This is a genomic window from Burkholderia sp. Bp8986, assembly GCF_003854225.1.
Lineage (GTDB): Bacteria > Pseudomonadota > Gammaproteobacteria > Burkholderiales > Burkholderiaceae > Burkholderia.
The window spans coordinates 1-57671 of the sequence record NZ_QTQM01000028.1 but is presented as its reverse complement, the minus strand read 5'-3'; the positions used below and the strand labels follow the sequence as shown (position 1 = coordinate 57671).

The window sequence follows — 57671 nt, the reverse complement described above, 5'->3', positions numbered from 1 at the left end:
TGCGCGGCAGCGGCTACCGGCTCGCCAAGCACGCGTAACGTATCCGGACATGCCGTGTGCCGCGGCATGCCGTTCATTCTTTCGGACGCTGAATCATGAACATCATCTGGGCGCGCTTTCTGGTGTCGCTCGTGCTGCTCGTGCTGATCAGCGTATTGGTCGGCGTATTCGCCGGCCCGACCGCGGCCCTCGGGTTCGCGGTCGTGATGCTGGTCGCGCAGGGCTTCTTCAGCACCTTCCATACGCAACGCCTGTGGCGTCTGCTCGATGCGCCCGTCTATGGCGAGGTGCCGAGCGCACCGGGCATCTGGGGCGAAATCTACTACCGGCTGCACAAGCTCGCGAAGCAGTGGCATGCGCAGGTGCGCCAGGTCGAGCAGCAGCATTCGCGCTTCATCCAGGCGATCCAGGCGTCGCCGAATGGCGTCGCGATGCTCGACGACCATGACCAGATCGAGTGGTGCAACGCGATCGCCGAGGTGCACTTCGGCCTCGATGCGAAGCGCGACCTGCGCCAGCACATCACGAACCTGGTGCGTCATCCGGAGTTCGTTCGTTACCTGAACGCGCAGCATTACGACGAGACGCTCGTGATGCGCGGGATGGGCGACTCGCGGCAGAACGTGCTGGAAGTGCAGGTGTTCCCATACGGCGAGAACCGCAAGCTGCTGCTCACGCAGGACATCACGGAGCTCGAGCGGACCGACGCGATGCGGCGCGACTTCGTCGCGAACGTGTCGCACGAACTGAAGACGCCGCTCACCGTGCTGTCGGGCTTCCTCGAGACGATGCGCGAACTGCCGCTGAACGAGGAAGATCGCGCGCGCTATCTCGAGATGATGGAGCAGCAGGCGTCGCGGATGCGGCACATCGTCACCGACCTGCTGGTGCTCGCGAAGCTCGAGGGCGAAAGCAAGCCGCCGATGGATCACGCGATCGACATGCGTGCCGTGTTCGACCATCTGAAGGAAGATGCGCAGACGCTGTCGAACGGGCATCACGAGATCGCGTTCGCGATCGACGAGACGCTCGGCGTGACGGGCGCGCAGACCGAAGTGTTCAGTGCGTTCGCGAATCTCGTGACCAACGCGATCCGCTATACGCCGGACGGCGGCAAGATTTTCGTGTCGTGGCGGCGCGAGGGCGCGCAGGGCGTGTTCTCCGTCACCGACAGCGGCTTCGGCATTCCGGCCGCCGACCTGCCGCGGCTGACCGAACGCTTCTACCGCGTGGACCGCAGCCGCTCGCGCGATACGGGCGGCACGGGGCTCGGCCTCGCGATCGTCAAGCACGTGCTGCAGCGGCACGACTCGCACCTGTACGTGCAGAGCGAGGAAGGGCGCGGCAGCACGTTCACCGCGCGCTTCCCGGGCTCGCGGATTATCGCGATCCGGCCGGCCGCGTTCGAGGCGTGAGCGCGTCACGCGAAGCGGTGCCTCACGTCGGCACCCCGGCGGAATGAAAAAAGCACAGCCCTCGGGCTGTGCTTTTTTGCTTGTTACGCGGCACGCGAAACCGCGCGCCGTATGTCTACGAACAGAACTTCGCGAGCAGCCCGAGTTGCGCATTGCGGATCGTCTTGCCCGCGCGCCGCCGGCGGTAGTGGCCGTCGCTGAGCATCTGCCAGGCCGACTGGTTGTCGCCGAGACAGACCGACAGCCCTTCGGCGATCACGCGGCGCTTCAGCTTGCGCTCGCGGATCGGGAACGCGACTTCGACGCGGCGGAACAGGTTGCGGTCCATCCAGTCGGCGCTCGACAGATACACGTCTTCGGCGCCGCCCGCGTGGAAATAGTAGATGCGGTGGTGTTCGAGGAAGCGCCCGACGATCGAGCGCACCGTGATGTTGTCCGACAGCCCCGGCACGCCCGGCTTCAGCGCGCACACGCCGCGCACGATCAGGTCGACCTTCACGCCGGCCTGCGACGCTTCGTACAGCGCGGCGATCACCGACGGCTCCAGCAGCGCGTTCATCTTCGCGACCACGCGCGCGCGCTTGCCGGCGCGTGCATTGTCGATCTCCGCGCGGATCGATTCGATGATGCGCGGATGCAGCGTGAACGGCGACTGCCACAGCTCGTGCAGCGTGAGCTCGCCGCCGATCCCGGTCAGCTGCTGGAACACGTGATGGACGTCCTCGCAGATCTTCTGGTCGGCCGTCATCAGCCCGAAGTCGGTGTAGAGGCGGGCGGTGCGCGGATGATAGTTGCCGGTGCCGAGGTGCACGTAGCGGCGCAGCGACGCGTTGCCGTTCTGCACGACGCGCCGCACGATCAGCATCATCTTCGCGTGGCACTTGTGGCCGACCACGCCGTACACGACGTGCGCGCCGACGGCTTCGAGCTGCGACGCCCAGTTGATGTTGGTTTCCTCGTCGAAGCGCGCGAGCAGCTCGACGACGACGGTCACTTCCTTGCCGTTGCGCGCGGCTTCCATCAGCGCGTCCATCAGCGGCGAATCGGTGCCGGTGCGATAGATCGTCTGCTTGATCGCGACGACGCTCGGGTCCTTCGCGGCCTGCTGCAGCAGTTCGAGCACCGGCTGGAAGCTCTCGTACGGGTGATGCAGCAGGATGTCGCCGTCGTCGATCGCGTCGAACATCGTCGGCGCGTTCGCGATCGCGGGCGGGATCGATGCGGTGAACGGCGCGAACTTCAGGTCGGGTCGATCGACGAGATCGGGGATCTGCATCAGCCGCACGAGGTTCACGGAGCCGGACACGCGGTAGCAGTCCTTCTCGCCGAGCAGGCTTTCCTCGAGCAGGCGTCGCACGATATGCGTGGGCGTATCGGCCGACACTTCGAGCCGTACCGCATTGCCGAGGTGGCGCGCGGGCAGTTCGCCCTGCAGCGCGACGCGCAGGTTGGTGATTTCGTCCTCGTCGACGAACAGCTCGCTGTTGCGCGTGATGCGGAACTGGTTGCAGCTCTTCACGACCAGTTGCGGGAACAGTTCGCCGACGAAGCGTTGCATGAACGAGCTGAGCAGCACGAAGCCGTGCTCGAAGCCCGACAGCGCCTGCGGCATGCGCACGACGCGCGGCAGCGCGCGCGGCGCCTGCACGATGCCCATCACCGCCTGGCGGCCGAACGCGTCGCGGCCTTCGAGCTCGACGACAAAGTTCAGGCTCTTGTTCAGCACGCGCGGGAACGGATGCGCGGGATCGAGGCCGATCGGCGTCAGCACCGGCAGCAGTTCGTCGAGGAAGTAGCGGCGCGCCCATTCGAGCTGCTCGTCGTTCCACGAGTCGCTCGCGTGGAAGTAGATGCCTTCCTGTTCGAGCGCGGGGAGCACGGTTTCGTGCAGCATCGTGTACTGGCGGTGCACGAGCCGCTGCGCGCGCTCGACGACGAGATCGTAAGCGTGCTGCAGCGACATGCCGTCGGGCGTCAGGGCGCCCGGGTTGTCGCGGATCTGTTCCTGGAGGCCGGCCATCCGGACTTCGAAGAACTCGTCGAGGTTGCTGCTGGTGATGCAGATGAAGCGCAGTCGCTCGAGCAACGGAATGTGCGGGTCGGCTGCCTGGGCCAGCACGCGCTCGTTGAAGCCGAGGATGCCGAGTTCACGATTGAGAAGCGGATAGCGGACGGACATCGGCAGAGTAGGGGGTGATTCGGGCGATGATTCGAAAGGACGCTCGGAAACTCTCACGGTACGATGACGTGCTGATGACAATAATGTATTTATATCGGGAAATTCTACGCTTGAACCGATTCGTCTCATAAATGTTTCGGCCATATACTTTCTACCCGAGTACATGCCCGTGAAGCGTGGCAATGGCAAGCGTTCCACGCTTAAAATATCGCCTTTGATTGATCGTCCAGCGAGGCCGGAGCGGCTGCCGCGGGCGAACGCGCACGGAGCCCCCTTCTGATGGTTACATCCCCCCACTTGCTGGCTGCCGTGGATCTCGGCTCGAACAGCTTCCGGCTGATCGTCGGGCGCGTCGAGGAAACGCCGGCGGGCAGCCAGATCTATCCCGTCGATGCGCTGCGCGAGCCGGTTCGACTGGCCGCGGGGCTGTCGAGCGACAAGATGCTCGATCGCGCGTCGCAGGAACGTGGCTGGGAGGCGCTCAAGCGGTTCGGCGAGCGCCTGCGCGATTTCCATCCCGATCATGTGCGCGCGGTGGCGACCAACACGCTGCGCGTCGCGAAGAACGCGGGCGAATTCCTCGGCGAAGCCGAAGCGGCGCTCGGTTTTCCGATCGAAGTGATCGCGGGTCGCGAAGAGGCGCGCCTGATCTATGCGGGTGCCGCGCATTCGGTGCCGGCGAGCGCGGGCAAGCGGCTCGTCGTCGACATCGGCGGCGGCTCGACCGAATTCATCATCGGCTCGCACTACACGCCGCTCGTGATGGAGAGCCTCTACATCGGCTGCGTGAGCCATAGCCGGGCATTCTTCCCGGCCGGCAACGTCGACGAATACACGATGCGGCAGGCCGAACTCGCGGCCAAGCGCGAGATTCAGATCATTTCCAGCGAGTACAAGAAGGCCGGATGGGACCAGGCGATCGGTTCGTCGGGCACCGCGCGTGCGCTCGCGGAGCTCGTCGAGGCGAACGGCTTCAACGACGCCGGCATCACGCACGGCATTTCGCGCGGCGGGCTCGAACGCCTGAAGCGCGCGCTGATCAAGGCCGAGAACGTGAACCGGCTGAAGCTGATCGCGCTGAAACCCGATCGCGTGCCGGTGCTTGCCGGCGGCCTCGCGATCATGCTCGCGGTATTCGAGGAACTGGGTGTCGACTACGTCGACACCACCGACGGCGCGCTGCGTCTCGGCGTGCTGTACGACCTGCTCGGCCGGGCCCAGCACGAGGACATGCGTGCGGTGACCGTCGAGGGTTTCACGCGCCGCTACGGCGTCGATCGCGCGCAGGCCGGGCGGATCGCCGCACTGGCGGTGCGGTTCTACGACGAACTCGAGGCGTCCGACGACGAAGAAGCGCGCGAGGAAGGCCGGATGTTCCTCGGCTGGGCCGCCGCGCTGCACGAGATCGGCCTGTCGATCTCGCACAGCTCGTATCACAAGCATTCCGCGTATATCGCCAGCAACGCCGACATGCCGGGCTTCTCGCGCACGGACCAGGCGCGCCTCGCCGCGCTCGTGCTCGGGCATGCGGGCAAGCTCGGCAAGCTGTCGCAGGCGCGCGACGTCGAATGGCCGCTGCTGTTTTGCCTGCGGCTCGCCGCGCTGCTGTGCCGGCGCCGGACCGATGCCGGGCTGCCGGACATTTCCGTGTCGCAGATGAAGAAGGGCGGGTATGAAGTGCGCCTGCCGAGCGCATGGGTCGAGCAGAACCCGTTGACCGACTACAGCCTCAGCCAGGAAGCGGCCGAGTGGGAGAAGGTCGGGATTCCGTATCGCGTGGTTTATACGGGCGCGTAACGAGACGCTACCGAGGGCGCGGCGCGCTCGCGCCGCTTGCCTCGCGGCGTGCTCAGTCGGAGCACACGATCGCCGTCAGGAACGGGAACGCCTGCTTGACGGTGGCGTCGCTGCCGGCATTGCGAACGGCCTGCTCGACCGCACTCTTCGTGCCGCGTACCACGACGCCGTACGCCCATTTGCCGATCGGCGTGCCGTCGCCCGGCTGGAAGATCGGATCGTTCGCCTGGTAGCCGAGCACGACGTAGACGCCGAAGCCGTAGGCGGTCAGCGGATGGTTCGTGCGGAACGCGTTCACCGAATTCGCTTCGACGTGCATCGGCTCCGACTCGATGTCGCCGGCCGCGAGCAGCGGCGCGACGAACTTGTGGCCGTTCGAATGGCAGTTGAGCGCGTCGTCGAGCGACTTGGCCGACGCGGCGCCGGACGCGCCGAGGGTGCCGAATGCGCCGATTGCGAGCAGCGCGCCGAGCAGGGTGGTCTTGAAAACTTGGTTTTTCATGCGCGGTTGCGGGTTGGGTCGCGGACATTATCGCGTGTTCCCGCAAGATTCGTGCGCGGGCTCTGCATGGGGCGGCAGCGGTTGAGAAGGCGCACGGCGGAGCAAACGAAAAAGGGCTGCAAGCGCGATGGCTTGCAACCCTTATCGTGTATCGTGGTCGGAGCGAAAGGATTCGAACCTTCGACCCTCTGATCCCAAATCAGATGCGCTACCAGGCTGCGCTACGCTCCGACGAGCCAAAGATTCTATCGTCTAATGGGTGGCCGGGTCAATCACGTTTTGCATACGGCGCACATCATCACGAACCGCTCGCGATTGGCGACAATTCGAAGTGTGATCGTCCGGCCCGCGGGTGGTCGGCCGAACCATTCGTCGAAGCATGGAAGGAGACATCATGATGAACCTGATCCTGTGGCGCCACGCCGAAGCCGAAGACTACGCGGCAAACGACCTCGCACGCCAGTTGACGGCCCGCGGGCGCAAGGAAGCGCAGGCCATGGCCAAATGGCTGCGCAGCCGGCTCGAGTCGAACAGCGTGATCCTCGCGAGCCCGGCGGCGCGCACCGTGCAGACGGTCGAGGCGCTGACCGACCAGTACCGGACCGTCGATGCGCTCGCGCCGGGCGGCAGCGTCGACGACGTGCTGGCCGCCGCCGGCTGGCCGGACGGCATCGCGCCGACGGTCGTGATCGTCGGACACCAGCCGACGCTCGGCAGCGTCGCGGCGCAATTGATGGCCGGCAACGACGACAGCTGGAGCATCAAGAAGGGCGGCATCGTGTGGCTCGCGAGCCGCACGCGCGACGGCAACCATCAGGCCGTACTGCGCGCGGTACTGACGCCGGAGCTGGCCTGAAGGGGTTTGCGGGCTTTGATCATACGGTTTCGCAAGCTTTCTGCTAAAGTCAATTCGGCGACACGTCATTGAAAGGACACGGTCGTGCCACAGAACGGTAACGACCGGTTACTACATTGGCTGGCATGTCGTCCTATTCCTTACGATCAGGAAAGCCTAATGCGAGAACTGCCGACGCCTACGCTCCCTTTTGCCTCGCTTCCCCTCGACACGACGCGGCGTCACCTGCCGCGCGCTGCTGAAACCGTCACATCCGAGTACCGTCTGCGTGCCGCCTGGGCGCGCACGGAAGACGAACTGCGCGAGGCCCAACGCCTGCGCTACACCGTGTTCGCCGAAGAGATGGGCGCGCAGGTCAGCGGTCCGTCCGGTCTCGACGTCGATCCGTTCGATGCCTACTGCGACCACCTGCTGGTGCGCGATCTCGACACGCTGAAGGTGGTCGGTACGTACCGCGTGCTGCCGCCGCACGAGGCCGCGCGGGTCGGCCGCCTGTATGCCGAAGGCGAATTCGACCTGTCGCGCCTTACGCACCTGCGCGGCAAGATGGTCGAGGTCGGCCGCTCGTGCGTGCACAGCGACTACCGCAGCGGCGCCGTCATCATGGCGCTGTGGGGCGGTCTCGGCGCATACATGATGCAAAACGGCTACGAGACGATGCTCGGCTGCGCGAGCGTATCGATGGCCGACGGCGGCCATTACGCGGCGAACCTGTATCAGTCGCTGCCGGCGAACGCGCTGACGGCGCCGGAATACCGTGCGTTCCCGCATACGGCGCTGCCGGTCGACGAACTGCAGACGGGCACCGTCGTCGCGCCGCCGCCGCTGATCAAGGGCTATCTGCGTCTCGGCGCGAAGATTTGCGGCGCGCCGGCGTGGGATCCCGATTTCAACTGCGCGGATTTCCTGACGCTGTTCCGGCTGTCGGACATTAACGCCCGCTACGCCCGGCACTTCCTGGGCTGAGCCATCCCGATCGCGGCGCGCTGCTCCAGGCGCGCGCAAGCGAACGCCGTCGCGCGGCAGGTTGTCGCGCGACGGCGTTCGACCATTCCGAGGATGTTGTCTTATCCGACCCTGTTAATTCGAGCGATATGCGCCAACCACCGTGCGGGTGGGCGCACGTTTGGAGCGGGCCCCGCGCGCGGCGGCCCGGACGACACGGCGGGCTTGCCTAGTGCTTGCGCCGCCAGTCGAGCAGATGGTGTTCGGCCATCCAGTGATGGATCATCCCTTCGCCGCCATGGTTGCGCTTGTATTCGCGCGACTCGAAATAGGACAGGGCGACGAGCACCATCAGGCCGATGAACAGGCCGATCAGGCCGGCAATCTCTTCAGACGACATGGCTGCCTCCTTTCAACGGCACAGCGCCATGGATTCATATTAGGACACGCGCGGGACGATCCCTAACCCGGAATTCCGCTAGACTCGGCGCGGTCCTGGCGCGCGATGGGCGCGCCGTTTTACGGAGCCTTCCCGATGACCCGTTTCATGCTGGCCGTGCTGGCCGCGTCCATTCTTGCCGGCTGTGCCAGCGATCCCCGCCAGGCCCGTCGCGGCCACCCGCCACAAGATCCGGCCGATTACCACGGTGTGCCGACCGACATGACGCCGCCGTCGATGCTCGGCGAGCCGGCGCCGTCGGCACCCGCAGCCGTGCAGTGACGATGGCGGCAGGCCTTCGCGGCCGTCAGGTGCCGGCCGCGGCCGCGTCGGCGCCGATTCGCCGCGTCAGCGCCGGCAGGTAGCGCGCGAGCGTCGCGCCGCGCGCGACCATGAACAGCAGCAGCGCGAACCACAGCCCGTGATTGCCGAACGGGCTGACGGCCGCCAGCGTCGCGGCGATGAAGATCGCGAACGACGCGACCATCGCACGCATCAGCGATTGCGTCTGCGTTGCGCCGATGAACACGCCGTCGAGCAGGAATCCCCACACGGACACGATCGGCGAGACCGCCGCCCAGGGCAGGTAGCGCAGCGCGACCGCGCGGATCTCGGCCTGGTCGGTCAGCCGCGCGACGATCCAGCCGCCCGCGACCCAGTAGACGAGCGCGAACAGCAGCGCGCCGAGCGCGGACCACAGCAGCGTGACGCGCACGGCCTGCCGGAAGGCGGCGCGGTCGCGCGCGCCGGCGGCGGCGCCGACGAGCGCCTCGGCCGCATGCGCGAAACCGTCGAGTCCGTAGGCCATGAAGGTCTGGAAATTCAGTAGCAGTGCGTTGGCCGCGAGCGTCGCGTCGCCCTGTCTGGCGCCGAGATGCGCGAACCAGCCGAACGCGCCGAGCAGGCACAGCGTGCGCAGGAAGATGTCGCGATTGAGCGCGATCAGCCGCTTGAGTGCCGTACGGTCCGCGAGCGCCCGCGCGGCCAGTGGCGCGAGGCCGCGCGGCCGCAGCCGCCACAGCATCCAGGCGCCGAGCGCGAAGCCGCATGCGTCGGCGGTCGCGGTCGCCGCACCGATTCCGGCGATGCCCCAGCCGAAGCCGTACACGTAGAGCAGCACGGCACCGATATTCACCGCGTTGATGAAGACCTGCGCGACGAGCGCGAGCCGTACGCGTTGCACGCCGAGCAGGTAGCCGAGCACGACGTAGTTCGCGAGCGCGAACGGCGCGCTCCAGATCCGTGCGTGGCCATAGGCCAGCGCCGTCGCGCGCACGGCCTCGCTGCCGCCCAGCGCGGTCAGCGCGAACGACAGCAGCGGCACCTGCAGCGCGAGCACGGCGGTGCCGAGCGCGAACGCGACGATCAGCGCGCGCAACACGTTCAGCCGGATGCCGGCGGCGTCGCCGGCGCCGTGCGCCTGCGCGACGAGGCCGGTCGTGCCCATGCGCAGGAAGCCGAAGCCCCAGAACACGAAATTGAAGAACAGCCCGCCGAGGGCGACGCCGCCGAGATACTGCGTGCCGTCGAGGTGGCCGGCGACGGCCGTGTCGACCGCGCCGAGGATCGGCTGGGTCAGGTTCGCGAGGACGATCGGGAAGGCGAGCGCAAGGACGCGCCGGTGCGAGACGGCGGCCGACCCGGTGCCGGCCCCGTGCGGTAATGCGGATTCGGACATGGCGAACGCGTCAGGCGCGTTCCTGCACGCAGACCCACGGCGACACGACGACCGCCCACAGCTCCGGATTGCGCGCAGCGAAGTCGGCGGCGGTTTCCGCCGGCATGCGTGCGACGAGGCCGGACGACAGCCAGCGCGTGACCTGTTGCGCGTCGTCGCCGGCGATCGCTTCCGCGACGCTCACGAGATCGAGATCGCGTGCAACCGACAGCAGCTTGCCCTGTGCGAAGAAGCGCTCGAGATCGCACCAGTCGATCTTGGCGGTTTCGCCCAGGAGTTTGGCGTAAAGCGGGCTGTGCGACGCGCCCGCGGCGGATTCGTGTTGGTGGGAGGACATCGGTTGTGTGCTGGAAAGACTGCGTGGCGCCACTATAAACCATCCGGGCGCGCGGCCGGCCGCCCGGTACGGCCACGACCGTTTCAGGCGTCGCGCAACGCGCGCCGCACGATCTTGCCGGTCGGCGTCATCGGCAGGCCGTCGACGAACGCGATCGCGCGCGGGTACTCGTGCGCGGCCAGGCGCGTGCGCACGTGCGCCTGCAGCGCCTGCACGAGCGCGTCGTCGCCGACGTGGCCGGGGTTCAGCACGACGAACGCCTTGACGATCTCGGTGCGCGTCGGGTCGGGGACGCCGACGACGGCCGCCATCCGTACCGCCGGATGCGTGAGCAGGCAGTCCTCGATCGGCCCCGGGCCGATCCGGTAGCCGGCGCTCGTGATCACGTCGTCGTCGCGGCCGACGAAGCGCACGAAACCGTCGGCGTCGATCGTGCCGGTGTCGCCGGTGAGCAGGTAGTCGCCCGCGAACTTGTCGCGCGTGGCGGCGGGATTGCGCCAGTATTCGATAAACATCACCGGGTCGGGGCGGCGCACCGCGATGCGCCCCTCGACGCCGGGCGGCAGCGGCGTACCGTGCTCGTCGACGATCGCGACCGCGTGGCCGGGCACGGCCTTGCCGATCGCACCGGGCTGCGCATCGAACAGCGCCGCGCACGACGACAGCACCATGTTGCATTCGGTCTGTCCGTAGAACTCGTTGATCGTCACGCCGAGCGCGTCGCGCCCCCAGGCCGTCAGCCCGGTGCCGAGGGATTCTCCACCGCTTGCGACCGATTTCAGCGACAGCGCATGGCGCTCGCGCGGCGCCGGCACCGCGCGCATCAGCTTCAGCGCGGTGGGCGGCAGGAACGCGTGGGTCACGCCGTGCCGCGCCATCAGCGCGAACGCGGCTTCGCCGTCGAACTTCTCGAAGCGGCGCGCCAGCACGGGCACGCCGTGATGCCATGACGGCAGCAGCACGTCGAGCAGCCCGCCGATCCATGCCCAGTCGGCGGGCGTCCAAAACAGGCGTGCGTCGCGCGGGAAGCATTGCTGCGACATCTCGACGCCCGGCAGATGGCCCAGCAGCACGCGATGCGCATGGAGCGCGCCTTTCGGCTTGCCGGTCGTCCCGGACGTGTAGATGATCACCGCCGGATCGTCGGCCGCGGTGTCCGCCGGCACGAAGTCCGGCGATTCGGCGGCGAGCGCGGCGTCGAAGCGCTGCACGCCGGGGGCGTCGGGTGCATCGTCGCCGATGCAGTAGCACGTGCGCAGCATCGGCAGTTGCGCGCGCAGCGGCGCGATCTTCGCGTAACCGGCTGCGTCGGTGACGAGCGCGGCGGCTTCGCTGTTCGCGAGCCGGTATTCGAGTGCGTCGGCGCCGAACAGCGTGAACAGCGGCACCGCGATCGCGCCGAGCTTGTACGCGGCGAGATGCGCGATCGCTGTTTCCGGACCCTGTGCGAGGAAGATCGCGATCCGGTCGCCGCGTTGCAAACCTGCCCGCGCGAGGCTGTTCGCGAAACGGTTAGAAGCATTCTTCAGGTCGTCGAACGTGAGGCGCGACACGTCGCCTTGCGCCGTTTCGTGGATCAGCGCGAGCCGTCCGCTGCCGTCGGCCCACTTGTCGCAGACGTCCACGCCGATGTTGTAACGGGCCGGAACGTCCCACCGGAAGCGGGCGAGCAGGTCGTCGTAGCGGTCGGCGGCGGGCAGCATGCGAGTCTCCTTGGCGTCGATCGTCGGCATCGGTCGATAGATTACATCGGCATTTCACGCGACCGAAACCACAATGGCGTCTGATAGATAGGGAATGTGCGGACTCGTGCAACGGGTGCGGCTCAGTGCACGATTCCGTCATGACGCATAAGATCACGACAAAACAGTGATATGACCATGGATTTGCTTCTGATAGCTGCGGGGTTCAGCCTCTTCGGAATCGGGGCGCTGGTGGCGTTCGCCAGCCGCGTCGATCCGCTGTCCGGCCGGTTCACCGGCCGTCTGCGCAAGCGCTGACACAACCTTCCCGTTCTCCCTCGCGACGACATGCGATGCGTGCCGGCATCGCGTGTCGTCCGTCGTCTGCCGTCGACGCTGGCGCGCTCAGCGCGCCGGCAGGTAGCGTGCCGGATCGATCGAGCGGCCACCGTAGCGCAGCTCGAAGTGCAGCGCGGTGCGATCGCTGTCGCTGTTGCCCATCTCCGCGATCGTCTGCCCCTGCGTGACCGGCTGGCCTTCCTTCACGAGCAGCGCGCGGTTGTGCGCGTAGGCCGTCAGGTAATCGGCGTTGTGCTTGAGGATGATCAGGTTGCCGTAGCCGCGCAATCCGTTGCCCGCATAGACGACGGTGCCCGGCGCGGCGGCCAGCACCGGCGTGCCCGCAGCGTTCGCGATATCGATGCCCTTGGATTTCGAGCCGTCGAAGCTGCGCACCACGTTGCCGGCGGCCGGCCAGATCAGTGCGATGCTGGTGGCCGGCTTGACCGCCGATTCGACCGGCGCGGAAGGCGCGGGGCGGCTGCGGCCCGCGCTGCCGGTGCCGGTGGTCGACGCCGTCGTCGTGCCGGGCGGCGGCGCGACCCGCAGCACCTGGCCGACTTCGATCGCGTCGGGGTTCGTGATCTGGTTCCAGCGCACGATGTTGGCCGTCGACGTGCGATTCTCGCGCGCGATCTTGTAGAGCGTGTCGCCGCGCTCGACGCGGTAGTAACCCGGGCCGACGGGAGCGGAGCCGCACGCGACGAGCAGCGCGGCGCAGGCGGCCGCGAAGAGCCGCTTCGTTGTTGTTCCGATCATTGAACCTCGCAAAACCCTGCCGCGCGCGACGCGGCAGGCGATACAAAACGTCCGATTTTAACGGGTTCGACCCGCGCACCGCAGTTTCGGGCCGCGGGCGCGGCCGGCGCGCACCGGTTCGGCGCGGCCGGTGTCAGCCGGCGAGCGGCAGCACGCGAATCCGCAGCGTGGCCGTTTCCGTCGCGCCCGGCGCGAGCATGCGCAGCCCGAGGCCGTTGTGGATCGCGTCCGGCAGGCCGAGCCAAGGCTCGACGCAGTAGAAGTCCGAGTCAGGTTTTTCCGTCCAGGTCGTGACCGCGTACCACGGGATCGAGCCCGGTACGTCGAGCGCGATCTCGATCGTGCGGCGGCGGCCCGGCATCACGATGCGTACCGGCGCGGACGGCGCGCCGTCGAGACAGTGGAAGCGGTCGAGGATGTCCGGATCGCCGAGGCTGTACGACGCTGCGCCGGGCTCGAGCGGGCTGATCGAGCCGTCGGCGCGCTGCATGCAGCGGCGCGTCGGCGGCAGCTCGAGCGTGGTTGCCGCGCGCTCGCCGTGCGGCAGCGCGAAATAGAAATGATGGCCCGCGTAGTAGGGCAGCGGCGTGTCGCCGCGATTGGTCGTGGTGAGCGCGACGTCGAGCGTGTGCGCATCGGCGAGCCGGTAGGTCGTCTCGAACCGGAAATCGAACGGATAGCTGTCGCGCAGCGCGTCGTTCGCGTCGAGCGTCATCGACAGTGCGGCGCCGTCGGCCGACGGCCGTGCCGCGAACGGCAGGTCGCGCGCGAAGCCGTGCATCGGCAGGTCGCGGACCACGCCGGCGGCATCGCGCCAGCGGCCCAGTTCGCCGTCGACGCGATGGCGGCCGAGGAACGGAAACAGCAGCGGATTGCCGCCGCGCACGCGCGCGAGGTTGCTCCAGTCGGCCGCGTCCGGCCAGAAAATGACCGGCTCGCCGTCGACGTGCCACGACAGCAGGCGGCCGCCGAATTGCGGGGCGACCCGGACGAGCGACGGACCGGCGTGGAGTTCATGAATGTCGTGCTGCTGGAAGATCGGCATGGCGAATCGGTATGAACGGGTGGGCGGGGTGCGCGATGGCGCGCTCCATTATCGGGTTGCGAGGCGGTCGGGGAAAACCCTTCTCGGGGAAATTGCGAGTTTTTCAACCTGCCGACGGTCTGGATAATGCCTCTAAACCGGTGATGTTGCCGGGTCATGACACTTCGTGGAGGGGGCCATGGATCTGGCAATGGCAATGGGAATCGCACTGTTCGGCATGTTCACCGGCAGCACGGTATTGTTTTTCTATCAGCTCGGCCGCTGACGGCAATTTCTGCCGGAATCGCAAGGCCCGCCATGCAAATGGCGGGCTTTTTGCTTTCTGCGCGCTTACAAATTGCAAGCGTTTGTGTGCATTGCCGCAATAACCAGTCAAATGCCTTGGCGCAGTAATCTGGGCTGGGCATAATCGGGGCGCGTTTTTTTCGGACGCGCGATGCGTCGTCCGCTCTTCTACCCGACTGATCACCACCAAAAGGACCGACGCGTGAGTCTCTGGTTTCTGGTATTCCTGAGCGTCCTGCAGGGCGTCACCGAACTCTTCCCCGTCAGCAGTCTCGGCCACACGCTGCTCGTGCCCGCGCTGTTCGGCATGCACATCGACAAGCATGCGCCGCAGTTGCTGCCGTTCCTCGTCGCGCTGCACCTCGGCACCGCGCTCGCGCTGCTGTGGTATTTCCGCGCGCGCTGGATCGCGCTGATCAGCGGCTTCTTCGCGCAGCTCGGCGGCCGCAAGAACGACGACGGGCACCTGATGTGGGCGCTGATCATCGGCACGATCCCGACCGGGATCGTCGGCCTGCTGCTCGAGAAGCGCATCGAGCGCGTGTTCCACGACCTGCGGATCGTCGCGATCGCGCTGATCATCAACGGCGTGCTGCTGTGGATCGGCGACCGGATCCAGCGCAGCCGTGCGCATCAACCGCCCGAAAAGATGACGTTCAAGCAGGCGTTCTTCGTGGGCCTGGCGCAGATCGGCGCGCTGATCCCGGGTTTCTCGCGCAGCGGGCTGACGATGATCGCCGGTAACGTGGCCGGGCTGACGGCGGAGAAGGCCGCGGAGTTTTCGTTCCTGCTCGGCACGCCGATCATTTTTGCCGCGGGCGTGCTCGAACTGCCGAAGCTGTTCCATGCGCGCGACCAGCTCGCGGATGCGCTGCTCGGCGGCGTGCTGACGGCGATCGCGGCTTATCTGAGCGTGCGGTTCCTGATGCGCTATTTCGAAGGGCGCGGGCGGCTGGCCTCGTTCGGCGTGTATTGCGTGATTGCCGGGGTGTTCTGTCTTGGCTGGTTCATGCTGCATCCGCAGCCGGTTTGAGGGGCGCGGTGCCGCCGGTCGCGCGTCGCGCGTGATGTGGCGCGATGATCGGGTATAATTTCGGGCTCGGCTTCATGCCGGGCCCGTTTCGTTTCGGGGCTTCGAGTTTTGGGGTGTGTGGTGGTGCTCGAAGCCTTCGCGTGGAATGCGGTCCGGGTTTTGTCTTGTCGCCGTGTCTTTTCCCCTCGACCGCCCTTAGCTCAGTTGGATAGAGCAACGGCCTTCTAAGCCGTAGGTCACACGTTCGAATCGTGTAGGGCGGGCCAATGGAATCAGTGCGTTAGCTGATATTTATTTTCAAATTTCTCATCCTCTGTCGGCGCGCTCGTGTGGGCAGCATGTAGGTGTTTGTAGTCAACCACGATCGCAACCAATCCATGTGAGACCGGCGGCTCACTCTGACAAGCATTTTTGACGGCGTCGTAAGCTGAAATGCCGAGCCGGTCGCACGACAAGATCGAGGCGTGGATGCTTGGTAGGCTGACCTCTGAATGGTTGGGATTCTGGCTGTAGTACGCGTGTGCGACTTCCCGGAATCTGCCGCCGTGCGATTGGAGCACCTCATTGCGACGCACCGACACTTCGACCGAATCCGCGCCGAACGTCGCGACCTTCTCGGCTATCGCAATCGAGGTTGCGGACCATTGCACCGCCGCTCCGCCATTCACGCCGACCTGTACCTTGGCGAACTTGAGGTTGTTCTGAAACATATCGCATCAACGATGCACCTTCGATGGTGAACGAAAGCGCGACGACTGTCGGCGCATTCGTATTGGACACTGGTGTTCCCGTGGTCCGCTGGTCGAATTTCCCGCACTCAGTCAATAGTCCAATGGCTACGCACGCCAATGTCATTGTCCTCATGCTTCCCCGAGATGTCGTTATTGTGTTGATTTGAAATTGTGAGGCGCGCTGCAGGGGGCCGATGTTCGGCGACACCTATAGATTGAAGCTACTGCTGCCGTTAACCTATTCGAGCTATCTCCTTTAGCGGGATGGCTTACAAAATGAATGAGTTACGGGGAATGCTATGCGATGGATCAAATCACTAACCGCTCTTGCAGTGGTTAGTCTGTGTTCGGGTTGCGCTTATAACGTGCAAGTGTCGTCCCAATCAGGGGCTGCTGAAGTAATGAGCACCAAGGTCAAGCAGGACAAGGCGTATGTGGTGTTCAGTGACAACCTAGCGACTGCCGGGAAGGAGGTGAAGCCGGGGTTCCAGTGCGGCGCTCACCGATACCCCATGTATATCGGAGAGACCCTCGAAAATTCCTTGTCGAAGACGGTTGAAGCGGCCTTTCCTCACGCGGTCAGGAACGGCGGTGCAATTCCCACATTGGGTGACGGACTGGTTTTCAAGTTCGACCTCGCTGAGTTCGACCCGCGCGTCCGTTTTACCCCCGGCTTCTTCGTCCCGACAGCAGATGCGAACGTAGACATAGCAATTCGCGCCCGCGTATCTGATAAGGCGGGTAAGGAACTGATTGCGACGACGTTTCGCGGACAGGGACATTCGAGTCAAGATGGGTCTTGCGGCGTAGGTGCAGACGCGTTGGCGGACGCCGGACAGAAGGCAATCGCGAATGCGATGGAGAATTTCGTGGACAAGGTCATCAATACCGGAATCCTTGATTCGTCAACGACGGCGAGCAAATAGCCATTCGACTTGCGATCCCTCTTGATTGATAGATCGCGGTTGCGCCAATTGAGGCTTCGGGCGGTGACGGGAAACGTATCCCCATCCCGCCCCTTGCTCGGAGTCTGTCAGTCTAGCCTCAGAGCGAAGTTGTCGGCTCGCAGGTGCATATACCGCCGCAGCATGGCAAGCGTCTTGTGCCCGGCGATACTGGCAACTTCCATGATGTTCAGTCCGTGTTCAAAAAACGGCTTGTCGCTTCGTACCGGGCGCGTGCCCGCTGCGTGGGCCGACGGAAAGCCCGCCCGAACGCGTTAGCGGTTAGCCGCTTGACGAGGCAGTTTCTCACCGGTGCCGAAGTACAAGTCCGCCGAGGATGATGTCATTCCACCAAAGTTGCATGGAAAGAGCCGCTACTTGGTCCTTGGCGTTAGTGACCATCGCTGCAACTTTGTCGAGCATTGCGGCATCCGTCGGCGGCGTTGACTCATCAAGTTCCTACTTTCGCCTGAAGGCGAGAATAACGGGCAGCATGGTGGTGCTGCATGTCCGTAGGCATGCAATTTTTCAAGATAAAGAAAATGCGCGCCATTATCGAGCGCCATATGACATCGCGTGGCAAATGTGCGCGCGCATTATGGAAATGCCTGAACCTGAGGTTAGGGTTGTCCGATCTCGAAAAGAGCGGAGAAAGCGAGCCCGATGCACACGCGGGCCGTACAGTTGCCATTCAGGCGTGAAATAATCTTTGTTCAAAAACGAGAACAGTTTTCTGAGAGAACAACGAGAAACGCAGCATGAAGGAAATCGAAAGCCAGCGCCATGAGGCCGTGACGAATCAGGAGGGGCAGTATTCGATCTGGCCGACTTCTACGGAGATTCCGTCCGGCTGGAAAAAGGCCGAATTCGGCGGCACCCGGGAACCATGTCTCGACCACATTCGAAGCGCCTGGACCGACATGCGTCCGCTGAGCGTGCGTCAGGCGATGGCAGGCGAGGGAGCCGCGTGAACGCCGCGAGGCAGGCCGGCTTGCCGGCCGCGAACGTGCGGGCATCGAGGACGCTGATAGGTTGGCGGATGAAGGCCTATTCGCGTGCGGTCGCGCAGGCTGTCGCGCGTCATGCGAAGACGCTGGCGATCATCATCGGCATCTTCGTGTTCGGACTGCCGTTGAATGCGCAACTCGACCTGCTCGGCATGCCGATGAAAGTGTTGTTGGCCGAAAACGCAACCGGACTCGGCGTGGCGTCGGTGCTGACGACCATGTCGATGCTGGCCGCCGCGTCGGTGGCCGTGCAGGGCGATACGGTGTTCGGTGGCGCCGCGCGCCGCTGGAGCGCGAGTTTGCCGGGCGGGATCGTCGCGCATCGTGCGGCCGATTTCATCGTGACGGGCGCTGCCCTGTGGCCGTTCTGGATCATGCTTGCCGCGGCGATTGCGCGACACGTGCTGGGCGCGCGCGACATCGTGACCGGCCCAACCTTTGCGCTGGTCGTCGCGACGCTTGCGCTCGTCTGGACGGGCGCGCCGCTCGCGCTGCTCGCACGTTCGCGCGCGGCGTTGGCGGCGGTGTTCGCGGCCAACGCATCGTTGTGGATCGCACTTCGCTTCGGCGGCGCAGGGACGGCCTGCGCGGCACTTGCCCTGGCGTGCGGCGTTGTCGCGCTGTGGCGCGCGCGACTAGACGCGTTCGTCGAGCGCGAACAGCACGGAGCGACGTTGCTCCGCGGCGGGAGTCCGTTCGAACTCGTTCGTGCGGTAATGGTGAACGTCTACGGCCATTCGCTGCGGCTGGGCGGCTTGATGCTGGCCGTGCTGGCCATGATCTGCGGATGGATCGTCTCGATGCCCGACTATCTGTCGCGACATTGGGGCATCGTGAACGTGGTGCTGCCGTTCGCGCTGTACCAGATCGCGATCCTGCACGGGTGGATGCGAGACGAATCGGTCCGGCTGACCAGCTGGCTGGGCAGCTTGCCACGCGCGATTGCGCGCTTCAATCGGGCGGCGGCGATGAGCATCGTGGGGCTGTCGAGTGCGTATGTGCTGGCGATTTGCGTGCCGTTCGCAATTGCAACCGACGAAGGCCGTCGCTACGCCATCGTCTTTGCGTGTTATGCCGGCCTCGCCACCGCATTGGCTGCATGTCGCTGGTGGGGCGCGAGGGCGTCTCGAATCGTCGACATGTTTCTGACGGCGGGCTGTGCCATCGCTTGCTACGGCATGCTGAAATAGATGGAAAACGACATGAGCATCTTGAGAGTAGCGGGGCTGGGCAAGCGATATGCCGGACGGACGATCTTCAGCGACGTCGAATTGGAACTGCAGGCAGGAGTCTATGCGCTGAGAGGCAAGAACGGCAGCGGCAAATCGACGTTGCTGAAATTGCTGGCAGGCGTGGTTCGGCCTGACGCGGGTGTCGTCGAAGTGGGCGGTCACGCGATCGACCGTGCAGCGGACAAGGCCAAGGCCTGTACTGGCTACATGCCGGACAGTGAGGAGTTCTACGATTTCGTGACACCATCGTCGGTATGGCGGCTGATTGCCGATGCGCGGGGGACGAATCTCGAGCAGGGTCTGGTGACGGCCGACCGCCTTGGGTTGACGCGATACGCCGACGAACCGCTTGGCGCGCTGTCGCAGGGAACGCGCCGCAAGGTATTTCTGGTCGGTGCGTTCATGGGCCCTCCGGCCCTGATACTGCTCGACGAACCGAGCAATGCACTCGATGCCGCCGCACATGCGCAGCTGTGTCGGATGATTGCGGCCGCGGCGCCGACGTCGGTCGTGCTGATGTCGACCCACGACGCGGAACTGGTCGCCGCGACCCGCGCGCGCATCCTCGAACTGACGGCACACGGTATCGTCCTGTCGAGACCGTCGAACGTTGTGATGCATGTGGAGCAGTGATGACGGGACCGGCGCGACGCGCATGACGCGCCGCGCTTCCCGGCGCCGTGGGCCGCACGCCAGGATGGCTGCTCGGACGACGACTTTCGCGGCTACATCGGCAGGATCGAATCGGCGGCCCCGTGCAGGTTCGGCGAGACGCCGCTGTCGTCGCAGCGCAAGTACCTGCTGAAGCAGACCGCGAGCACGGCGTTCGCGAAGATCTGCCGTTTCTCCTGTCGCGTCACGGGATACACGTGCGCTCCCGGTGCGTTGCACATTCTGCAGAAAATGCGAATGTCCCCCGGATGCCAAAGTGTTTTCGCGGAATAGCCCTTCCGCGGCACAGCGTCGGCCACGGATACTGACAGCCATACACGTTCCGCATTCGCGGACGCCACACCGATCCCTGCATGATCGATGCCGCGGACACCGGACGACTATGCGACGCCGCTCGGCGGCGTCGGCGAGCCGGGGCTGCCGCCGGTCGCACCGGCGCTGACCGACGCGATCCTCGCGGCGACGGGCACGCGCATCCGCAGCCTGCCCGTCGCGGACCAGCTCGCGAAGCCGAAAGCGGCGTGATGCCGTGCTGCGCGCCGGGCCGTCCGCAAGGCCCGGTGCGTATATTCGCCCGCGCGCCCGCCGTTGCGTGCGGCCCGTTCATGCACTCTGTTTGCATATCAATTCGACGGATTCCATCGGGCCGATCAGCCGCCACGACAATCACTTTCCGGCATCAACTGCGGGAATTCAATCTCGACATTTGCGCCCAGAATTCCACCTGAAAATAGAATCAATAGCCCTCTGATATCGGGTTTGCCCGATGGTGCGGTATCGTACAAAGAGGGGCCGGAAAGTGTCGGATCATTGGCCCGTGAATTCATTTTTTGTAAGAAATTCATTGAGCAAAACCTGACGCGGCTCAATCATTTCTTGAGGGTTGATTGGGCGGCTGGTAATCGGTGCGTATCTGATTTTTTGCTGATTATCGGGCAAGTATTCATTCGCGTTTTCATTCTTTTGTTCCGCGACGTGCATGGTGCCGTGAGGTCCACGCATGGGGTGTCTGCTCGTCTGCAGATTGAAGTCATCGAACCGGATGCCGGGCGGCGCGAGGATTAATTGCATATCGACAAACAGCCGGTTTGTCGAATGCTGATCGATCGTGAGGGCGTTGCGAAAGAATTCATCGCGATATTCTATCCGATGGGACGTCGCACGCCATCTGGCTGGAATGATCGATGAAATACAAGCGGACGATGGAGTCGTTTCGTTCATAAATTTAACATATTTAACGTATTGATCTACGTCGCGATTCGCGGCGTGGTTCGATGCCCCGCTAGATGGGTTATCTAGCATTCTCAATCTGGAGAAACGCAATGCAAGAACTGAATCAGCAGGAAATCGCACAAGTTTCCGGCGGCTACTACGGCGGCGGCTCGATTTTCGACACGCTGGGCAACGTGGTCGAGCTGTACGGCCAGACGCTCTACAACGTCGGCGAAGCGCTGACGACGGCTGTCGTGGGCACGGGCAACGCACTGCTCGGCCTGCTGGGCGGTCAGCACGCGTAAGCCGAACGCGATTTCCGTGCGATGGCGCGCGTTGCGCCGCCATCGCGTGAATCGCGGGGCCGCCGCGGCACCGGAGCGGGGTGCCGCGGCGATCTTCCCGGGCAACCGGAACGCATCCCGTCGAACCCAATTGACAGTCAGTCATCCCGTATCTTGACGAACCCGACTTCTCTCTTCCGGCACGAAGCACAACAGGCGCAGCGCGCCGGCGCGCTGGGCGAGATCGTGCTGGTGCGCCCCGTGTCGCTGACGCTGCTGGCGGCCGCCGCGGTCGCGATGGCCGCGTGCGTGCTGCTGTTCTTCACGTTCGGCACCTACATGCGTCGCACGACGGTCAGCGGCGTCGTGATGCCGGATGCGGGGCTGGTGAAGGTCTATGCGCTGCAGCCGGGGATCGTCGTCGCGCGCGACGTGAAGGAAGGGCAGCACGTCGCACGCGGGCAGACGCTCTATACGGTGTCCACCGACCTGCAGAGCGCGGCGCAAGGCGCGACGCAGGCCGCGCTGATCGCGCAGGCGCGGCAACGCAAGGCGTCGCTGCTCACGGAAATGGACAAGACACGCAGCCTGCAGCAGGACGAACGCGCAACGGTGCGCGCGAAGATCGCGAGCCTGGGCGGCGAGCTTGCGCAAATCGACGATCAGCTCGCGGCGCAGCGGTTGCGCACGTCGATCGCGGCCGACGGCGCGAAACGCTATCGCGGCCTGCTGGCCCAGGACTACATCTCGAAGGATCAGGCGCAGCAGCGCGAAGCCGACCTGCTCGACCAGCAGTCGAAGCTGAACGGGCTGCTGCGCGAGCGTGCGTCGACGGCGCAGTCGCTGACGGAAGCGAACAACCAGTTGGCCGGCCTCGACCTCAAGCAGCAGAACCAGCTCGCGCAGATCGACCGCAACGTGATCGACGTCGACCAGAACCTGATCGAAAGCGAGGCGAAGCGCCGGATCGTCGTCACCGCGCCGGAAGCGGGCGTCGTGACGGCGGCGATCGCCGACGTCGGCCAGTCGGTCGATACGTCTAGGCCGCTCGCGAGCGTGGTGCCGGGCGGCGCGCGCTGGCAGGCGCACCTGTTCGTGCCGAGCACGGCGATCGGCTTCGTGCGGGTCGGCGAGCCGGTGCTGGTCCGCTACCAGGCATTTCCGTACCAGAAATTCGGCCAGTATCGCGCCGAGGTCGTGTCGATCGCGCGCACGGCGCTGTCGGCGGCCGAACTCGCGAACGACGGCGGCCCGGCGGCGACGCCGGGCGAGGGGCGCGACGCGACCTTCTATCGCGTGATCGTCGCGCTCGATGCGCAGCACGTCACCGCGTATGGCGCGCAGCAACCGTTGCAGGCGGGCATGACGCTGCAGGCAGACATCCTGCAGGAGCGCAGGCGCCTGTACGAATGGGTGCTGGAGCCGCTTTACAGCCTCACCGGCAAACTCTGACGAGGTCGCGCATGGCACTACTCGATCGACTCTCGTTCGGCCTCGGCCGCCAGCTGCCGATGATCCTGCAGACGGAGGCCGCGGAATGCGGGCTCGCGTGTCTCGCGATGGTGGCCGGCTATCACGGCCATCACGTGGATCTCGCGACGCTGCGCGGGCAATTCCCCGTTTCGCTGAAGGGCGCGGGGCTCGGGCGCGTGATCGAGGTCGCGCAGCGCCTCGCGCTCGGCACGCGCGCGGTAAAGCTCGATCTGGCGCAGCTCGGCCAGCTTCGCCTGCCGTGCCTGCTGCACTGGAATTTCAACCACTTCGTCGTGCTGAAGGAAGTGAGCGGCAAGACCGCGACGATTCATGACCCGTCGCACGGCATCCGCAAGGTGCCGCTCGCCGAAGTGTCGCGCGCCTTCACCGGCGTCGCGCTCGAACTGTGGCCGGCCGCCGGGTTCGCGCCGCGCGCGGCGCGGCCGGCGGTGAAGCTGCGCGAGCTGCTCGGCCCGGTGTCAGGGCTGTCGCGCTCGCTCGCGCAGATCCTCGCGCTCGCGATCGCGCTCGAAGTCTTCATGCTGGTGCAGCCGTTCTTCCTGCAGTGGGTGATCGACGAGGTGATCGTCAGCGCCGATCGCGACCTGCTGACGGTGCTGGCGCTCGGCTTCGGTCTGTTGCTGCTGATGCAGCAGGCGACCGGCACGATTCGCGCGTGGGCGCTGATGTACGTCGGCGTCACGCTGAACATCCAGTGGCGCGCGAACGTGTTCACGCACCTGTTGAGCCTGCCGGTGCGCTACTACGAACGGCGCCATCTCGGCGACGTCGTGTCGCGCTTCGGTTCGATCGACACGATCCAGCAGACGCTGACCACGTCGTTTCTCGGCGCGGTGATCGACGGGCTGATGACGATCGTGACGCTCGCGATGATGTTCGTGTACAGCCGCGTGCTCGGCCTGGTCGCGCTGGCGACGATGGCGCTGTACGCGCTCGTCCGGTGGCTGTGGTACGGACCGCTGCGGCGCGCGACCGAGGACCAGATCGTGCACGCGGCCAAGCAGCAGAGCCATTTCCTCGAAACGGTGCGCGGCGTGAAGACGATCAAGCTGTTCAACCGCCAGACGGAGCGCCGCGCGAGCTGGATCACGCTGCTGGTCGAGCAGGTCAATGCGAGCCTGCACGTGCAGAAGCTGCAGATCTTCTACCAGCAGCTCAACGGCCTGCTGTTCGGCATCGAGAACGTGCTGATCATCTGGCTCGGCGCGCGCATGGTGATGGACGGCCAGTTCACGGTCGGCGTGCTGATGGCGTTCAACGCGTACAAGAACCAGTTCGACAGCCGTGTCGGCAGCCTGATCGACAAGTACTTCGAAGTCAGGATGCTGCAGCTCCAGGGCGAACGGCTGGCCGACATCGTGTTCGCGGCAAGCGAGCCGGACGCGAGCCTGCGCAACGTGCCGGGCGAGGCCGACGCGCTCGACGCTAGCATCGAGATCGACGCGCTGTCGTTTCGCTACGCGGAAGGCGAGCCGCTCGTGCTGGACGGCGTGAGCGCGACGATCGCGGCGGGCGAGTCGGTCGCGATCGTCGGGCCGTCGGGTTGCGGCAAGACGACGCTGATCGGCGTGCTGCTCGGCATCCACGAACCGACGGGCGGCACGGTGCGGATCGGCGGGCTCGACGTCGGCCGGCTCGGCGTCGAGCGGCTGCGCGCGCTGGTCGGCACGGTGCTGCAGGACGACGTGCTGTTCGCGGGCTCGATCGCGGACAACATCAGTTTCTTCGATCCGGACGCGGACCCGCGCTGGGTCGCCGAATGCGCGCGCGTCGCGGCCGTGCACGACGACATCGCCGCGATGCCGATGGGCTACAACACGCTGGTCGGCGACATGGGCACGGTGCTGTCCGGCGGGCAGAAGCAGCGCGTGCTGCTCGCGCGTGCACTGTACAAGCGGCCGGGCATTCTGGTGCTCGACGAAGCGACGAGCCATCTCGACATCCAGCGCGAGATGCAGGTCAACGCGGCCGTCACGCAGCTCGCGATGACGCGGCTGATCGTCGCGCACCGGCCGGAGACGATCGCGTCCGCGCAGCGCGTCATCATGCTGCAGGGCGGCAAGGTCGTGCTCGACCAGTCGACCGCCGCGATGCGCGCGGCGATGGCGGCAAGGATGTCCGCCGCTGCACCCGCCGCGCCGCAGCCGGCGACGCATGACGCCGGCGCGGCGGAACCGGTCGCGGGGCGCTGAGCGATGAAGCGTCCCCTCGCTACCGTGCTGGCCGTCGTCGCGCTCGCGGGGTCCGCGCCGCCGGCACGCGCGCAGCTGCTCGACGTGTACGGCACGCGCAATGACGTCGCGGCCACGCCGGCCGGGTCGATGGCGTCGGCCACCGCGTGCGGCGCACAGCCTGTCGACGCGCGGCCGCTCGCGCTCGAGGACGCGATCCTGCTGGCGATCTGCTCGCATCCGCAACTGAGCCGGACATGGTCGGATGCGCGCGCGGCGGCGGCCGAGGTCGGCGTGTCGAAGGCCGCGTACTGGCCGACGCTCAACGCGACGGCGGGTGTCGAGCGCGACAACCTGACGACGAACTACAGCGGCGGCTATTCGCAGGACCAGCGCAGCACCAGCCGCTACGGCATGCTCAACCTGAGCTGGGTGCTGTTCGATTTCGGCAAGCGCGGCGCGACGCTCGACCGTGCGCGCGCGCTGCTGCGCGCGGCCAACGCGGCGCACGACGATGCGCTGCAGAGCGTTTTCTACGATGCGGCGCAGGCGTTCTACGCGCTGCGCGACGCGCAGGCGGCACTCGCCGCCGCGCAGGCGGTCGAGCACGCGGCGCAGGAGAGCCTCGCCGAGGCGAGCGCGCGGCACGACGGCGGCGCGGGCACGCTCGGCGACGCATTGCAGGCGCAGACCACCTACCGCAAGGCGCTGCTCGATCGCGTGAGCGCGGAGGGCGACCTGCAGAGCGCGATCGGCACGCTCGCGACGACGCTGGGCGCCGACGCCGATACGCCGCTGCGCATCGCCGACGCGGAACCGTCGCCCGATCGCGACGACTTCACGCGCGGTGTCGCCGACCTGATCGCCGAAGCGAAGCGCCATCACCCGAAGCTGATCGCCGCGCGCGAAAAGCTCGAAGCGGCGCGCGACGAGGTGCGGGCGGTGCGCGCGCAGTCGTTGCCGACGATTTCGCTGACGGGCAGCGTTGCGCGCAACAACCCGTCCTACCAGCAGCAGGCGTCGTTTCTCCAGTTGCGGAGCAGTCACAGCAACTCGATCGGCATCCAGGTCTCGATTCCGCTGTTCGAAGGGTTCGCGTCGGGCTACCGGGTCGCGCAAGCGAAGGCGCAAGCGGACGCACAGGAAGCCGACGTGCGCAATACCGAACTGAAGGTGTCGCTCGACGTATGGAAGAGCTACCAGAGCCTGCAGACCGATACGACGAACCTGGACAACTCGCGGCATCTGCTCGATACCGCGCTGCATTCGCTCGACATCGCACGTGGCCGCTACAAGGCCGGCGTCGGCACGTTCACGGAATTGCTGAACGCGCAGTCGGCGCTCGCGGATGCGCGCCGGCAGCGTGTGCTCGCGGTGTCGAAGTGGCGGATCGCGAGACTGAAACTGGCCGAGAGCCTCGGGAGGTTGGGATTATGGAACGACGCGGGCTGAACGGCGCCGGGCCGGACGCGAGCGGCGCGCAAGCGCGCGGCTGCGCGTTCCTGTTCCCGGGACAGGGCGCGTTTTATGCGGGCGCGCTGCGGCAGCTGGGCCGCGAACACTCGAGCGTGCGGCTGACGCTCGACATGCTCGACGCGGTCGCGAGCGAGCGCCTCGGCCGCCCGCTGACGGGTGCGCTGTGGCGTGACGATGCCGGGCTCGACGTCTGGCTGCACGAAGCGCCCGATTTGCTGCAGCTCGGGATTTACGGCGCGTCGGTCGGGATGTTCGGCGTGCTGCGCGAGCGCGGCGTGACGCCCGACGTGCTGATCGGACACAGCTTCGGCGAGATCGCGGCGCTGGTGTGCGGCGGCATGTATTCGATCGAGCAGGGCGCGCGGATCGTCTGCGACCGGATTGCGTCGTTGCAGGCGGCGGCGCCGGCCGACGGGATGATGGCCGCGATCTCGACGGGTGCCGACGCGACGCGCGAGCTGATCGACGCGAGCGCCGTCACGCACGCGGTGCGCAACGTGTGCGTCGCGGTCGAGAACCATCCGTCGCAGACCGTCGTGTCCGGCCCGCGCGACGCGCTGGAGCGCTTCGTCGCGGCATGCGCGGCACGCGGCGTGACCGCACAGACGCTCAGGTCTCCGTATGGATTTCATCACCCCGATCTGGCCGGCGCGCGCGAACAGTTCGCCGCGCGGCTCGCCGCGTATCGGCACGGCCCGCTCGCGATTCCGGTGTATTCGCCGATCCTCGGCCGCCGCTACAGCGGCGCCGACGATCCGGGCGCGCGGCTCGCGTCGCATTTCGTGCTGCCGGTGCGGTTCGCCGATGCGATTCGCGCGGCGTGCGCGGACGGCATCGGGCGCTACGTCGAATGCGGCGCGCTCAACGCGTTGGCGCGCATCGTCGTGCGCATCGCGGGACCCGGCACGGTCAGGACGTTCGGCGGCCCGTCGAACGCGACCGAGGAATCGAGCGTCGTCACGACCATCACCCGTTATTTCCAGGAGGACAGCATCATGAAGGACGATATTCGCATCGGCAACGCCGGCTCCGGGTTCGACGCGTTCTGGCATGCGCGCGGACCGCACATCGTCGACTGGCTCAAGGGCGAGCTGCGTCACGCGTTCGATGCGGCGAGCACGGCGCCGGCCGGCGCCGCGCCGGTCGCGGCACCGACGCTCGCCGCATTGGCACCGCAGGCCGAGCCGCTCGGCGCGTCCGCGCCGCGCCTGGCGGCGGTGGCCGTGGCCGCGCCGACCCTGACGGCGGTGCCGGCGCCGTCGGCGCCGCACGAACCGCTCGCCGCGGCGAAGCCCGCCCACGTGCCGCGCGAGCGGCTGTTCACGGAGCTCGTCGATATCTACGCGCAAGCGATGGAGTATCCGGCCGAGGTGTTCTCCGAAACGATCGAACTCGAAGCCGAACTCGGCATCGATTCGGTCAAGCAGACCGAGATCATCCAGCGCATCACCGCGCGCTACGCGCTGCCGCCGCTGCCGGCCAATTTCCGTAGCGGCGATTTCAAGGCGATGGGGCAGATCGTCGATTTCGTCTACGAGAACCAGGGGAAGGCGGCCGCCTGACGGCCGTGGGCTGAAACGTTGGTCGGCAGGGGGGGCCCTGCCCGTAATGACAAGTTCTCGATAGGCAGGCGATCCATGTCGAATACCAGCATGCGCGGCAAGCTCGTTCTCGTGACGGGCGGCGCGAAAAACGTGGGCAAGGCCATCTGCAGGCGTTTCGCCGAGCAGGGCGCGCACGTGATCCTGAATTTCTTCCACTCGCTCGACGCGTCGAAGCAGACGGCCGACGAACTGCGCGCGCTCGGCGCGACGGTCGACGTGATCCGTGCGTCGGTCGCGCAGCAGGCGCAGGTCGACCGGATGTTCGACGAGATCGAACGGCGCTACGGCCGGCTCGACGTGCTCGTCAACAATGCGGCGTCCGGTGCGCTGCTCGGCGTCGACGAGATCGGCGCCGAGCATTTCGATCGCGCGCTCGACACCAACCTGAAGGGCGCGTTCTGGTGCGCGCGCCGTGCCGCGGCGCTGATGGCGCGCTCGGGCGGCGGCGCGATCGTCAACGTGTCGTCGGTGGGCGCGACGCTCGTGCCGGCGAACTACCTGGTCGTCGGCACCGCGAAGGCGGCGCTCGAATCGCTGACGCGCTATCTCGCGGTCGAATACGCGGGGCGCGACATTCGCGTGAACGGCGCGTCGTCGACGCTGATCGACGGCGACGTCGCCGCGCAGTTTCCGGACCCGGAGAACACGAAGCGATCGAGCATCGCGGCGACGCCGCTGAAGCGGCTCGCACGCGCGGAGGACCTCGCCGATCTCGTCGTGTTTCTCGCGTCGGATGCGGCGCGCTGGATCACGGGGCAGGTGGTCGTCGCGGACGGCGGGCTGTCGCTGTGCAGCGAAGGGTTGTCGCCGCGCGCGGAATGGGCGGGCGCGGCGCGTGCCGAGGGCGCGGGCGAGGCGGCGCCGGCCGCGGCGCCGCCCGTCTCCGTGAACGCGCAGCGGGCCGATGGTCCCGCCGCGCCACCGGACGACGCGCCGGACAGCGACGACATCGCCGTGGTCGGCATGGGTCTCGCGTTGCCTGGCGCGAGCGATCCGGACGCGTTCTGGCGCGCGCTGCTCGACGGCCCCGAACTGTTCGGCAACGTGCCGCCGGATCGCTGGGATTACCGCTCGTTCTATTCGCCCGACACGTCGGCCGAGGACAAGAGCTATCAGTCGCGCTCGGTCTTCATCGAGCAGTTCGAGCCGTGCCCGACGGTGCGCGCCGAACTCGACGCGGGCACCGCGCCGCACGAGCTGACGACGCTGTGGCTGCGTCACGCACTGTGCCAGTCGCTCGACGGCGTGACGCTGCGTGACGCCGATCGCGTGGCGTTCCTCGTCGGCTACACGGCGGACGGCAGCCAGCATCTCGAGGAGGGGATGGTGCTGGCCGCCGCGCGCGAACGCCTGAACGCGGTGCTGATCGAGGCGGGCGTGGACGCGGCCGAGCGCGAGCGGCGCGTGGCCGCGATCGATGCGGTGCTGAGCGCGCGTTATGCGCGCGGCGCCGGCGATCTCGCGTCGTTCTTCCCGCACCGGGTCGGTCTGAACGCGATGCAAGGCGTGCTGCCGGACGACGCGCAATGCATGATGGTCGACACCGCGTGTTCGTCGTCGCTGTATTCGATCGATCTCGGGATCAAGGCGCTGCTGCTCGGCAAGCAGGACGTGGTTGCGTGCGGCGGCGCATTCGCGCTTGCGCCGCGCGGCTCGGTCCTGTTCTCGAAGCTGCACGGGCTATCGCGCAGCGGCGAGGTGCGGCCGCTCGATCGCGACTGCGACGGCGTGCTGTTCGCGGACGGCGCGGGCGTCGTGATCCTGAAGCGCGTCGCGCGGGCGCGTGCGGACGGCGACCGCATCCTCGGCGTGCTGAAATCGTTCGGCTCGTCGTCCGACGGCAAGGGCAAGGCGATCTACGCGCCGAATTCGGCCGGCCAGCGCATCGCGATCGACCGCGCGTATGCGCGCACCGCGACGGTGCCGGCCGACGTCGACTGGGTCGTTGCGCATGCAACGGGCACGCCGGCCGGCGATCTCGCGGAGTTCCAGAGCCTGCGCGACGCGATCCGGCGCGACCGCCCGGTGCAGGTGACGTCGAACAAGTCGCTGGTCGGGCATACGGGTTGGGCGGCCGGCGTCGTGTCGGTGATCCAGGTGCTGCTCGGGTTGCGCCATCAGGTGATCCCGCCGCAGCACCGCTTCAGCGAGCCGCCGCCTGAGTTCGACATCGCCGGCACGAACCTGCGGATTCCGGTGGCGCCGGTATCGTGGCCGGTCCGGCGTGAATCGGCACGCGTCGCGGCGGTGTCCGGGTTCGGCTTCGGCGGTACGAACGGTCACCTGATCGTGTCGGAATACCGCGCGGATCTGCCTGCCGGCGAGGCGAGCGGACGGTTCGAGCGCGAACCGCTCGCGATCGTCGGCTGGTCCGCGAAGTTTCCGGGCCTCGACGGCGACGCCCAGGTCGCCGCGTGGCTGCGCGGCGAAGGCCGTGGGCCCGACGCGAGCTTCGGAACCGGCTACCCGCTGCCGAGCTTCGCGCGCGTGAAGATGCCGCCGGCGGTGCTGCGCGCGCTCGATCGCTGCCAGCTGATGGCGCTCGACGCCGCGCACGACCTGCGCGAACGCCTCGGCACGTTCTGGCACGCGCATGCGGACACGATCGGACTCGTGATGGGGCACATGGGGCCCACGCGCAATGCGGCGCTCTACGCGAGCCGCTGCTATCTCGACGACATCGCGGCCGCGGTGCTCGACGCGACGCGGCCGGACGAACGCGCGGCGACCGAACGCGTGCTGGACGGCTTGCGCGAGGCGACGAAGCAACTCGTCGCGCCGACGACCGAGAATTCGTTTCCCGGAATGATGCCGAACGTGATCCCGGCGCGCGTCGCGAACTATCACGACCTGCACGGAATGAACATGACGGTCGATGCGGGCCACGCGTCGACGCTCGCGGCATTCGAGGCGGCCGAGCGTTTCCTGTGCAGCGGCGAACTCGACATGGCGATCGTCGGCGGCATCAACGGCAACTCGGCGGAAGAGGTGCGGCCCGCGTTCGGGCTGCCGCTCGCGGAGGGCATCGTGCTGTTCGCCGTCACGACGGTGCGGCGTGCGCACGCCGAAGGGCTGTCGGTGCTCGCGGTAGTGGGCGGCGGCGACGCGAGGGCTGCTGTCGAACCGGCTGCGCCGTGCGATGTGACGGGCCGCGCGGTCACGTATGCGGGGGCCGACTCGGCGATCGACGTGCTGCGCTCAATCGTCGCGCGCGATGCCGGCACGACGCTCACGCGCGACGGCGGCGGCGACCGCGCGCGCTACGCGCTGCACGTTGCATGTGAGCCGGCCGGCCCGCACGGGACCACGCCGCACGAGCCGCATCGCGACGCGCTGCGTGTGCCGCCCGCCGATGCGGCGGCGCCGGCCGCCGCGACCGCGGAACCGGCCGCATCGACAACCTCGGCGACCGCACCCGTTGAACCCGGCACCCTGATACCCGGCCCGCTGCGCCGGACCGGCGTCGCGGCCGACGGCGAGCCGCTCGGCGTCGCGCGTTACCGGATCGAATGGCGCGACGCGCCGTGGCGGCCCGCGGGCCGGTCAACACCGTTCATCGCGCCGCGCTGCGTGATCGTGACCGACATGCCGGACGCGCTGGCCGCACAGGCCGCACACGCCGATGCGGGCCCCGGCTGCGTGGCGCTGTCGACGCGGCCGTTCGCCACGCACCGGCCGGGCTGGCACTGGATCGAGCGGATCGACGCGGCGGCGCTCGATTTCCTGCCCGACGACATCGGCCACGTGCGCGTGCTCACGTCGCTCGACGCCGGCAAGCTCGCACCGGGCGCAGCAGCGCCAGCTGCGTCCGCGCGGCTCGCGCTGCACGACCTGGCGTTTCTCGCGATCAAGCGCTGCCATGCGGCACTCGAGCGCGACGGCAGCTTGATCGTATTGCTGCTCGACGCGCTCGCGGGCGACGTGCCGCATCCGGATGCCGGCCTGTTCACGGGCCTCGTGAAGGCGCTGGCGATCGAGATGCCGGAAGCGCGCCCGGTTGCCGTGCTGACCGATACGCGCGCGCTGGCGGACGCGCTGCGCGACGCGGAGCGGGAAAGCGGCGCCCGCCACTGGCTGCCGGTCGTCGCGCTGGGCGCCGGACGGCGCCGCACGCCGCGCGTGATCGCGGACGCGGGCGAACTGCGCGCGGACGAGCGGCTGTCGCTCGGCCAGGATTCGGTCGTGGTCGCGGTCGGCGGTGCGCGCGGGATCACCGGCGAGCTGATGAAGACGCTCGCCGCGCAGGTGCGCCCGACGCTGTACCTGATCGGCAGCAGCGCGCTGGACGCGATCGACGCGGAACTGCTCGCTATGGATGACGAAACGTTCGCGAAGAGCCGTCCGGACTACATCCGCCAGCAGAAGGCGCTGCATCCGCAACGGTCGTTGCCCGAGATCATCCGCGCCTTCGAGCGACGCGCTGACGCGCGCACGGCCTGCATGAACATCGAGGCGATGCGCGCGTTCTGCGGCGCGCACCGCGTGACCTACCTGCGCGCCGACGTGCTCGACCCCGACAGCGTGAAGGCGGCCATCGACACGATTCTCGCGCGCGAGCCGCGCGTCGACCTGCTGGTCAACGCGGCCGGACTGAACCGTTCGGCCTCGGTGCGCGTGAAGTCGCTGGACGATTTCGTCGCGGTGCGCGACATCAAGGTACGCGGCTACTGGAACCTGCGCCGCGCGTTCGGCGCGCGGCAGCCGCGCCTGTGGTGCAACTTCGGCTCGTTCATCGGGCTGACCGGGCAGGCGGGCGAAACCGACTACGCGTCGGGCAACGACTTCCTGAACACGCAGGCGTCGTATCACCGCGCGGTGCTCGGTCACGACGAATTCACGATCGGCTGGACGCTGTGGCGCTCGGTCGGGCTCGGCGCGAACCCGGTCACGCGCGCGTTTCTCGAGAAGAGCGGGCTGTTCACGAGCATGCGCACCGCGGAGGGGCAGCATCACTTCATGCGCGAACTCGGGCTCGGCGAGCGCGCGGCGATGTCCGTGCATCTCGGCGACGCCGAGCGACGCGCGATCGAAACGCACCTGCCCGGTTACTTCGACCTCGACGAAGGCGCGCCGGCCGCCGTCGCCGCGTCTCGCGATCCCGATTTCTATCTCGGCGCGGAACGCGCGCGGACCGACGACAGCGTGACGTTCGAGCGCGTGTTCGACCTCGAGCGCGACGCGTACCTGCAGCATCACGTCGTCAACGGCTTTCCGACGCTGCCGGGAACCTTCGTGCCCGAAGTGGCCGCCGAGGCCGCGCTGCGGCTCGTGCCGGGGCTCAAGGTCGTCGGCTTCGCGGACGCGGCATTCCTGCACTTCCTGCGTGTGTACGACGCGAAGCGGCCGAGCGTGAAGCGCATCCACGCGCGGATCGTGTCGCGCGACGGCGACGCGGTGCACGTGCGCGTGCGGATTTCCGGCGACGTGCTGGCGCCGGGCGGGCAGGTGCTCGTGCGCGACAAGCCGCACTTCGAGATCACCGTGCGCCTGGCCGACACCTACGCGCCGGCGCCGGTGTGGCACGAACCGGCAATGGCGACGTTCACGCCCGTCGCCGATCCGTATCACTTCGATGCGGCGCCGGTGCGGCTGACCGGCATGTTCGTGTCGACGACCGACACCGGCATGAGCGACGCGGGCAAGCAGGCGCGCTTCCGGCTGAACGTGCCGGACGGCGACCCGGTGTTCTCGCGCTTCGTGGTGCCGAGCATCCTGCTCGACGGGCTCGCGCGCGTGGCCGCGCTCGATCACGTCGCCGGCGACTACATTCCGCTCGCGGCGCCGATGTCGATCGGCCGCATCGATATCTACGAAGCCGGCAACGACTGCGAGCTGGCGAGCCGCCACACGTCGATCGCGCTGCGCGTGAGCCCGCGCGCGTTCGCGCTGGAAGGGCCGGCGAGCAGCGGCAACCGGTTCGTCGCGGTGCGCCCGGACGGCAGGATCCTGATGCAGATGCGCGACGTGACGGGCATCGTGATCGGCTATGTGCATCGCGTGACCGGCGCGTTCGCCGCGCGCGGCGAGATCGACGCGCAACTGGCCGGGCGCACGCCTTCCGAACAGGTGTCCGCATGAGCATGAAGCGACTCGCGCCCGGCCCGCGCGGCAGCGTCGTGATGGGCAACCTCGCGGCGTACAAGCGCAATCCCGTCACGATGCTGCTGAAGCTGCAGCAGCAGTACGGTGACATCGCGCGCAACCGTCTCGGCCCGTTCCTCACGCACGCGCTCGCGCATCCCGACGGCGTGCAGCACGTGCTGCAGGACAACCACCGCAACTACGTGCGCGGCCGCTTCTACGACAACTTCAAGATGTTCTTCGGCGACGGCCTGCTGACGACCGACGGCGAGTTCTGGCGGCGTCACCGCCGCGTGGTGCAGCCGCTGTTTCACCGCAAGCAGGTCGAGTCGCACACGGCCGCGGTCGGCGCTGCGGCGTTCGCGCTCGTCGAGGAGTGGCTCAGGCGGCCGGCGCATGCGCCGTTCGACGCCGTCGAGGAAATGATGCGCGTGAGCCTGCGCATGCTCGGGCTGATGCTGTTCAACGCGGACATCTCGCGGCATGCGGACGACGTCGGGCCGGCCGTGCGCTTCGGCATCGCGGCGATGATGCCGCAGGGCAACCTGAACGATTTCGTGCCGCGCTGGATGCCGACGCCGTTCAATCGCCGGATCGCGCACGCGCGCCGCGGGATCGACACGATCGTGGACGCGATCGTCGCCGAGCATCGTGCGGGTCGCTGCGACACGAGCGACGTGATCTCGCTGCTGCTCGCCGCGCGCGACCCGGACACGGGCGCGCCGCTGACCGAGCGCGAGGTGCACGACGAGGTGATGACGGTGTTTCTCGCCGGCCACGAAACCACCGGCAGCGGGATGGCGTGGGGGCTCTATGCGCTCGCGCAGCATCCGCAGGTGTTGCGCCGCTTGCGCGAGGAGCTCGATGCGGTGCTCGGCGGCCGCGCGCCCGATGCGGCGGATCTCGAACGCCTGCCGTACCTCGCGCAGACCGTCGACGAGATCCTGCGCCTGTACCCGCCGATCTGGGGCTTCACGCGCGATCTGGTCGACGACGACGAGATCGGCGGTTATCACGTGCCGGCCGGCTCGTCGGTGTTCATGTCGCCGTACGTCACGCATCGTCATCCGGCGCTGTGGGCGAACCCCGACGCGTTCGATCCGGAGAACTTCGGATCGCATGCGCCGGAGCGCCACAGGTACGCGTACTTTCCGTTCGGCGGCGGGATGCGCAAATGCATCGGCTACCAGACTGCGTTGCTGCAGATGCGCGTGCTGATCGCGGTGGTGGCGCAGCACGTCGACCTGAGCGCGGTGCCCGGTCATTCGCTCGACACCGGCGCGACGATCTCGCTGCGTCCGCGCGACGGGATCCGGTTGATCGCGAAGCCGCGCTTGCGCGAGCGGGTGTCCGCGGGGCAGGCCGGGGGGGATGCAAGCGCGCCGGCTGTCAGGACATCGGTGTGTCCGTTTACGGGCACGCAAGCGGTGGGGGCTACGTCGTTGCCGTTGCCATCACCATCACCATCGCTGTCGCCAACGCCAACGCCAACGCCAACGCCAACGCCAACGCCAACGCCAACGCCAACGCCAACGCCAACGCCAACGCCAGCGCCAGCGCCAGCGCCAGCGCCGACACCGACACCGACACCGACACCGACACCCGGTGCCGAGCAACCGGCGAGCGCGGCACCACCCACGCCCGTTCATTCCGCCGGCCCCACGCTGGCCCCGGACGTGCTGGCCTTTCTGCAACGCGACGCGATCGCGGACGACGCGCCGCAGCGCACCGACGCCACGCCGACGCACCGCTTCACATGGCGGCCGGTCGAGATCGAGCCACTGCCCGACCTGCCGGCGGCGGAGCTGAGCGGCAAGCGGATCGCGATCGTCAACGGCCGCGGTCGCACGGTCGAGCGCGTGGTGGCGACGCTCACGCGCGCCTGTGCGAAACCGGGCGTGTTCGCGCCGGCCGACGGCGTCGATCCGGCAGCCGCCGCGAGCGCGTTCGTCGCGCAGTCGGGGCCGTTCGACGGGGTCGTCGATCTCGGCGTCGAAGCGCCGTTCTCGCTCGACGCGCGCGATCAATGGGAAGCGCCGCTGCGCCGCACGGTCGCACTGCTGCAGGCGTGCTACGGCGACTGGTCGCAGGAAGAATCGACGTCGCGGCTGTTCTATCTGGCGCTCACCTGGCAGGACGGCCTGATGGGGCATGGCCACGGCCCGCTCGTGCAGCCGCTCGGCGGACTGTGGGCCGGCCTCGCGAAGACGCTGCCGCAGGAACTGCCGAACTGCAACGTGCGCGTGCTCGACATCGCGCCCGACGAAACGGGGCGCGTCGACCAGCTGGTCGCGCGCGAACTGTACCGCTGGGGACGCTTCGAGGTCGGCCACCGCAGCGGACGCCGCCATACGCTCGTCGCGACCCGCGACGATCTGCCGGCCGACGCGGCGCCCGACTGGGCGCCCGACGACGTCGTGCTGTTCTCGGGCGGCGCGCGCGGCATCGGTTTCCTGGCCGCGTGCGCGCTGGCAAAACGCCATCGCTGCACGGTGGTCGTCACCGGGCGCGATGCGTTGCCCGCCGGCGACGAGCCGTGGCTCACGCTCGACGACGCGGGCTTCAAGCGCTACGGGCTCGAGCAACTGCGCCAGGCGACGCCCGAGCGATCGCCGAAGGCGATCCGGGATGCGCTGCGGCAGCTCGAACGCCGCCGCGACCTGAAGGCGTCGCTCGACGCGGCGGCCGCGCTCGGCCTGCCAGTGCACTACCGCGTATGCGACGTGACCGACGCGGAGGCCGTGCGCACGCTGTGCGACGCATTCGGCGACCGGCTGCGCGCCGTGATCCACAACGCGGGCATCGATCAGCCGGTGCGCTTGCCGCGCAAGCGCGCCGACGAGTTCATCGGCACCGCGCGCGTGAAGGTGCTCGGCTTTCTCAATCTCTACGCGGCGGTGCGCAACCGGCCGCGCGTCGACTGTTTCGTCAACGTCGGCTCGCTGACCGGCCGCTGGGGCGGAATGACGGGCGAGACCGACTATGCGGCCGCGAACGAGGCGCTGGCGCGGCTCGGCTGGTGGGCGCGGCGCGACGCCGGCGAGCGCGTCGTGAAGACGATCGCGTGGCCGACCTGGGACGGCGTCGGGATGATCACGAACCTCGCCGTCACGCGGCGCTACGTAACGCCGATGCGAATCGACGAAGGCGTGCGCCACTGGCTCGCGGAACTCGCGGCCCCGGCGAATCCAGCGAATCCAGCGACATCCAACAGCGGCGAGCCGATGTACATGGGCGCGGTCGGCCGCGCACTGACGCCGATCCAGCTGCGCGGGTTCGACGCGGTGGAAGGCTTGCCGAACCTCGGCGAACTCGCGACGCGCCGGCATCACGCGGGCGCGCCGCGACGCTTCCGGCCGTTCGCTTGCTTCTCGACGCGCTATCGCACGGCCGGCGCACCGTACACGCATGCCTTCCGCGTCGACGGCCGCGCGGCCGTGCCGGCGTCACTGCTGCTCGAGCACGCGCGCGTCGTGGCCGACTGGGTCGCGCCGCCCGGCGGCGAGCGGGCCTGCCTGCAGGAAGCCGTCGACATCACGATCGCTCTCGACGCGCTCGCCGACGCGCTCGACGGCCATGGCGATCTCGCGCTCGACACCGACGTGAGCGGCCGCACGGTGGACGACGGCTGGCACGTGACGGTGCGCTGCGCGTCGCTTTCCGCCCGCGTGCTGCTCGATGCGACGTTCGTGTACCGCAGTCATCCACCCGGCGGCACGACCGTCGCGCTGCCGCGCGAGACGGAGGACGGCCCGGCCCGGCGGTCCGCACGCGCGAGCTGGCGCGACGACTTGTTGCCCGAGGCCCGATGGAGCGGCGGCATCGCGCAGGCGAAGGCCGCCGCCCCCGCCGCGCTGTGGGGTGTACAGGGTGTGCAGGGTGATGCAGGGCGCGTGCCGTGTCCGCAGCTGTGGCTGCCGGTCAATCACCTGGAAAACGTGCTGCGCGTGCTGCTCGGCGCGTGGCCCGCCGACGGCGAGCCGCCGCACGCATGGCGCATCGGCCGCATCGTGTTCGGCGCCGCGCAGGCGGGCGACGCCGACATGCTGCTGCGCTATCCGGACGATCGCTTCGCGATCGCGGATCGCGCGGGCGCATCGATCGCAGACCTGTACGACGCGCGGCTCGCCGGCGCGACCGACACGCAAGCCGTGACGGCGTCGGCTACTTGAACGGGAAGAGGAGGTTCACCATGACGGAGCGCAACGACGGCGCGCGGTACTGCATCATCGGCGCGGGCGCGGCGGGCATCACCGCCGCGAAGAACCTGCTCGCGGCCGGCATCGGCTTCGACGTGATCGAGCGCGAGGACGACGTCGGCGGCAACTGGTACTACGGCCGCCCGAGCGGCGCGGTGTATCGCTCGATCCACATGATCAGCTCGAAGCGGTTTTCCGAGTACACCGATTTTCCGATTCCCGACGACTATCCGACCTATGCACGCGGCGACCAGGCACTCGCGTATCTGCGCGCGTACGCGCGGCGCTTCGGCGTGTACGACCGGATCGAGTTCGGCCGCTCGGTGCTCGAGATCGCACCGGTGCCGGGCGGCACGCAGTGGCGCGTGGAACTCGATCGCGGCGAGGTGCGGACCTATCGCGGCGTGATCGTCTGCAACGGCCACCTGTCGCATCCGCAACTGCCCGACTATCCGGGGCGGTTCGACGGGCTGCAGCTGCATTCGTCGCAGTACCGCACGCCGGAGATCTTCGATGGCAAGCGCGTGCTCGTGGTCGGCGCCGGCAATTCCGGCTGCGACATCGCGGTCGAGGCGTCGCATCGTGCGCGCGCGGTCTTCCACAGCACGCGCCGCGGTTACTACTACTGGCCGAAATTCCTGTTCGGGATGCCGGCGGACGAGTGGGCGGAATGGCCGCTGCGGCTGCGCATGCCGCTGTGGGCGCGGCGCTTTTTCGGCGAACGGCTGCTGCGCCTGACGACGGCCGGGCAACCCGAACACTACGGGCTGCGCAAGCCGGACCACAAGCTGTTCGAATCGCATTTCATCATCAATTCGACGCTGTTCTATCACCTCGGCCATGGCGACCTCGCCGCGCGGCCGGACGTGCGCGAACTGAAGGGCGATCGCGTCGTGTTCGTCGACGGCAGCGAGGAGGCGATCGACGTGATCGTGTACGCGACCGGCTACCAGCCGAGCTTCCCGTTCATCGACCAGGCGCACCTGCAATGGCGCAAGCAGCAGCCGTCGCTGTACCTGAACCTGTTCGACGCGCAGCATCGCGACCTGTTCTTCATCGGGCTGTTCCAGACCTCGACCGGCAACTGGCCGTTGATGGACTACCAGGCGCAGCTGCTCGCCCGCTACCTGCATGCGCGCGACGCGGCGCCGCGCAAGGCCGCGCGCATCGACCGGCTGATCCGGCGCGGCCGCTCGGACTGGAGCGGCGGCATCGCGTTCCATCGCACGCCACGGCACGTGATCGAGGTCGAGCATTTCGCGTATCGGCTGCAGCTGCGGCGGCTGATACGCGGGTTGCCGGCCGTGCCCGGCGGCGCGGGCGCAGCGGCATCGAAGGCGGCGCCGGCTCACGCGGTGCGCGCGGGAGGTGCGTCGTGAGCCTCGTGCATGTCGAACACCTGTCGAAGACCTACCTGCTCGACAGCGTGCGCGTGACCGGGCTCGCCGACGTGTCGGCGACGCTCGACGCGGGCCGCTTCACCGTGCTGAGCGGCCCGTCGGGCAGCGGCAAGACGACGCTGCTGAACCTGATCGGCTGCATCGACCGCCCCGACAGCGGGCGCGTGACGATCGCCGGTCACGACACGGCGTCGCTGTCGGACGATGCGCTGTCGGATTTTCGCGCGCGCCATGTCGGCCACGTGTTCCAGACCTTCAACCTGCTGCCCGTGCTGTCCGCGTACGAGAACGTCGAGTATCCGCTGCTGATGGCGGGCTGGTCACCCGCGCGGCGCGCGGCGCGGGTGCGCGACCTGCTCGACGCGGTCGGCCTGGCCGACAAGGCGCGGCACCGGCCGAGCCAGCTGTCGGGCGGCCAGCGCCAGCGCGTCGCGATCGCGCGTGCGCTCGCGGCCGAGCCCGCGATGGTCCTCGCGGACGAACCCACCGCGAACCTCGACAGCGCGACCGGGCACGCGATCATCGCGTTGATGCGCGCGATCCAGCGCGAGCGCGACGTGTCGTTCATCGTGTCGTCGCACGATCCGGAGGTGGTGAAGGTGGCCGACGCCGTGATCCGGATTCTCGACGGCCGCATCGTCGGCCACGAACGGGCCGGCGACGACACGGCGACGCAGGAGGTGTACCGATGACCCATACGCTGATGCTCGCGCTGCGCAACCTGCAGCGCAACCGCCGGCGCTCGCTCACCACGCTGCTCGCGATGATCGTCGGCGTCAGCGCGATCCTGTTGTTCGGCGGCTTCAGCCGCGACATCACGCTCGGCCTGCAGACCGACTTCGTGCAGCGCAGCGGCCACCTGCAGATCCAGCGGCAGGGCTATTTCCTGTACGGCACGGGCGACCCGGCCGCGTACGGGATTCACGGCTACCCGGCGCTGATCGAACGATTGCGGCACGACCCGCAGCTCGCGCCGCTGCTGCAGGTCGTCACGCCGACGCTGCAGTTCGGCGGGATCGCCGGCAATTTCGCGGCCGGCGTGTCGCGCACCGTGATGGGCTTCGGCGCGATTGCGGACGACCAGTACCGGATGCAGCAATGGAACGCCTACGGGTTCCCGCTGCAGCCGCGCACATTCGCGTTGCGCGGCAGCGCCGGCGACGCGGCGATCGTCGGCCTCGGCGTCGCGCGCGTGCTGCACCTGTGCGGCCCGCTGCGCGTGCCGGACTGCCGCGATGCGCCGCCGGCCCCGGCCGAGCCGCCCGCCGACGGCCCGGCCGCGACCGCGCCGCCCGACGTGCTCGCGCTCGCACAGGCCGAGGCCGGAACGCGGCCGGCCGCCGACGGCGCGCCCCATGTCGAAGTGCTGACCGCGAGCGCGGGCGGCGCGCCGAACGTCGGCCGCTTCTCGGTCGTGAAGGCGGACCAGCAGGGCGTGAAGGAACTCGACGACGTGTATCTCGCGGTGCACCTGCCGCAGGCGCAGCGGCTCGTCTACGGCGGCGCCGCGCCGCGCGCGACCGCGATCGAGATCCAGCTCGCGCGCACGGCCGACCTGCCCGCGGCGCGCGCGCGCATCGAACAGCTGCTGCACGGCGGCTTCGACGGACAGGCGCTCGACGTCGTCGATTTCGCGACGCTGAACCCGTTCTACGACCAGACCAACCGGATGTTCTCGGTGATCTTCGGTTTCGTGTTCGTGCTGATCAGCGCGATCGTGCTGTTCGTGATCAGCAACACGATGAGCACCGCGATCATCGAGCGCACCGTCGAGATCGGCACGCTGCGCGCGATGGGCATGCGGCGCGGCGGCATCCAGGCGCTGTTCGTCTGCGAGGGCGCGCTGCTCGGCGTGGCCGGCGCGTCGCTCGGCGTGCTGGTCGCGCTCGCCATTGCCGCGATCGTCAATCGCAGCGGGCTGGCCTGGACGCCGCCCGCGCGGATCGACGCCGTCGCGCTGACGGTGCGCGTGTGGGGCGAGTGGCGAACCATCGCCGTCACGTTCGCCGGGCTCGCGTGCGTGGCCGGGCTGTCCGCGTGGCTGCCGTCGCGGCATGCGGCGCGGCTGTCGATCGTCGATGCGCTGCGGCACGTGTGAGGTCGCCCGATTGCCGCGTTTTTCGTTCACTTCACTTTCGGGAGAGCGCCCGTGCGTCGCCTGTTCGTTTCATGCTGTCTGAGTCTTTCGTTCCTGGCCGGCGTCGCGCGTGCGCAGCCGGCGCCCGATCCGCAGAAGGTGCTCGCCGCGAGCGACGCGATCCGCACGCCGGAGAAATCGTTCGTGCTGACCGCGACGCTCGTCGAGTACCGGTCCGGCAAGCAGGTCGACGGCAATACGCTGTCGATCCATTCGAAGCCCGACGCGCCCGGCGGTGCGTTCCGCACGCTGGTGCGCTTCGTCGCGCCGGCGCGCGACACGGGCAAGCTGATGCTGAAGAACGGCAACGACCTGTGGTTCTACGATCCGGCGAACCAGGCCAGCGTGCGGATCTCGCCGGACCAGCGGCTGCTCGGCCAGGCCGCCAACGGCGACGTCGTGACGGTCAATCTCGCGCACGACTATTCGGCCGCGCTGAAGGGCGTCGAGGACATCGTCGACGGCGACCGGCAGACCCGTCGCGCGTACCGGCTCGCGCTCGCCGGCCACGGCGACGGGCTCACGTACCGCCGCATCGAGATCTGGATCGACGCGGCGAACAACCGGCCGCTGAAGGCACGCTTCTATTCGGAAAGCGACCGGCTGCTGAAGACCGCGTTCTATCGCCGCTACACGATGCAACTGGGCGTCGAGCGGCCGACCGAGACCGTCATCGTCGACGGGCTCGACAGCAACTGGGTCACGGTCATGCGTTTCTCCGACTACGCGTGGCGCGACATTCCCGATGCATGGCTGCAGCGCGATTACCTGTCCCGCTTCCAGGCGCAATGACGGCGCGGCGCCGAGGCCGGATCGCGGCGCTCGCGTTCGTGCTGCTGCCTGCGCTCGTGCGTGCAGCGGATGCGGGTGGGGCGGGTGGAGCGGGTGGAGCGGGTGTGGCGGATGGCACGGCCGGCGTCGACGCGGCCGATGCCGCGGCGCTCGCGCTGGCCGACCAGCCGGCCGCGACGCCCGCCGACACCGCGAAGCCGTGGAAGCTGAACGTGCAGGACGCGCTGCGCGCGAGCCGCTATCGCGACGGCGGCGAGGCCGGCCGCAACCAGCTGTCGATCGAGTTCGAATACGGCCAGTGGCTGACGCCGTCGTTCGCCGCGCATTTCTCGATGCGCTTCGACCGTTTCGATCCGCTCGTCACGTCGCGCACGTCGTCGCGCGACGTGACGCTCGTGAAGGAAGCGTATGCGAGCTGGCGCGCGTCGCCCGCGTTCGTCGTCGACGCGGGGCGCGTGAACGAGCGGCTCGGCGCGGCGATCGGCTACAACCCGACCGACTTCTTCCGGGCCGGGGCGGTGAGTCTCGACGTGCCGCCCGATCCGGACAGCCGGCACACGAACCGGCTCGGCACGGTCGGGCTGCGCGCACAACGGGTGTGGGACTCGGGCTCGCTCGCGGCGCTGCTGTCGCCGCGGCTCGAGCGCCGCAGCCTGCCGGGCGATCCGGCCGCGTCGTCCGACCTGCAGCGCACCAACGGCGTCGACCGCTGGATGCTCGTCGCGAGCCAGCGGCTCACCGCGGCGATCCAGCCGCAATGGATCGTCTACGGCGAAAGCGGGCAGGCGCCGCAGTTCGGCCAGAATCTGAGCGTGCTGCTCGGCAACTCGGTGGTCGCGTACCTCGAATGGACGGGCGGCTACCGGCGCTCGCTGATCGCGCGTGCCACCGGCGCGGCCGACGATCGTGCGTTTCGCACCAGTTCATCGGTGGGCGCGACGTGGACGCTGCCGGTCGACCTGTCGCTGACCGCCGAATTCCAGAGCAACGGCGGTGGCGCAAACGCGGCGCAATGGCGGTCGTTGCAGCGCGCGAACCCGCTCGCATGGGGCCGTGCGGTGCAGACCTCGATTGCCGCGCAGGAACTGCAAACCCGTCACGGCGTGTTCGTGATGGCGGCGTGGCGAAATGTCGGCGTGCGTCGCCTCGACCTGTCGGGCTTCGTGCAGGCCGATCTCGGCGGCGGCCGGCAATACTGGCTCGAGTTGCGGCGGCGTTTCGATCGCTTCGACGTCGCGCTGCAATGGCTGCATCAGGGTGGGCCGACGTGGAGCCGCTTCGGCGCGATGCCGGAGTCGACGAGCGTTCAGGTGCTGGGCATTTTTTATCGATGACGCAAGGAGAATTCGAATGAGCAAACGCGCGCTTCAGGCGGCGACCGCCGTGCTTGCGCTGGTTCCGACGATCACCGGGGTGCTCGGCATGATGGGCATCCACGATCCGCTGTACGCGTCGCTCGGCATCGCGCTGCCGGCCGACGCGACGCTGGACGGCAACCTGCGTTTCCATGCGGGCGTCTGGCTCGGGCTCGGGCTCGCGGCGTTTTCGGTGATCCCGCGCATCGAGCATCAGGGGCGGCTGTTCGCGACGCTGTGGATGATGATCTTTCTCGGCGGTATCGGGCGGCTGATTTCGCTCGCGGCGCTCGGGCTGCCGTGGCCGCCGTTCGTCGGCTTCACGGCGCTCGAAGTCGTCGGCGCGCCGCTGTTCATCGCATGGCAGCGGCGCATGGCCGCGCATGCCGCATGGGAGCACGCGAATGCATGACTTCGACATCGACCAGCGCATCGCGCCGCGTCGTCGCGCCGATGCGGCCGTGCGGGGCATCGCGGCAGCGTTCCTGCACGCCGTGGCGGCGCGACGCGTATCGCTCGGGTACGCACGGCTCATCGCCCGTATCGCGCTGCTCGCGTGGGTCCTGCTGGGCCCGGCACAGGCCGGCGCGCAGACGGCCGTCGACGACTACGCGGCGACCCGCTATCCGATCGTCCTCGTGCACGGGTTGACCGGGACCGACGACTATTTCGGCGTCCTGCCGTACTGGTACGGCATCCAGGCCGATCTTCAGCGGCATGGCGCGACCGTCTACGTCGCCGACCTGTCCGGTTTCCAGGGCGACCTCGGCCCGAACGGGCGCGGCGAACAGTTGCTGGCCTACGTCAAGCAGGTGCTCGCGGTCACGGGCGCGGCCAGGGTGAACCTGATCGGCCACAGCCAGGGCGGGCTGACGTCGCGCTACGTGGCGTCGGTCGCGCCCGCGCTCGTCGCGTCGGTCACGACGATCGCGACGCCGCACCGCGGCTCGCAGTTCGCCGATTTCGTGCTGGGCGCGCTGAAGCTCGACCCGACCGGCCTGTCGACGCCGATATTCGGTGCGCTGCTGAACCTGTTCGGGATCCTCACCAGCGACACGCACAACACGAACCAGGATGCGATCGCGGCGCTCAACGCGCTGAGCACGCCCCATGCCGCGCAGTTCAACCAGCTGTTCCCGAGCCCGGGGCTCGGCGCCGGCGCGTGCGGCACCGGCGCACCGGTCGAGACGATCGGCGGCAACGTGCATCTGCTGTACTCGTGGAGCGGGGCCGCGTATCAGCCGGTATCGCTGCTCGGCACCGTGACCGGCGCGGTCGACACCAGCGTGATTCCGGTCATCGATCCGGCGAACGTGCTGGATCCGTCGACGCTCGTGTTCCTGACGGCCGGCAACGTCATGGCGCTGGCCGGCGCCGGCCCGAACGACGGTTTCACGTCGACCTGCAGTGCGCGGTTCGGCACGGTGATTTCGACGCGCTATCGCTGGAATCACTTCGACGCGATCAACCAGCTGCTCGGCGTTCGCGGCGCCTATGCGGAAGACCCGGTCGCCGCGCTGCGCGTGCAGGCAAACCGGCTGAAGCAGCAGGGCGTCTGAGCGATGGAGGTCCGGACCATGCTGTCCCGCGCGGTGTTGTACGGCGCGACCGGGGCGATCGCCGCGGCCGCCGTTTGGCACGCGTTCGGTCGTCAGGCTGCGTCGACGGCTGCCGTGGCCGCCACGGATACCGCGCCGCCCGGCCACGCCGCGCCGAGCGGTGCGGCGGTGCCGCGGCCGGTGCTTGCCGTGTCGGATGTCACGCTGCCGGCATCGCTCGCGGGCGCGCGTGCGCCGCGCCTGCCGGTCGGGCCCGGCGGGCGCCTCGCGCACGCGCATGCGGTGCGGGAATTCTTCGATTACTTTTTGCTTGCGCAGCATGACCTGACGCCCGCGGCGCTCGATGCGCTGGTCGCGCACGAAATCGCATCGCAGCCGATCGGCGAGCCGGCTCGCCGCGATGCGCTCGATCTGTGGCCGCGCTATCGCGCGTGCATCGCCGCGTTCGACACGCTGCCGGGCGCGCTGCCGGCAGGCGCCGGTCTCGATCCGGACGGCATCGCAGGCGAACTCGAGCGGCGTGCGGCGCTCGCGCGCCGCTGGCTCGGCGACTGGAGCGCGCCGTTCTTCGACGCGGAATTGCGGCGGCAGCGCGGCGATCTCGACCGGATCAGGATCGCGCGCGATCCGACGCTCGACGACGCGCAGAAGCGCGCACGCCTCGCCGCACTCGATCAGGCGTTGCCGCCGGACGAGCGCGACGCACGCGAGCGCGCGGCGCGCCAACGCGATGCGCTTGCAACGCTCGCGCGGCTCGACGGCCAGCGCGCGACGCCCGATGCGCTGCGTGCGCAGCTCGGCGCCGAAGTCGCCGCGCGCGTCGAGCGGATGCAGCAGGGCGACGATGCGTGGCGGGCACGCTATCGCGATTACGCGGCCGAACGCGACCGGCTCGACGCGCAGCCGCTTGCGCCCGACGCGCGCGATGCGCGGCTCGCGCAATTGCGGCAACGCGACTTCCCGGATCCGGCGGACGCATTGCGGGCCGCATCGCTCGACGCGGGCCGGGCCACGGCATCGGCGCACTAGCACCCGTCTCGGACGTGCACGGCGTCACGGCGCTCACACCTGACGAGGGAGAAGTGTGGGATAACCCACACTTTCCGCATTCTTTTCGATTCGGGAATGATTTTAATTCCCACTGTAAATCGCATTACCGCGCATTGACATTCATGCGCCGTTTTCAATGATTCATTGCGCAATCCGTTTTATATGGGTGGGATTTAAATCGCCAATTTTTTATTGACAATGCAAGTATCTTCGGATGGCGAGCCGAACTGTCAAATTACTTCATGTAACAAAAGCGGAGTGTCGCGTACGGTTGGGCTGCGTGATACCTTTTTGCTCAATGTCACCGCGCTGAAAAGGCGGAGAAACCGTTAAACCGGTGCGGTGAAAACAGCAGGAAGGTCCGGTGGCCGAGGGGCAGGGATACAACGTACGAGGTGCGCCGTGATACATCAGGCCAACAACGTCATCGAGTTGCCGCATGCACTTGGTGCCAATCATTTCCTGTCAGCGCTCGACGGAATTAACCGTTCCGAATTGGCGCCTCATCTGATGCTTTCGAATCTCGAGACCGGCCAGGTGCTGTGCGATGCCGGCGAGAATCTGGAGGCCGTCTATTTTCCGGTGACGGCGGGCATTTCCCTGCAATACACGGCGGGCGGCAAGACGACACTCGGCGTGACGGAAATCGGCCGCGAAGGCATCGTGTGCGACGACGTCATCGGCAGCGCGATGCAGCGCCGCGTCGTCGTCTACCGCGGCGGGTTCGCGTACCGGCTGTATGCGCGCCGCTTCGCGGACGCGTGCGACGTGTCCGCGGCGATCCGGCGGCAGGTCTTCGTGCGGATGCAGCTGGCGTTGTCCCAGGCGTCGCAGGTCATGTTCTGCAGCCGTCATCACGTGATGCGGCAGCAACTGGGCCGCTGGCTGCTGATCGCCTACGAGCGCGCACGCAGCATCGAAATCCCGGTCACGCACGGCATGCTGGGGCAGATGCTGGGCGTGCGCCGCGAGACCGTCACCGATGCCACGCGGCAGCTTCACGAGCTCGGGCTGATCCATCAGCATCGCGGTGCCATCGTGCTCACGGATCTCGCCGGTCTCGAACGGCAGGGCTGCGATTGCCATCGGGTCGTGCGCGACGAAACACGCCGCATTCTCGCGACCGATGCCGGTACGGATGCCGGCGCCGAGTTGTCGCGCCGCGTCCGGACGACATAGTCGCCGGCACCGCGTCGTGGCGCGATGGCATGCACGGCGGCGCGGCGCGCAAAGGGAACGGGGAGGTGCCTGGCGCAGGCGGTGCGGCGACGCGTCGGGCAGGCGGCATCGAGAAGAATCAGAAAAACAGTCATTCAGGTATGGAAAACATTTCGAAGCTCCAGAGTCAGCGCAGCTCGTTCCACGTGTGGCCATGGAGTCCGGCGCTCGGCATCCTGCCGATCGTCGTCGTGGTCGTCGCGCTGGCCGGGTTCGTCGCCGTCAGCCTGATCGTGATCATGTCGTTGCGCGTGTACGTCGGCGGCGAAAGCAGCTGGTCGAAGGCGCAGAAGGACGAGATCCTGCTGCTGAGCCGCTACGGGCAGACCGGCGACGAAAAGCTGTTCGACGAATACCTGGCGGTCGACCGGACCCTCACCTTCCTCGGCGCCGCGCGCCGCGCGATGACCAGTACGCCGCCGGACCACGGCGTGGCGCGCCAGGCGCTGATCGAGGCGGGCATCAATCCGGTCGATGCGGCGGCGGTGGTGTGGTTCTACCCGATCCTGAGCAGCTTCGCACGCCTGAACGCCGCGTTGCAATACTGGGAGGACGCGGACCGGCAACTGGTCGACCTGCGCAGGATCGCCAACGCGCTGCACGCGTCGGTGCATGCGGACGACGTCCGGCGCACGAGCAGCCTGAACCACGCGATCTGGGATCTCAACGCGCACATCGAACCGCTGCCGAAGCGCTTTTCCGACGAACTGAGCGCCGAATTCCGCTCGGCCGTCATCCAGCTGTTCCTGTCGTACATCGTGGCCTCGCTGCTGATCATCCTGCTGTCGGTGCGGTGGGCGAGCCGCGCGCAACGCCAGCAGGTGTCGATGCAGACCGAGCTGGACCGGAGCCAGGCATTCGCGGCAGCCGCGCTGCGCTCGGTCGCCGATGCGATCGTCACGATCGGCCTCACGCGCGGTATCGAGACCGTCAATCCGGCGGCCGAGCAGCTGCTCGGCACGTCGTCGCGGCAGTGTGTCGGCAAGCCGATCAACGACGTGCTGGACCTGATCGACACGTCGACGGGCATGTCGATCAAGCTGCTCGCGTCGCTCGGCAACCGCAGCGACCCGACGTTCACCCGCGATCTCGACCTGATCCGCGTGTGCGGCTCGGCGGTGTCGGTGCGCGCGTCGCTGTCGAAGATGGACAACGCCGCGGGCCGCTGCGTCGGCTACGTGCTGATCCTGCGCGACATGACGCGCGAACACCAGTTGATCGAGAAGCTGACCTGGCAGGCGTCGCACGATGCGCTGACCGGCCTCATCAATCGCACGGCGTTCGAGCGACGCCTGGGCGACGCACTGGCGCAGCGCGGCGGCGGGATGCTGCTGGTGCTCGACCTCGACGGCTTCAAGGAAGTCAACGACGTGTGCGGCCACGCGGCCGGCGACGCGCTGCTGCGCGACGCGACCGCGGTGTTCGCGCGTAGTCTCGGCCACGACGACGTGTTCGGCCGGCTGGGCGGCGACGAATTCGGCATCCTGCTGCCGGCCGGCAGCGACGGCGCGCCGGACGGCGGCAAGGCGGAACGCCTGCGCGCGAGTCTCGAGGACTTCACGTTCCTGTGGGAAGGCGAGCCGTTCAAGCTCAGCGTGAGCATCGGCGTGCTGGATCTCGCGTGCCGGCCCGAGAGCGTCGAGAAGGCGATGCAGATGGCCGACGTCGCGTGCTACGTCGCGAAGGATCGCGGCCGCAACCGCGTGCATGTCGCGGATTCGCGCGACATGCATTCGAGCCGCCAGGCGTATCACACGCAGTGGAGCCGGCGCGTGAAGACGGCGCTCGAGACGAATTCATTCCAGTTGTATGCGCAACCGATCGTGCCGATCCAGCCCGCGCTCGGCGCGCGGGAGCGCGCGGAGATCCTGCTGCGCATTCCGGACGCCGACGGCAAGCTGATCTCGCCGGTGTTCCTGCCGGCCGCCGAGCGCTACGGCCACATGACGATGATCGACCGCTGGGTCGTACGCACCGTGATCCGGCGCCTCGCGCGGCTCGAACAGCGCCGCTACGTCGAATACAACGTGAACCTGTCGGCGATGTCGATCACCGACGAGCGCTTCGTGGAGTTCGTGATCGCCGAACTGTCGGCGTCGGGGCTCGACCCGTCGCTGCTGTGTTTCGAGATCACGGAGACGAGCGCCGTGCGCAACCTGGAGGTCGCGTCGCGCTTCATGTGCGAGCTGCGCGACCTCGGCTGCCGCTTCGCGCTCGACGACTTCGGCGCCGGCATGTCGTCGTTTTCGTATCTGCGCCAGTTGCCGATCGACTACCTGAAGATCGACGGCGGCCTCGTGTCGACCATGACGTCCGACAGCATCAAGCGCGGCATCGCGTCCGCGATCAACGACATCGCGCACGTGATGCAGTACCGCACCGTCGCCGAGCACGTCGAGGATACGGCGACGGCCGAGATGCTTCGCGCGCTGGGCGTCGACTATTGCCAGGGCTATTACTTCAGCCGCCCCGCGCCCTGGCAGGAAGGGGGATTCCATTGAACCAAGCGAGGAACGAACGCATGAGTGCTCCATTTGAACTGACCGGCGACCTGATGGACCTGGCGAGCTATCCGGCCTGGCTGCGCGACGTGGTCGGCGCGACCGACGAACTGAAGGCGCGCGTCCGTGCGCATCCGGTGTTCGCGGCGATGAGCGGCGGGACGCTGCGCGCGTCGCAACTGCGCGCATTCTTCGTGACCGGCTGGGCGGTGGTCAGCCAGTTTCCGGAATACATGGCGATGAACCTGGTGAAGACCGCCGCCTATCGGTCGCGCGGCGACGAGAAGGCGCGGCGCTATCTGATCCGCAATATCCGCGTCGAGCAGAACCACGTCGATCACTGGGCCAACTGGGCGGCGGAATCGGGCGTGACGATCGACATGCTGCTGCGCGGCGACGCGCCGCTGGCCGGATTCTCGCTGAGCCATTGGTGCTGGAAGAGCGGCAGTACCGACGCGCTCGCGCCGAGCATCGCCGCGACCAACTATGCGATCGAGGGCGTGACGGGCGAGTGGAGCGCGCTGCTGTGCGCATCGCCGTACGAACGGCAGTTCGATCCGGCCGTGCGGCATCGCGCGATGCGCTGGCTCAAGCTGCACGCCGACTACGACGACCGGCATCCGTGGGAGGCGCTCGACATCGTCGCGACGCTGCTCGGCCAGTCGCCCGCGGCGCGCGACGTGCGGGACGTCGAGACGTCGATCCGCAAGAGCCTGAGCTATTTCCTGACGAGTCTCGATTGCTGCATGCATGTGTAGTCGCCGGCGTCGTGCGCGCGCAGGTTCGTGCGGGCCGCACCCGGCCGTTCCGGCCGGAAGGCGGGCCGGCGTGACGTCGCGATGCGCCGTGCAGGCCGTCGTGCTGGACGATTTTCCATGGCCACCCAAGTTCTCGTCGTAGAGCCCGATCCGCGCATGCGCGACAGGATCCGCGTGCTCCTGCGCGGCTGCCAGATCGATACGTCGGCGCTCGACGATGTGTCGATGCTGCTCGCGCACGTGAGCGCGGCACCGCCCACCCTGATCGTGTTGCGGGTCGAACGGCCAGCCACGACGTTCTACATGGCGCTCGGCGCACTGCGGCGGGCCGGTTACGACATGCCGGTGATCGTGATCAGCCGCGACGCGCAGGTGGTCGACAAGGTCGTCGCGCTCGAGATCGGCGCGGACGACTATGTCGTGGAGCCGTTCGAGCCGATGGAGCTGGTCGCACGCGTGCGCAGCGCGATGCGCCGCTACGCGCCGAACCGGCCGGAGTCGCCGCGCGGGCCGCGGAATGCCGAAACCTATGCGTTCGGCGACATCGAGGTGAATTTCGTCACGCGGCGCGCGACCCGCGCGGGAGACGACCTCGGGCTGCGCGCGAGCGAATTCGCGCTGCTCGAACTGTTCATCTCGCAGCCGCTGCGCGTCCTGTCGCGCGCGGAGATCCTCGCGCTGCTGGGGCTGACCGTGGCCGGGCGCTCCGAGCGCGGGCTCGACGTGCTGATCTTCCGGCTGCGCAACCTGATCGAGCAGGCGGTCGGCGACTATCGCTACATCCGCACGGTGCGCGGCAAGGGCTACATCTTCGTGCCGCTCGGCACGCTGGCAGACGACGCGGCCCCCCCGCCGCACGCGTGAGCGGGGCGCGGGCACGTCGGGCATCGCGCCCGGCGCGTCGCGCGCCGGCATCGACCAACCTTCGCCTGCGCATGCCGCCATCGCCCCGGTTCACCATCGGGGCGACCCGCCATTGTCGGTTTAGAACGACCGTGCTAAATTTCCCGCCAACATTGGCAGTCGCCGACCCGATCATCCGGTTTCGGAGCCTTTGGTCATCGGGTCGTCGCGTGGCCGTGGCTCGACGTGACGCTCGCCGCGCACGCGTGCGATCGCGATTTCCACGCCGGCAAGCGTGCCGCCGCGCGTTACTTCTTTCGCCGGGAGCTGCCGAAGGTGGATGCGCAGCTCGACCTGCTGGCGAGCGCCGATACGACGACGCTCGAGATGCGCGACGCGTGGTTCAGAGCGCCGCGCAGCACGAATGATGGTGACGCGGCGCGGGCCGATGCGCGTGCGCTGCGCGCCGATCGCGCGGGCGCGTCCCGCTGCCGTATCGATGCCGTATCGCTGCGCGACGACGTCGCGCGAGGAGAGAGGAGAGCATGAAAGCCCTGTTGTGTACCGCATTCGGCCCGATCGACCGCTTGCGCATCGAGGACGTCGCGGTTCCCGAACCGGCCGCCGGCCAGGTGCGGATTCGCGTGAAGGCGGCGTCGCTCAACTTCCCCGATGCGCTGATCGTCCAGGGGCTCTATCAGGTGAAGCCGGCGCTGCCGTTCTCGCCCGGGGCGGAATTCGCCGGCGTGATCGACGCGGTCGGCGACGGCGTGAGCGCCTGGCGGCCCGGCGACGAGGTGGTCGCGTTCACCGGTCATGGCGGTTTCGCGGAGCATTGCGTGGCTGACGTGCAGCAGATCGCGGCGCTGCCGCCGGGGATGACGTTCGAGCAGGGCGCGGCGCTCGTGCTGGCCTACGGCACGTCGCTGCATGCGCTGCAGCAGCGCGCGCGCCTGCAGCAGGGCGAGACGCTGCTGGTGCTGGGCGCGGGCGGCGGTGTCGGGCTGGCCGCGATCGAGATCGCGAAGGCGCTGGGCGCACGCGTGATCGCGGCCGCGTCGAGCACGGACAAGCTCGCGCTGTGCCGCGCGGCCGGCGCCGACGACACGATCGACTATGCGACCGAGGACCTGCGGCGCCGTGTCGACGAACTGACCGGCGGACGCGGCGCGGACGTCGTCTACGATCCGGTCGGCGGCGCGTACAGCGAGGCGGCGCTGCGCGCGACCGCGTGGCGCGGCCGGTTCCTCGTGGTCGGCTTCGCGGCCGGCGAGATTCCGAAGATCGCGCTGAACCTCGCGCTGCTCAAGGAGCGCGACATCCTGGGCGTGTTCTGGGGCGACGCGGTGCGGCGCGACCCCGCGCAGCATGCGGCGAACATGCACCAGCTCGCGCAATGGTTCGCGGCCGGCAAGGTGCGGCCCGCGATCACCGAGCGCGTGCCGCTCTCGGGCGCGGCCGACGCAATCGCGCGCATGGCGAGCCGGCAGGTGAAGGGCAAGGTCGTGATCCTGCCGGACGCGTGACGACGCCGGCGCGGCATCATGCGGCGGCGACCCGAGCGGGCGCCGCCTTCGAGCGGGTTTCTTTTGTGTGACGTTACCGGAGTCGTTGAGCATGCAACCCCTGTCGAATCTGCAACCCGCCGTCGCGACATCGCTCGCGACGTGGCACGCGATGCTCGCGCGCAAGGATTTCAGCGAACTCGACACGATCGTCCATCCGGACGCCGTGTTCCGCTCGCCGATGGCGTTCAAGCCGTACGGACCGGCGCCCGCGCTGCTGCTGGCGCTGCGCACGGTGCTCACGATCCTCGAGAACTTCGAATACCACCGCGCGTTCGCCGACGACGACGGCACGAGCGTCGTGCTGGAGTTCAGTGCGACGGTCGGCGACAAGCGGCTGAAGGGCATCGACATGATCCGCTTCGACGTCGACGGGCGGATCGTCGAATTCGAGGTGATGATCCGGCCGTTCAATGCGCTGCAGGCGCTCGGCGCGGCAATGGGCGCGCGGCTCGGGCAGCAGTTGCCGGGGTTCAAGATCGGCGGGTGAGCGGCGGGCCGCCGGCCGGTGCGGAAAATGTCGCCGGCGCAACGCGACGGTCGCGCTCGCGTGCGGCGCCGGCCGGGCGCGCGTCAGTGAGTCTTGATCCTGACGCTGTAGCCCGCATCCTCGAACGCGACGACGAATTCCTCGGGGAACAGCCACGACTCGACCTTCACGTGCGACGTCGCGCGATCGATCTCGACCTTGGCGTCGGGATCGACGCGCCAGATTTCATGTTCGACCGCGCGGGCGGTATCCTCGTCGAGCGAGTGGTCCAGTACGAATTCCATGATCAATTTCCTGTTTTGACGGCCGCATTCACATGAGCGAGAGCGGCCGGTTGGCGAACGAAGCCGATGACGTCGACGGGATCGGACAACATGGGTCGACGATACGCGCGATCGCGTCGAACGATAAGCCGGCATGCGCGTGACGCACTGTCGCCCGTTGATCAACGAATCCGGTGAAGCGTGTGCGAACGGGCTTCCGGAGTGCGAAAGATGCGTTGCAGCCAAGATCGACTTGGCTCGCAGCGATGCGCGGCTCGCTTCGCGCCAGTGAATTGCCGATGAAGCAAGTACCGTTCCGCGCGATCGATGTTGCACGACACGGCACCGCATCACACCACGCACCACGCACCACGCACAACGCACAACGCACAACGCACAACGCACAACGCACAACGCACAACGCACAACGCGCATCACGCATCGAGCGACGCCACCGCATCGGCCGCGATCATCGCGAGGTGATTCGCGGGCCGCGGCCGGCCGGTCGGACGAAACACGGCCTCGCCCTGCACGATGGCGCGGCCCGAATACGCGCACCGTCCGTCGCGCCGTGCGACCGCGCGGCGCCATTTCTGTTCGCCGTAGTGCAGGCGGCCGCTTTCGACCCAGCGGACCAGCAGCGATTCGTGCGACCACTCCAGCAGCGTGACGTGAACCTGGCTGCGACCGGGTGACGATGCGCGCGGCGCGATGCCGACGGAAGAGACGGTCAGCATGATCGATTGCTTTCGGCGCGACCGCCGCGGCGCCGATCCGCATCGCGCGGCAACGAACGGCACTGCATCGGCCGCCCGGTGCGGCGCCGGAGTTCGTGAGTTACGCTGAATGCCATTGCCAGTCTCCTGCCGGCCGGCGAGGCCGGCGCGGGGTCGATCGAGGCCGCGCGCGCTCGACGCGGCCGGTTCGGGATGCGTCGACGGAGCGGGTGCGCAGTACATACCGCTCGCATCGCCGACGAACGCCCAGTGTAAAAGCGCATGCCGGGCCACCGGAAGGCGCGCGAACAAGAACACGGTGTTGCCCGATATCGAACACGGGCGTGTGTGCCTACGGCCGCACCACGGCATCAAGTGCGCGTATCCGGTGCCGCGCCGCGCGCCATCGCGTGCGGCATCGGGCGCAGCGTGACCGTGCAGGTCGTGCCCGCCGCGAGGAAGCCGTCGCGCGGCATACCGTACAGCCGGATCCGGACCGGCACGCGCTGCGCGAGCCGCACCCACGTGAAGATCGGGTTGACGTCGGCGAGCAGCGTCGCGCCGGCCGGATTGTCGCGATCGCTGATGCCGCGCGCGACGCTTTCGACGTGTCCGGTCAGCGACGGCCCGCCGGACAGCAGCCGGATCGCCGGCATCATCAGGATCACGACCGTCACCATCGCCATGCGCGGCGCTGCCAGCTCCAGCCGCATCGACACGCCCACCGCCAGCACGACGGCGACGATGGTCTTCGCGACATGGATCGGGCGCACGCCGTCGGTTCGGCCGTATTCGCGGCTCATGCCGAGCAGCATGCGAGCGAACGCCGCTGCGTTGACAGGCCTGGCTAGCGCGGGCTTGGTCGGCGGCATGGCGTGACGGCAGGACGGATCCGGCGGGACGGCGGCGACACGGTGGCGCGCATCGCGTCAGACGGAATCCGTCGACAGCATTTCGACATGCAGCTCCTTGTCCGTGCCGGCGGACGACGGCGGATCGAGCAGCGCGATGCGCACGTGTTCGATGAACAACTTCAGCTTGTTGCTCGCGTACGGATTGCGCGGATAGACCGCGTAGATCACTTCGTCCTGCGGTGCTTCATCGGCGAGCACGCGCACCAGCCGGCCGTCGCGCAGGCAGTCGTCCGCGATGTAGCGCGGCAGCATCGCGATGCCGATGCCTTGCACCGCGGCGTCGCACAGCGTTTCGCCGTTGTTGGACAGGAACACACTGCCCGGGCTGATTGCGCGCGGCTTGCCGAGGCTGCCGGGCGTCGTGAACGTCCAGGTGGCCGACGGCGCCGTATGGCTGTAGTTCAGGCAGCGGTGCTCGAGCAGCGCGTCGATCGAGTCCGGTTCGCCGTGAGCGGCGAGGTAGTCGGGACTGCAGACGACGACGCGCTCGCATGCGGCGACGCGGCGTGCGATCAGCGCGCTGTCGGGCAGTCGCGCGGAGCGGATCGCGACGTCGAAGCGCTCGACTTCGAGGTTCATCGTGCGATCGTCGGTGTCGAGCGTGACGCGCAGCTGCGGATGCGCGGCGGCGAAGGCCGCGACCGCCGGCCCGAGCAGGCGGCGAGTGAGACTCACCGGCGACGTGATGCGCAGCTCGCCGCACAATCCGTGCGAGCGTTCCGCGATTTCCTCGGCGACGTCGACGAGCCGGCGCATCGATTCCGACGCGGCACGATAGAAGATCATGCCGTCTTCGGTCGGCGTTACGTTGCGGGTCGAGCGCATCAGCAGCTGCACACCGAGCGTGCGCTCGAGGTCGCTGATGCGCTTGCTGACGACGGACTTCGACAGGCCGAGCCGGCGTGCGGATTCGGTGATGCTTTGCCGCTCGACGGCGAACAGGAAGGCCTGGATATCGTCTATGTTCAGGGATTTCATGATGCTGTCCGAGGGGCGTCGGGCATGAGTAAAGGGCGGCCGTTTGCTGCGCTGCCACGCATGCCGAGGCGATCGACGGGCGACGCGACGGCGGCGGCCGGCCGCGCGAATCGTGTGACGAAAGCGCGGCGCGCGGCGGCATGCGCCGAAACGGCTGCAACGCGTGGGAAACGCGACGCGCCGCCGGCATGTCGCGGCCGCGCGAACGGGCGGTTCGGGGGCGCGGCCGGTTACGCGAGCTTGATGCGAGCCCGACGCAGGTTGCAATCCGTACGAGTCCAAGCGTAGTGGAACGTGTCGCGTGTCGATAGCCGGGCCGGATGGTCCTCAGTGTTCCGTGCAGGGAACAATCGATCGCGCCACCATCGGGGACGGCACGATCTGCGAATCGCTGCCGGTGCTTGCCGGCGCGGCGGCGGGCCTCAGGCGATCTGATCGAGGCGATAGACCTCCACCGTGTCGACGGCATCCCAGTCGCGAGCCTGGAACGCCGCGATGTGCGTGCGTATTCGTAACGGATCGGAGGGAATGCGTCGACGCAGGGTGGTGACGCGGTTGCGACCGCCGGTATCCGGACGGTCGCAATCGCGCGAAACGGCATGCGCCGTCGCGGCTCAGTTCTTGTCGTACGAGAACTGGATGCCCGCGGTGCCGCCAGTTTCGATGAACAGGTTGATGAATGCAGGAACGGTTGCGCTGCGCGCCCAGTCGCGCTGCAGTTCGCAGAACAGCTG

The 57671-nt window shown here is 68.0% G+C and carries 48 protein-coding genes, 2 tRNA genes and 5 pseudogenes (1 of these 55 running past the window's edge); 37 read left to right on the top strand and 18 right to left on the bottom strand.

Features of this window, described 5'->3' with window-relative positions; all coding sequences use genetic code 11:
- Positions 1 to 38, top strand: partial view of a phosphate regulon transcriptional regulator PhoB gene (gene phoB / locus DID99_RS23440; protein WP_006750313.1) — the end only. The gene continues 664 nt to the left of window position 1, outside the view; the window shows 38 of its 702 coding nt (coding positions 665-702); its start codon lies beyond the left edge, outside the window; the stop codon is at positions 36 to 38.
- Between the two features lie 57 nt (positions 39 to 95).
- Positions 96 to 1415, top strand: a complete 1320-nt coding sequence (phoR, locus tag DID99_RS23435; protein WP_044844887.1) for a phosphate regulon sensor histidine kinase PhoR — start codon at positions 96 to 98, stop codon at positions 1413 to 1415.
- A gap of 115 nt (positions 1416 to 1530) precedes the next feature.
- Here the strand turns inward: phoR and ppk1 are convergent, their stop codons facing one another.
- Complete coding sequence (gene ppk1, locus DID99_RS23430; protein ID WP_124667605.1) at positions 1531 to 3594, bottom strand: polyphosphate kinase 1; 2064 nt, start codon at positions 3592 to 3594, stop codon at positions 1531 to 1533.
- A 279-nt stretch (positions 3595 to 3873) separates the two neighbouring features.
- Between ppk1 and ppx the strand changes: the two genes are divergently transcribed.
- Positions 3874 to 5391, top strand: a complete 1518-nt coding sequence (gene ppx / locus DID99_RS23425) for an exopolyphosphatase (protein ID WP_124487590.1) — start codon at positions 3874 to 3876, stop codon at positions 5389 to 5391.
- 52 nt (positions 5392 to 5443) lie between these two features.
- Here the strand turns inward: ppx and DID99_RS23420 are convergent, their stop codons facing one another.
- Entirely contained in the window at positions 5444 to 5893 is a 450-nt protein-coding gene (locus DID99_RS23420) for a hypothetical protein (protein WP_124667604.1), read from the bottom strand.
- Between the two features lie 154 nt (positions 5894 to 6047).
- Positions 6048 to 6124 (bottom strand) — tRNA-Pro (locus tag DID99_RS23415).
- Positions 6125 to 6287: 163 nt separating this feature from the next.
- Here DID99_RS23415 and sixA point away from each other — a divergent pair.
- Together sixA and DID99_RS23405 are read left to right on the top strand one after the other, a co-directional pair.
- Positions 6288 to 6749: a phosphohistidine phosphatase SixA gene (gene sixA, locus DID99_RS23410; RefSeq protein WP_044844883.1), complete on the top strand. Its 462-nt coding sequence runs from the start codon at positions 6288 to 6290 to the stop codon at positions 6747 to 6749.
- A 159-nt stretch (positions 6750 to 6908) separates the two neighbouring features.
- Positions 6909 to 7715 (top strand): GNAT family N-acetyltransferase, encoded by an 807-nt coding sequence (locus DID99_RS23405; protein WP_044844882.1) that lies wholly within the window; start codon positions 6909 to 6911, stop codon positions 7713 to 7715.
- A 208-nt stretch (positions 7716 to 7923) separates the two neighbouring features.
- Here the strand turns inward: DID99_RS23405 and DID99_RS37370 are convergent, their stop codons facing one another.
- Positions 7924 to 8094 (bottom strand): hypothetical protein, encoded by a 171-nt coding sequence (locus tag DID99_RS37370; protein ID WP_014897413.1) that lies wholly within the window; start codon positions 8092 to 8094, stop codon positions 7924 to 7926.
- A 135-nt stretch (positions 8095 to 8229) separates the two neighbouring features.
- Between DID99_RS37370 and DID99_RS23400 the strand changes: the two genes are divergently transcribed.
- Positions 8230 to 8415 (top strand): hypothetical protein, encoded by a 186-nt coding sequence (locus DID99_RS23400; RefSeq protein ID WP_124487592.1) that lies wholly within the window; start codon positions 8230 to 8232, stop codon positions 8413 to 8415.
- A 25-nt stretch (positions 8416 to 8440) separates the two neighbouring features.
- On the opposite strand, the gene DID99_RS23395 is transcribed toward DID99_RS23400, so the two are convergent.
- The 5 genes from DID99_RS23395 to DID99_RS23375 all read right to left on the bottom strand — a co-directional run bounded on the left by DID99_RS23395 (position 8441) and on the right by DID99_RS23375 (position 13973).
- Positions 8441 to 9811: an MATE family efflux transporter gene (locus tag DID99_RS23395; protein ID WP_124667603.1), complete on the bottom strand. Its 1371-nt coding sequence runs from the start codon at positions 9809 to 9811 to the stop codon at positions 8441 to 8443.
- Between the two features lie 10 nt (positions 9812 to 9821).
- Positions 9822 to 10148 carry a DUF2288 domain-containing protein gene (locus tag DID99_RS23390; RefSeq protein ID WP_012363583.1) on the bottom strand — a complete coding sequence of 109 codons (327 nt, stop codon included), beginning with the start codon at positions 10146 to 10148 and terminating at the stop codon, positions 9822 to 9824.
- 83 nt (positions 10149 to 10231) lie between these two features.
- Positions 10232 to 11851, bottom strand: a complete 1620-nt coding sequence (locus DID99_RS23385; RefSeq protein WP_124571570.1) for an acyl-CoA synthetase — start codon at positions 11849 to 11851, stop codon at positions 10232 to 10234.
- A 384-nt stretch (positions 11852 to 12235) separates the two neighbouring features.
- The gene (locus DID99_RS23380; RefSeq protein WP_124487595.1) at positions 12236 to 12928 is read right to left on the bottom strand and encodes a peptidoglycan DD-metalloendopeptidase family protein; all 693 of its coding nucleotides are present in this window, start codon (positions 12926 to 12928) and stop codon (positions 12236 to 12238) included.
- A 133-nt stretch (positions 12929 to 13061) separates the two neighbouring features.
- Positions 13062 to 13973, bottom strand: a complete 912-nt coding sequence (locus DID99_RS23375) for an aldose epimerase (RefSeq protein WP_124667602.1) — start codon at positions 13971 to 13973, stop codon at positions 13062 to 13064.
- 487 nt (positions 13974 to 14460) lie between these two features.
- Here DID99_RS23375 and DID99_RS23370 point away from each other — a divergent pair, with 487 nt between their 5' ends.
- Both DID99_RS23370 and DID99_RS23365 read left to right on the top strand, forming a co-directional pair.
- On the top strand, positions 14461 to 15291 hold the full coding sequence (locus tag DID99_RS23370; RefSeq protein WP_124487597.1) for an undecaprenyl-diphosphate phosphatase: 831 nt from the start codon (positions 14461 to 14463) through the stop codon (positions 15289 to 15291).
- Positions 15292 to 15480: 189 nt separating this feature from the next.
- A tRNA-Arg gene (locus DID99_RS23365) sits at positions 15481 to 15557 on the top strand.
- 6 nt (positions 15558 to 15563) lie between these two features.
- On the opposite strand, the gene DID99_RS23360 is transcribed toward DID99_RS23365, so the two are convergent.
- On the bottom strand, positions 15564 to 16001 hold the full coding sequence (locus DID99_RS23360) for a hypothetical protein (protein ID WP_124667601.1): 438 nt from the start codon (positions 15999 to 16001) through the stop codon (positions 15564 to 15566).
- 422 nt (positions 16002 to 16423) lie between these two features.
- On the opposite strand from DID99_RS23360, the gene DID99_RS23355 reads away from it, so the two are divergent.
- The 7 genes and pseudogenes from DID99_RS23355 to DID99_RS37365 all read left to right on the top strand — a co-directional run bounded on the left by DID99_RS23355 (position 16424) and on the right by DID99_RS37365 (position 20402).
- The gene (locus DID99_RS23355) at positions 16424 to 16948 is read left to right on the top strand and encodes a hypothetical protein (RefSeq protein WP_235879376.1); all 525 of its coding nucleotides are present in this window, start codon (positions 16424 to 16426) and stop codon (positions 16946 to 16948) included.
- Positions 16949 to 17472: 524 nt separating this feature from the next.
- A complete protein-coding gene (locus tag DID99_RS23350) occupies positions 17473 to 17667 on the top strand; it encodes a hypothetical protein (protein ID WP_124667600.1) in 195 nt (64 codons plus the stop codon).
- Positions 17668 to 17724: 57 nt separating this feature from the next.
- Positions 17725 to 17937 carry an MbtH family NRPS accessory protein gene (locus DID99_RS23345; RefSeq protein WP_044844873.1) on the top strand — a complete coding sequence of 71 codons (213 nt, stop codon included), beginning with the start codon at positions 17725 to 17727 and terminating at the stop codon, positions 17935 to 17937.
- Between the two features lie 20 nt (positions 17938 to 17957).
- Positions 17958 to 19163, top strand: coding sequence for a hypothetical protein (locus tag DID99_RS23340; protein ID WP_148094680.1), 1206 nt, complete (start codon positions 17958 to 17960; stop codon positions 19161 to 19163).
- A 12-nt stretch (positions 19164 to 19175) separates the two neighbouring features.
- Positions 19176 to 19838, top strand: coding sequence for an ABC transporter ATP-binding protein (locus tag DID99_RS23335; protein WP_185733811.1), 663 nt, complete (start codon positions 19176 to 19178; stop codon positions 19836 to 19838).
- 18 nt (positions 19839 to 19856) lie between these two features.
- Positions 19857 to 20042: pseudogene (locus DID99_RS23330) on the top strand (hypothetical protein); the annotation flags it as partial.
- Between the two features lie 195 nt (positions 20043 to 20237).
- Positions 20238 to 20402 (top strand): hypothetical protein, encoded by a 165-nt coding sequence (locus tag DID99_RS37365; protein WP_185641377.1) that lies wholly within the window; start codon positions 20238 to 20240, stop codon positions 20400 to 20402.
- 125 nt (positions 20403 to 20527) lie between these two features.
- Here DID99_RS37365 and DID99_RS23325 read toward each other — a convergent pair whose 3' ends face one another.
- Positions 20528 to 20722: a hypothetical protein gene (locus tag DID99_RS23325; protein WP_124523492.1), complete on the bottom strand. Its 195-nt coding sequence runs from the start codon at positions 20720 to 20722 to the stop codon at positions 20528 to 20530.
- Positions 20685 to 21098: a hypothetical protein gene (locus tag DID99_RS23320; RefSeq protein ID WP_124667597.1), complete on the bottom strand. Its 414-nt coding sequence runs from the start codon at positions 21096 to 21098 to the stop codon at positions 20685 to 20687. The genes DID99_RS23325 and DID99_RS23320 overlap by 38 nt, the downstream gene beginning before the upstream one ends.
- Before the next feature lie 101 nt (positions 21099 to 21199).
- Between DID99_RS23320 and DID99_RS23315 the strand changes: the two genes are divergently transcribed.
- The 22 genes and pseudogenes from DID99_RS23315 (at position 21200) to DID99_RS23210 (ending at position 54066) form a co-directional block, all read left to right on the top strand.
- Positions 21200 to 21394, top strand: a complete 195-nt coding sequence (locus DID99_RS23315) for a hypothetical protein (protein WP_044844870.1) — start codon at positions 21200 to 21202, stop codon at positions 21392 to 21394.
- Between the two features lie 153 nt (positions 21395 to 21547).
- The gene (locus DID99_RS23310) at positions 21548 to 22825 is read left to right on the top strand and encodes an HlyD family secretion protein (protein ID WP_185733810.1); all 1278 of its coding nucleotides are present in this window, start codon (positions 21548 to 21550) and stop codon (positions 22823 to 22825) included.
- 11 nt (positions 22826 to 22836) lie between these two features.
- Entirely contained in the window at positions 22837 to 25059 is a 2223-nt protein-coding gene (locus tag DID99_RS23305) for a peptidase domain-containing ABC transporter (protein WP_124667595.1), read from the top strand.
- Positions 25060 to 25062: 3 nt separating this feature from the next.
- Positions 25063 to 26490 (top strand): TolC family protein, encoded by a 1428-nt coding sequence (locus DID99_RS23300; RefSeq protein ID WP_124667594.1) that lies wholly within the window; start codon positions 25063 to 25065, stop codon positions 26488 to 26490.
- Positions 26472 to 28076 (top strand): acyltransferase domain-containing protein, encoded by a 1605-nt coding sequence (locus tag DID99_RS23295; RefSeq protein ID WP_124667593.1) that lies wholly within the window; start codon positions 26472 to 26474, stop codon positions 28074 to 28076. The genes DID99_RS23300 and DID99_RS23295 overlap by 19 nt, the downstream gene beginning before the upstream one ends.
- Before the next feature lie 75 nt (positions 28077 to 28151).
- Positions 28152 to 34196 (top strand): SDR family oxidoreductase, encoded by a 6045-nt coding sequence (locus DID99_RS23290; protein ID WP_124667592.1) that lies wholly within the window; start codon positions 28152 to 28154, stop codon positions 34194 to 34196.
- Positions 34193 to 38371 (top strand): cytochrome P450, encoded by a 4179-nt coding sequence (locus tag DID99_RS23285; RefSeq protein WP_124667591.1) that lies wholly within the window; start codon positions 34193 to 34195, stop codon positions 38369 to 38371. The genes DID99_RS23290 and DID99_RS23285 overlap by 4 nt, the downstream gene beginning before the upstream one ends.
- A gap of 20 nt (positions 38372 to 38391) precedes the next feature.
- Entirely contained in the window at positions 38392 to 39777 is a 1386-nt protein-coding gene (locus tag DID99_RS23280) for an NAD(P)/FAD-dependent oxidoreductase (RefSeq protein WP_124667590.1), read from the top strand.
- The gene (locus DID99_RS23275; protein WP_124667589.1) at positions 39774 to 40490 is read left to right on the top strand and encodes an ABC transporter ATP-binding protein; all 717 of its coding nucleotides are present in this window, start codon (positions 39774 to 39776) and stop codon (positions 40488 to 40490) included. Before DID99_RS23280 ends, DID99_RS23275 begins: the two co-directional genes overlap by 4 nt.
- A complete protein-coding gene (locus DID99_RS23270) occupies positions 40487 to 41896 on the top strand; it encodes an ABC transporter permease (protein ID WP_124667588.1) in 1410 nt (469 codons plus the stop codon). Before DID99_RS23275 ends, DID99_RS23270 begins: the two co-directional genes overlap by 4 nt.
- 51 nt (positions 41897 to 41947) lie before the next feature.
- A complete protein-coding gene (locus tag DID99_RS23265; RefSeq protein ID WP_124524371.1) occupies positions 41948 to 42727 on the top strand; it encodes an outer membrane lipoprotein-sorting protein in 780 nt (259 codons plus the stop codon).
- The gene (locus DID99_RS23260; RefSeq protein WP_124572059.1) at positions 42724 to 44061 is read left to right on the top strand and encodes a hypothetical protein; all 1338 of its coding nucleotides are present in this window, start codon (positions 42724 to 42726) and stop codon (positions 44059 to 44061) included. Before DID99_RS23265 ends, DID99_RS23260 begins: the two co-directional genes overlap by 4 nt.
- 16 nt (positions 44062 to 44077) lie before the next feature.
- Positions 44078 to 44494, top strand: coding sequence for a DUF4345 domain-containing protein (locus DID99_RS23255; RefSeq protein ID WP_124572060.1), 417 nt, complete (start codon positions 44078 to 44080; stop codon positions 44492 to 44494).
- Positions 44487 to 45641 carry a triacylglycerol lipase gene (locus DID99_RS23250; protein ID WP_260427887.1) on the top strand — a complete coding sequence of 385 codons (1155 nt, stop codon included), beginning with the start codon at positions 44487 to 44489 and terminating at the stop codon, positions 45639 to 45641. Before DID99_RS23255 ends, DID99_RS23250 begins: the two co-directional genes overlap by 8 nt.
- Positions 45642 to 45659: 18 nt before the next feature.
- Positions 45660 to 46670 carry a lipase secretion chaperone gene (locus tag DID99_RS23245; RefSeq protein WP_260426338.1) on the top strand — a complete coding sequence of 337 codons (1011 nt, stop codon included), beginning with the start codon at positions 45660 to 45662 and terminating at the stop codon, positions 46668 to 46670.
- Between the two features lie 423 nt (positions 46671 to 47093).
- Positions 47094 to 47870 carry a Crp/Fnr family transcriptional regulator gene (locus DID99_RS23240; protein WP_124487617.1) on the top strand — a complete coding sequence of 259 codons (777 nt, stop codon included), beginning with the start codon at positions 47094 to 47096 and terminating at the stop codon, positions 47868 to 47870.
- Positions 47871 to 48010: 140 nt separating this feature from the next.
- Positions 48011 to 50410: a bifunctional diguanylate cyclase/phosphodiesterase gene (locus DID99_RS23235; RefSeq protein WP_124572062.1), complete on the top strand. Its 2400-nt coding sequence runs from the start codon at positions 48011 to 48013 to the stop codon at positions 50408 to 50410.
- Positions 50411 to 50430: 20 nt separating this feature from the next.
- Positions 50431 to 51168 carry a TenA family transcriptional regulator gene (locus DID99_RS23230; protein WP_044848403.1) on the top strand — a complete coding sequence of 246 codons (738 nt, stop codon included), beginning with the start codon at positions 50431 to 50433 and terminating at the stop codon, positions 51166 to 51168.
- A 117-nt stretch (positions 51169 to 51285) separates the two neighbouring features.
- Positions 51286 to 52032 (top strand): winged helix-turn-helix domain-containing protein, encoded by a 747-nt coding sequence (locus DID99_RS23225; protein ID WP_124487619.1) that lies wholly within the window; start codon positions 51286 to 51288, stop codon positions 52030 to 52032.
- 186 nt (positions 52033 to 52218) lie between these two features.
- A pseudogene (locus DID99_RS37910) lies at positions 52219 to 52416 on the top strand (acyl-CoA dehydrogenase C-terminal domain-containing protein); the annotation flags it as partial.
- Between the two features lie 140 nt (positions 52417 to 52556).
- On the top strand, positions 52557 to 53537 hold the full coding sequence (locus DID99_RS23215) for an NADPH:quinone oxidoreductase family protein (protein ID WP_124667587.1): 981 nt from the start codon (positions 52557 to 52559) through the stop codon (positions 53535 to 53537).
- A gap of 91 nt (positions 53538 to 53628) precedes the next feature.
- Complete coding sequence (locus DID99_RS23210; protein WP_124524376.1) at positions 53629 to 54066, top strand: nuclear transport factor 2 family protein; 438 nt, start codon at positions 53629 to 53631, stop codon at positions 54064 to 54066.
- An 83-nt stretch (positions 54067 to 54149) separates the two neighbouring features.
- On the opposite strand, the gene DID99_RS23205 is transcribed toward DID99_RS23210, so the two are convergent.
- The 6 genes and pseudogenes from DID99_RS23205 to DID99_RS23170 all read right to left on the bottom strand — a co-directional run.
- Positions 54150 to 54350 carry a hypothetical protein gene (locus tag DID99_RS23205; RefSeq protein WP_044848408.1) on the bottom strand — a complete coding sequence of 67 codons (201 nt, stop codon included), beginning with the start codon at positions 54348 to 54350 and terminating at the stop codon, positions 54150 to 54152.
- A 413-nt stretch (positions 54351 to 54763) separates the two neighbouring features.
- The gene (locus tag DID99_RS23195; protein WP_124487623.1) at positions 54764 to 55066 is read right to left on the bottom strand and encodes a DUF3331 domain-containing protein; all 303 of its coding nucleotides are present in this window, start codon (positions 55064 to 55066) and stop codon (positions 54764 to 54766) included.
- 350 nt (positions 55067 to 55416) lie between these two features.
- Positions 55417 to 55692: pseudogene (locus DID99_RS23190) on the bottom strand (efflux transporter periplasmic adaptor subunit); the annotation flags it as partial.
- Positions 55693 to 55704: 12 nt separating this feature from the next.
- A pseudogene (locus DID99_RS23185) lies at positions 55705 to 55848 on the bottom strand (FUSC family protein); the annotation flags it as partial.
- Positions 55849 to 55974: 126 nt separating this feature from the next.
- Positions 55975 to 56928, bottom strand: coding sequence for a LysR family transcriptional regulator (locus tag DID99_RS23180; RefSeq protein ID WP_124487631.1), 954 nt, complete (start codon positions 56926 to 56928; stop codon positions 55975 to 55977).
- Positions 56929 to 57551: 623 nt separating this feature from the next.
- Positions 57552 to 57671, bottom strand: a pseudogene (locus DID99_RS23170) (hydrolase); the annotation flags it as partial.

What these genes read in the sequence shown, in the direction of transcription:
- phoR (WP_044844887.1), top strand. Translation starts at nt 96, where the DNA reads ATGAACATCATCTGGGCGCGCTTTCTGGTGTCGCTCGTGCTGCTCGTG.
- ppk1 (WP_124667605.1), bottom strand. Translation starts at nt 3,594, where the DNA reads ATGTCCGTCCGCTATCCGCTTCTCAATCGTGAACTCGGCATCCTCGGC.
- ppx (WP_124487590.1), top strand. Translation starts at nt 3,874, where the DNA reads ATGGTTACATCCCCCCACTTGCTGGCTGCCGTGGATCTCGGCTCGAAC.
- DID99_RS23420 (WP_124667604.1), bottom strand. Translation starts at nt 5,893, where the DNA reads ATGAAAAACCAAGTTTTCAAGACCACCCTGCTCGGCGCGCTGCTCGCA.
- sixA (WP_044844883.1), top strand. Translation starts at nt 6,288, where the DNA reads ATGATGAACCTGATCCTGTGGCGCCACGCCGAAGCCGAAGACTACGCG.
- DID99_RS23405 (WP_044844882.1), top strand. Translation starts at nt 6,909, where the DNA reads ATGCGAGAACTGCCGACGCCTACGCTCCCTTTTGCCTCGCTTCCCCTC.
- DID99_RS37370 (WP_014897413.1), bottom strand. Translation starts at nt 8,094, where the DNA reads ATGTCGTCTGAAGAGATTGCCGGCCTGATCGGCCTGTTCATCGGCCTG.
- DID99_RS23400 (WP_124487592.1), top strand. Translation starts at nt 8,230, where the DNA reads ATGACCCGTTTCATGCTGGCCGTGCTGGCCGCGTCCATTCTTGCCGGC.
- DID99_RS23395 (WP_124667603.1), bottom strand. Translation starts at nt 9,811, where the DNA reads ATGTCCGAATCCGCATTACCGCACGGGGCCGGCACCGGGTCGGCCGCC.
- DID99_RS23390 (WP_012363583.1), bottom strand. Translation starts at nt 10,148, where the DNA reads ATGTCCTCCCACCAACACGAATCCGCCGCGGGCGCGTCGCACAGCCCG.
- DID99_RS23385 (WP_124571570.1), bottom strand. Translation starts at nt 11,851, where the DNA reads ATGCTGCCCGCCGCCGACCGCTACGACGACCTGCTCGCCCGCTTCCGG.
- DID99_RS23380 (WP_124487595.1), bottom strand. Translation starts at nt 12,928, where the DNA reads ATGATCGGAACAACAACGAAGCGGCTCTTCGCGGCCGCCTGCGCCGCG.
- DID99_RS23375 (WP_124667602.1), bottom strand. Translation starts at nt 13,973, where the DNA reads ATGCCGATCTTCCAGCAGCACGACATTCATGAACTCCACGCCGGTCCG.
- DID99_RS23360 (WP_124667601.1), bottom strand. Translation starts at nt 16,001, where the DNA reads ATGTTTCAGAACAACCTCAAGTTCGCCAAGGTACAGGTCGGCGTGAAT.
- DID99_RS23355 (WP_235879376.1), top strand. Translation starts at nt 16,424, where the DNA reads ATGAGCACCAAGGTCAAGCAGGACAAGGCGTATGTGGTGTTCAGTGAC.
- DID99_RS23350 (WP_124667600.1), top strand. Translation starts at nt 17,473, where the DNA reads ATGTCCGTAGGCATGCAATTTTTCAAGATAAAGAAAATGCGCGCCATT.
- DID99_RS23345 (WP_044844873.1), top strand. Translation starts at nt 17,725, where the DNA reads ATGAAGGAAATCGAAAGCCAGCGCCATGAGGCCGTGACGAATCAGGAG.
- DID99_RS23335 (WP_185733811.1), top strand. Translation starts at nt 19,176, where the DNA reads ATGAGCATCTTGAGAGTAGCGGGGCTGGGCAAGCGATATGCCGGACGG.
- DID99_RS37365 (WP_185641377.1), top strand. Translation starts at nt 20,238, where the DNA reads ATGCCGCGGACACCGGACGACTATGCGACGCCGCTCGGCGGCGTCGGC.
- DID99_RS23325 (WP_124523492.1), bottom strand. Translation starts at nt 20,722, where the DNA reads ATGAATTTCTTACAAAAAATGAATTCACGGGCCAATGATCCGACACTT.
- DID99_RS23320 (WP_124667597.1), bottom strand. Translation starts at nt 21,098, where the DNA reads ATGAACGAAACGACTCCATCGTCCGCTTGTATTTCATCGATCATTCCA.
- DID99_RS23315 (WP_044844870.1), top strand. Translation starts at nt 21,200, where the DNA reads ATGCAAGAACTGAATCAGCAGGAAATCGCACAAGTTTCCGGCGGCTAC.
- DID99_RS23305 (WP_124667595.1), top strand. Translation starts at nt 22,837, where the DNA reads ATGGCACTACTCGATCGACTCTCGTTCGGCCTCGGCCGCCAGCTGCCG.
- DID99_RS23300 (WP_124667594.1), top strand. Translation starts at nt 25,063, where the DNA reads ATGAAGCGTCCCCTCGCTACCGTGCTGGCCGTCGTCGCGCTCGCGGGG.
- DID99_RS23295 (WP_124667593.1), top strand. Translation starts at nt 26,472, where the DNA reads ATGGAACGACGCGGGCTGAACGGCGCCGGGCCGGACGCGAGCGGCGCG.
- DID99_RS23290 (WP_124667592.1), top strand. Translation starts at nt 28,152, where the DNA reads ATGTCGAATACCAGCATGCGCGGCAAGCTCGTTCTCGTGACGGGCGGC.
- DID99_RS23285 (WP_124667591.1), top strand. Translation starts at nt 34,193, where the DNA reads ATGAGCATGAAGCGACTCGCGCCCGGCCCGCGCGGCAGCGTCGTGATG.
- DID99_RS23280 (WP_124667590.1), top strand. Translation starts at nt 38,392, where the DNA reads ATGACGGAGCGCAACGACGGCGCGCGGTACTGCATCATCGGCGCGGGC.
- DID99_RS23270 (WP_124667588.1), top strand. Translation starts at nt 40,487, where the DNA reads ATGACCCATACGCTGATGCTCGCGCTGCGCAACCTGCAGCGCAACCGC.
- DID99_RS23260 (WP_124572059.1), top strand. Translation starts at nt 42,724, where the DNA reads ATGACGGCGCGGCGCCGAGGCCGGATCGCGGCGCTCGCGTTCGTGCTG.
- DID99_RS23255 (WP_124572060.1), top strand. Translation starts at nt 44,078, where the DNA reads ATGAGCAAACGCGCGCTTCAGGCGGCGACCGCCGTGCTTGCGCTGGTT.
- DID99_RS23250 (WP_260427887.1), top strand. Translation starts at nt 44,487, where the DNA reads ATGCATGACTTCGACATCGACCAGCGCATCGCGCCGCGTCGTCGCGCC.
- DID99_RS23245 (WP_260426338.1), top strand. Translation starts at nt 45,660, where the DNA reads ATGCTGTCCCGCGCGGTGTTGTACGGCGCGACCGGGGCGATCGCCGCG.
- DID99_RS23235 (WP_124572062.1), top strand. Translation starts at nt 48,011, where the DNA reads ATGGAAAACATTTCGAAGCTCCAGAGTCAGCGCAGCTCGTTCCACGTG.
- DID99_RS23230 (WP_044848403.1), top strand. Translation starts at nt 50,431, where the DNA reads ATGAGTGCTCCATTTGAACTGACCGGCGACCTGATGGACCTGGCGAGC.
- DID99_RS23225 (WP_124487619.1), top strand. Translation starts at nt 51,286, where the DNA reads ATGGCCACCCAAGTTCTCGTCGTAGAGCCCGATCCGCGCATGCGCGAC.
- DID99_RS23215 (WP_124667587.1), top strand. Translation starts at nt 52,557, where the DNA reads ATGAAAGCCCTGTTGTGTACCGCATTCGGCCCGATCGACCGCTTGCGC.
- DID99_RS23210 (WP_124524376.1), top strand. Translation starts at nt 53,629, where the DNA reads ATGCAACCCCTGTCGAATCTGCAACCCGCCGTCGCGACATCGCTCGCG.
- DID99_RS23205 (WP_044848408.1), bottom strand. Translation starts at nt 54,350, where the DNA reads ATGGAATTCGTACTGGACCACTCGCTCGACGAGGATACCGCCCGCGCG.
- DID99_RS23195 (WP_124487623.1), bottom strand. Translation starts at nt 55,066, where the DNA reads ATGCTGACCGTCTCTTCCGTCGGCATCGCGCCGCGCGCATCGTCACCC.